Origin of the sequence: Actinoplanes regularis, from assembly GCF_900188005.1 — a bacterium.
Classification (GTDB): domain Bacteria; phylum Actinomycetota; class Actinomycetes; order Mycobacteriales; family Micromonosporaceae; genus Actinoplanes; species Actinoplanes regularis.
In genome coordinates, this window is sequence record NZ_FZNR01000002.1 from 918,760 (window position 1) to 973,250 (window position 54,491).

Sequence of the window (54,491 nt, forward strand, 5' to 3'; positions counted from 1 at the left end):
GCCAGGGTCTCGGTCAGTGCCGCCTCGGCACGCGGATCACCCTCCGCGAACCGCAGGACGGCCAGATTGTTCGCGGCGGCGAGAGTGGACGGGTGCTCGTCGCCCAGGATCTGGCGATAGTTCGCCAGCACCTTCTCGGTTCCCTCGCGCGCCCTCCGGTGATCACCCGCCGCCCACTCGACGCAGGCGACCTCGAGGTCACACGTCAGCACGTCGGCGTGTTCCGCCCCGGCGACGCCCTCCAGCGCGGCGCTGACCATCTCGATCAGTTCCCGGGCCTCGTCCAGTTTGCCGAGCTGCCGCAGCGTCACCGCCAGGTCCTTGCGGGCGGTCAGCGCGATGATGTCCGCGCCGTCCAGCGACTCCGCGCAGCTGACCAGCGTCTCCCGCAGGACCGCCTCGGAGCGCCGCAGGTCACCGTCGACGCGCAGGTAGCGACCCAGATTGCCCTTGTACAGCAGGGTCGCCCGGGCCAGCGGCCCGAGGAACGTCTCGGAGACGACCACCACCTGCTCGCCGATCTCCCGGGCCCGCCCGAAGTCACCGGCCAGCAGCAGCCAGAGCGCGTAGTTGTTCCGGGCCGCGATGGTCCGGCTGTGGTTGTCCCCCACGGTCGTCTGCCAGTGCATCAGGACCTGCTCGCCGAGCTGCACGGCTCGCTGGTACTGCCCCAGACCCGAGTGCGCCGCGGCGGCGCCGCTGAGCGCGATCAACGCGTACGGGTACGTCTCCCCACGTTGCAGGATCATCCGGCGCGCGGCGTCCTCCTGGATCTCCAGTGCCGCCTGGTACTCGCCGTGCGCCTCCAGGATGTTCCCGAGCTCGCTGCGCATCCGCAGCAACGACAGGTGCTCAACCCCGAGGCGGCTCTCCCAGATCTTGATGGTCCGCTCGGCGAGGCGGCGTCCACCGACCAGGTCACCGCGGTAACGCAGGTACCGGACCATGTCGACGGCGAGCTGGTGCACCTCGGGATCATCGGAGTCCGGTGCGCCGGAGGGCTCCAGATGGGTCAGGATCCCCTGGTATTTCGGCCAGTTGGCCTGGTCCGACGGTTCGCCACGCTCGGCCTTCGCCAGGATCACGTGTATCTGCTCCCGCCTGCGCCTCTGCTCCTCGACAGCGAGGTCGCTGATAATGACACTCTGCACCAGGCGATGCATGCGAAGCGCTCGAATCGCCGAATCCACCCGGGCCAGCCCGAACCGGCTGACCTCCCGCACCAACGAGTTACGCATCAACAAGTCGCGGAACATCGGGTCGTAGACCGCGAGTGCGTCAGCCATTCCGGGGCTGTCCAGCAGACTCGTGGGGATCGGCTCGGGCGCCAGGAAGGCCAGCAGTTCGACGAGGAAGGCCGCGGCCGGGTTCGCCTGGCGCAGCCGGCCCTGGGAGAGCCGCCAGGTCTCGGCGGCGGGGTGCCGGTAACCCGGCGGCGGTGGCTCGTTGAGGATCCGGGGAAGCTGCTCGTCGAGGATCTCCAGGTAGCTCCGGGCCGACATCCCGGTGGTGGCGAGCCAGGTCGCGGCCTGCTCGACGGCGAGCGGAAGGTCGCCCAGTTTGGCGGCGATCTCCTCGGCGTCCGCATCGGAGAGCCCCGGGGCGCGCCGGGTCAGCAGCGCCCGGCTCTCCGACCGGTCGAAGACGTTGATGTCGAGCGTCCACGCGGTGCGGGACCACTCCTGGCCGGGCGTGGTGACGATGATGTCGCCCGCTCCCGTCGGCAGGAACCGCCGGATCTGTTCGGGGTCCTCGGTGTTGTCGAAAATGATGATCCAGTTGGACGACGGCTTGCCCAGCCGCAGCGCTTCCAGCACCGCGGCCGCCTCCTCGTCGGCCCGGCCCGAGCCGGCGATCGGCAGCCCCAGCTCCCGGGCGAGGTCGGCCAGCGCGGTCACCACCAGGGACGGCTGGTCCGCCGAGATCCACCAGACGATGTCGTAGTCCGCGTTGAACCGGTGCACGTACTCGACCGCGATCTGCGTCTTCCCGACGCCGCCGATGCCCTGGAGCACCACCGGGCCGGTCTGTGCGTTGCTGGCGTTGAGCTGTTCGCGAAGCGCTTCCAGGGTGGCGTCCCGGCCGGTGAAGCCCGGGTTCCGCGCCGGCGCCCGCCAGACCCGGGCCGGCTCGAACGGGAACCGCGGACGTGGGCCGCCCGAGATGCCGACATGCCCGAGACCCGAGTCGCGGAGGTCGAGGCGCTCCATCAGCGAGTCGCGCGCGGTTCGTTCCGGCACGTTGAACATGTCCACCGACTCACGCTCGGTGAACGGCTCCGGTGGCCGGAAACCGTCGACCCGGACCGGAACGACGAATCGGCCGAAGCCCGGAATGTCGCGGCGGATCATCAACCGCCACCAGTGCTCCATCTGGGGCGCGCGGACCGACTCCTGGGAGAGCAGAATGACCGCGCAGTCCACCCGGGCCAGAAGGTCGGCGGCGTCGACGGACGCGTTGACGTCCTGCAGCACACTGCGCTGCCCGGCCAGCCGCAGCTGGTAGGCGATCCACTCGGCCCAGATCCGGTCCCGCGGGGTGTAGCAGATCAGCGCCGGTCCGGGGTTCGCCGTGCCGCGCTGTTCGAACTCGGCGAGCCACCCGAGGCGGATCGCCTCCGAGATCTCGCCGAGCTCGCACTTCTCGCCGACCAGTTCACCGGCGAGACGTTCGTACGCGGCCAGCAGGTCGTTCTCCTGATACGGCCGGTCACCGAAGGCGGCGAGGGTCTCCTCGTACGCGTAGAAGGGTTTGTAGGGCTGTTCGACCTGACCCCAGTACTTGCTCGGATCGGCATAGCCCAGCGCCGCCACGAAGTCCCGGAACTGCTGCTGGGCCAGGCCACGCCGGCGGTTGAGCTTGGCGGTCTCGCCGTCCTCGACGCGGCTGGGGACCGGGAAGATGCGGATGTCGTCCGGACGCAGCCGGCGGATGGTGTTCGCCACCGACACCGCGCCCTCGATGCTCTGGTTGTTGTAGGCGAAGCAGTTGACCACGGTGTCCGGGAGCGTGACCGTGCAGATGCCCGCGTTGTCGCTCAGCCCGGTACGGCTGTCGATCAGCGTGACGTCGTAGTGCCGCCGCATCCCGTGGGCGAGCTCGAGCAGGAAGTCCTCGCCGTCCAGGGCGGTGAAGAACGTCTCCCAGTCGAAGTTGCTGACCACGTGCGAGTACTCGGGGGCCTGCACGCCGGAGGAGACGAAGTCGATCGAGCCACCGCGCGGAAAGTCATATCGCTCCAGCGAGGTCGCGTACTCCTGCACCCGGGCCAGCCGCCGGATCTCGTCGGGTTGCAGGCGCTCGCCCCGCAGCGCGGCCTCGCTGGCCCGGCGCTCGAAGCGGGTGACGGCGTCGATCACGCCGGGTGACTGCCGCAGGTCCCGGTCGGCCAGGAAGGGGGCGAAATACCGGTGCAGGCCCGGTGACTCGAGGTCCCAGTCCACGGTGAGCACCCGCCGGCCGGTGCTGGCCAGGATCCAGGCGACGTTCGCCAGTGCCATGGTCCGGCCGACCCCACCCTTGAACGAGTAGAAGGTGATGATCTGACCGTCCTGACCCGAGGGTCCCATACGTCACCGCCCTGCCTCGTTTCCGCCGTACGGGCGGACATCACGGCCTTCGGTCATTGTCACGCGCCGGTCAAGGAACACACCCGGCACCACCCGCAAGGTCATCGATTCATGGCCCTTCCAGCACGGGACGGGTGCCCTTGCCCGGCTGGGGCTCCACCACGCCACGCCGGTACGCCCGGCGCTGCGCGGTGGCGATCGCCACCGAGAGATCGGTGTCGAAGTCGTCCGGTGAGTCGACACCGACCCGGAAGAGCGAGTCACGCCAGGACGATCGGCCGGGAAAGGTCTCGAGCACCTCGCGACGGAGTTCGGAGCGGTGCGCCGTGGTCTCCGGATCGTCCCGGTTGGCCGGAACGAGAACCGCGACCGCCGAGTCGTCGCGCCCCCCGATCTCGCGCAACGCCCGGCCGAGATGCTCCAGACGGGTGGCCCACGCGTCGACGAGCAGCACGAGGATGTCCCGACGCGAGCCGCCTCGCAGCCGTTCCGGCACCGACTCGATCGAGACCACCTCGGACTGCAGCCGGCGGTCGGAGACGATGTCCCGGGCCCGCGCCACCAAAGACTGCGGGGCGACCGGCTGATAGGGCGCCCAGTCCTCCCGACGCCTGCCGTAGAACCGCAGGTCGTCGCGGATCGTACGCATCTGCTCCCGGGTGCCGGCCGCGATCACCACGTAGACCTTCGTCGCCTCGTGGCCGTCGCCGTGCCCGAACCTCCGACCGGCCAGCGGGTTCACCGCGCCGTCGACGTCGATCGCCAGACGGGCCGGTGGCAGCCGCCGGGTGTGCGCGGTCTCCACCACCCGGTGGGCCAGCGACGCGACGAACGCCCGGTATGCCGGGCGGTGGGAGCGCAGCCGCATCAGGATTCGCAGGTCGTCGTCGTTGGGCGTCCGATGCGGACGGAGGTCGAGATCTTCCTCGGCAAGCGCGTTCTCGGGGAGGTCGGCCGCGGCCCAGAGCACCGGGATCATGGAGTCCGCGTCCCGGTCCCCGGTGGACCGGTCCGCCCGGAGGCGATCGGCGAAGATCCCCCAGCACCGGCCGCAGCGGTCATTGCCCAGATACTTCGCCGACCACAGCGCGATGAAGGTCTGGCAGGTGCTGAGCGCCGCCCGCGCGTCGGACGGCCAGTTCGCCGTCCCGCTGGCGTCCAGGTAACCGACGACCTGCTGTGGCTCGGCGCCGATCCGCCGGGTGATCTCCGCACTCAGATCACGGTGCAGGCGGTGTACGAAGATCTCGTCCTCATCCGGAGCACAACTCAGAAAGAAGTACAGCATCCGGCCTCCCGGCGACCGTCGACGGGACCACCCAGGCACCTCGGTCACAGGCCGTGTCCAGGGCCTCTCCTCCAGACCGGCCGGCGACCCGTCAGGCCACTCGGTAGGGCTTCTGTCATTACTACCGCACCGAGGGACCGCTGAGATACCCCTGACGTCCAGATCGACACCGGAGGCTAAACCCGCCGGGACAGGTCGGCGGCCAGCCGTTGCGCCGCGTGGCCGATGAAGGCGGCCAGGTCGGCACAGTAGACGGACGGGTTGTCGAACTCCCGGCCGAGGCCGAACCGGTGCGCGTAGAGGCCGCCACCGCAGACTTCGACCAGTGGGCAGCGGCGGCACTCGGCGGAGAGGCCGGCGAGCCCGGACTGGCGGGCCCGCACGCCGGGATGCTCCAGGTACTGGTCGAACGAGTGCCATCGGACATGCAGGCCGGTCGCCGGGGCACCCTGTGCCACGGTCTTCAGCACGTCACCCTGTTCCAGCGTGCCGTCGGTCTCCACGGTCACCAGGTCGATGCGCCCGAGCCCGATCGCCTCGCTGCCGCTGGGGCCACCGAGCAGCAGCGACACCACGGACTCGAACAGCCGGACGCGGGTCTGCGGGACCTCCGCCTCGTACCACAGATCGAAGATCACCTTGAGCCAGTCGGCATAGGGCGTGCTGCCGCGGTCCGGTCCCCGGGCCGGCGGTGGCCGGTCCCAGGTCCCGTGCGGCAGGAGGAAATCGATCTCCGGCGGGTCGAAGGAGAGCAGGTGCCGGTACACCTCGGCGGGGTCGTTCGCGACGTCGACGGTGCACAGGATGCCGCCGTAGACCGGGCGGTTCCACGCCTCGTTGAGGGTCCGCAGCGCACGAGCCGTGCCGGCGTGACTGCCCCGGCCGTCGGCGTACACGCGGTGCCGGTCGTTGGCCGCCGGCGGACCGTCCAGGCTGACCCCGATCCGGATCCGGTGCCGGGCGCAGAGATCGAGATACTCCCGGTTCAGCAGCAGGCCGTTGGTCTGCAGGCCGAACGCGACCTTGGTGTCGGTGGTGACCGCGCCGCGGACCGCCCGGACCAGGTAGTCGATCAGATCCGGCCCGGCCAGCAGCGGCTCGCCGCCGTGCAGGATGACGGTGAGGAACGGCAGGTCGTGCTTGCCGGCATGCTCGGCGATCCGGGCCGCGGCCAGGTCGATGGTGGCGCGGGAGATGACCTGGGGCCGATCCCGCCAGCTCTGGTCGGCGTGCCGGTAGACGTAGCAGTGGTCGCAGGCCAGATTGCACCGACTGTGCATCTTGAACAGGATCTGGCGGATCGGCGAGGTGGCCGGCTCCCCGCCGGCCTCCGGACTCACGCGGCCAGCGCCTCAGGGTGCTGTGTGCCGATGAAGTTGGCGAAGGCGCTGCCCTGGACCTCGTCGCCCGGTGAGCCGTCGGCGGCGAGCCGCCACCGCAGCGCGGGTCGGAGGCGGGCGAGCGACTCACGCTCGCATGCCGAGGGAGGGTTCTGCCGAAGGGCCGTGACGATCTCGCTGTCCTCGGTCATGGGGATTACCTCGCATCGGGGACCGGCCGGAAATCGAACGGCTCGTAGCCGTTCGACTACCCTCAGCGTAGGCCGTCGCCCGGCATGCGTATAGCGTTCGTCGATGCCTCCCCCGGCGAGCGGCGACGGTCGGCCAGCCAGTCGCGGGCGAAAGCGACCGCCGCCGGCAGCTCCAGCAACCGGGCCCGGGCAGATCCGACCGATCCCACCGTCACCGTCCTGGTGCGCTCCAGATCGGCGCCGAGAGCGGCGAAGTCACCCGCGTCGAGCAGGACGCCGCGATAGGGCACCCAGGCCCGTCCCGCGGGGGTGGTCATCACGCAGGCGTTGTCGCGCGGGGTGCGCCAGGGCAGCCGATACTCGGCGAGGTGGAACGCCGTGCAGCGGTCGAAGCCCACCCCCAGCAGCACGATCCTGGCCCCGGCCGCCTCCAGCGCGGCCAGTGGCGACTCCTCCCCCAGTTCGCTGGCCAGATCGTGCCGGCTCATCAGGGCTTCGGCCCGGGCGCCGATCGCGGCGAACGAGGTCTGCGGGTGCGGGCTGCGGCGGGCGCCGGGCCAGCACCGGACCGTCTCCGGGATGATCCCCAGCGCCCGGCAGGGCGTGAGCCGCGGATCGTACGGCGGCAGGCTGTCCCGGATCCGCGGCCACCAGGACGCCGGGATCTCCGGACCGGCCCACCGCGCCGGGTCCCGGTTCTCGGTGGCGAACGCGGGCACCACCAGCGTCCCGGCCGGCCCGAGCACGTCGAGGAACGCCTGGACCACGGCGACCGGGCCGCCGCAGACCCAGCCCAGCGACCTCAGCGAGGAGTGCAGCAGCACCGTGTCGCCCGCACCGAGACCGAGCGTCCGCAGGTCCCGGGCGAGGGACAGGTTCGTGCGCGGACCGGTGCCGTCGCGCTCCGCGAGATCCATGGTCGCCTCCTGACGAGTTCCATCACCGGCGGTGGTGCTGATCACCTCGCCGGGGCCTGGCGTGCCGGCCGCCGCGGCAGGCTCCAGGCTGTCCGGTGGAGGTCCTCACTATGTGCGCAACCTGCGGTGAATCCACGCCTGTTCCCCGCGCGCCGCGACGGTTCGCCGCGTTGCGCAACCCGGACAGCCGGCCCTACCTGTTCGGGGCCGCGCTGGCGATGATGGCCGACAACATCGAGCACGTCATCACCTACTGGGTGCTGTGGGAGAGGTTCCACTCGCCGGTGCTCTCCGGTTTCCAGGTGATCAGCCACTGGGTGCCGTTCCTGTTCCTGTCGGTCTGGTTCGGCTCGCTCGCCGACCGGTACGACTGCCGCCGGGTGATCCAGGCCGCGCAGGCGCTGTTCATGCTGGTCTCGGCGGCCTGGGGCGTGCTCTTCCTGACCGGCACGCTGCAGGTCTGGCACGCCTGCGTGCTGCTGGTGCTGCACGGCGTCGCGGGCGCGCTGTGGGGCCCCGGCGAGCAGTTGATGCTGCACGACTTCGTCGGTGACGAGGAGCTGCCCAGCGCGGTCCGGCTCAACGCGACGTTCCGCAGCCTCGGGGTGCTGTTCGGGCCGGCGGTCGGCTCGGCGCTGCTGCTCGGGCTCGGTTCGACCTGGGGCATCTTCGCGAACATCGCGTTCTACCTGCCGCTCACCCTGTTCCTGTTCCGTACCCGGTTCACCGGGCACAGCCGGCACGGCGGCGTGCCCCGCGAGCGGCGACGGGTCGGGATCATGGACTCGGTCCGGGTGCTCCGTGAGGTCCGCGCCGATCACACCCTGGTCAGCATGATCATCCTGGGTGGCCTGGGATCGTTCTTCGTCGGCGCGTCACTGCAGTCGGCGATGCCGCTCTTCGCTCAGGACCTGGGCAGCGGGAGCGCCGGAACGGCGTACGGCGTCCTGCTCTTCGCCAACGGCGCCGGAGGCGTGCTCGGCGGTCTCGTCCTGGAGGCCACCGGATGGATCCGTCCCACGGTGATCTCCGCGGTGATCAGTACCGGTCTCTACGGGTTGTTCACGCTCTGCTTCGCGGTCACCCCGAGTTACCCGCTGGCGGTGCTCCTGCTGGTCGCGGGCGGGGTGGCCAACCTGGCGTCGATGTCGGTCGGGCAGACCGTGGTGCAGCTGATCGCCCCGCCCGCGGACCGGGGCCGGGTGATCGGCGTCTACGGGATGTCCGCGAACGGCCTGCGTTTCGGCAGCGGGATCACGGTCGGCCTGTTCGGCGCGGTGGTCGGCATCCACTGGTCGCTGAGCCTGAGTGCGACCGCGCTGTGCCTGGGCACGCTGCTGGCCGCGGTCCACGCCCGAGGCGCCGGGAGTCACCAGTCGAAACGGTCCGGATAGGTGACGTCGGCGATCTCGTTCTGGCCCTCGATGTTCGGGTGGAAGTAGTCGAACGTGCTCAGCCGGCCGACGGTGAAGCGGACGTCGTGCAGCCGGCCGCCGTCCCAGCGGCACCGGCTGCCGTACGCCCGGCAGGCCGCACGGAGCTGCTCGTCGTACGCCTCGATGCGATCGCGCACCGCGCGGCGCCGCTCCTCGTCGGCGGACGCGGCGGAGGCCGGCCTGGCCAGCATCGCCGGGCAGATGCCGCGGGACTCCCAGACCTCGACCGCCTGATCGTCCTCGCGGCCCACCTGCCACAGCCGGTACAGGTCCGGGATGCTGACCACCAGCACCCGCGCCCTGGGCAGCCCCTTCTTCAGGGTGGCCAGGGCGCGGTCCACCTGGTCGCGGAACGTCGCCACCGGGGTCATGCGGCCGGCCGGCCCGGCGCAGACGTCGTTCGCGCCGATCAGCACGGTCACGTACGACACCTTCGCGTCGACCGCCCGGTCGGCCTGCGTGGCCAGCGCCCCCGCCCTGGCCCCGGGCTCGGCGAAGTTGTGCACCTGCCGTCTGATCTTCGGGTTCTCCGCCAGGATCCGCTGGTAGTGACTGTCCACACCGCTGCCGGTGCCGGCCGCCCAGGAGTTCCGGGTGCACGCCAGGTACGCCACGCAGCTGCCCACGCCGGCGGTGATCGAGTCGCCGAGCGCCGCCATCGAGGCCGGGTAGCCCGGCGCGCCACCGGTCGGCGCCACGGTCCTGGTCCTCGTCGACTCCGGGTCGGCCGCGTCCACGCCACCCTCGCAGGCCAGCGCGAGGATCCCGAGCAGAGCCAGGACGGCGATGTGCCAGCGACGCGGCATGATTCTCCCGAATTAACCAAAAGTCACGACTTCGGCACGATATGCCATGAACACCTCGCCCGTCACGCACCCGAGGGCGCTGGGCTCAGGCGACCATACGCTGCTCCTCGAGCTCGGTGAGTCTGACCGTGCAGAGGCCGCCGCGCTCGGCCTTCACCGCCGTCACCTTCAGCTGGGTGCCCGGGGCCAGGATGAACTCCTCCTCGCCGGTGAAGGCGGAGAAGCCGCGGATGCCGACCGCCCGCGACGGGGTCACCTCGAACAGGGTGCGCTTGCCGCGCCCGCCGAGGAACGCCTGGGCGACGCCCAGCTTCGAGGTGCAGGACGAGACACCCCACCAGGTCACGGTCCGGCCGACCGGGTACTGCGCGCGCAGGTCGAGACCGACGCCGCGCCACAGCGGCTCGCGGCGGACCGGCAGCCGGGAGACGGCGGAGAACAACAGCCGGAGGTACGGCAGGTAGGGCCTGATCCGGCTGCGGTCCGGATCCCGCAACGTGGCGTTGATCTTCCGGTAGAACGCCGACTCGCAGGTGTACAGGAACAGCGCCGCGATCTCGTCGGCGCTCAGCCCGCTCGTGCCGGTGAGCCGGTCGCCGAAGCTCTGCGACCGGTCGACGTGCTGGCCGAGGCCGCCCAGCGCCTCGGCGGCCGGGGCGATCGCCTTGCGGAAGTCCAGCAGCGGGGTGTCGAAGACGCCGGTGATCGCCGGCAGGGCCAGGCCCTCGTCCTTGACGCTGGCCAGCCGCTCCAGGTAGAGCTGGTGCAGCTCCATCGTGGAGGTGATGAACGCGCCCATCCGGTCCGCGTCGCCCGAGGTCTGGTTCCATCCCGTGCTGGGCAGCCAGTCGACCGGATCCAGGCCCAGCCCGTGCAGCGCGTCGTTGACCACCGTGAAGTGCTCGTCGTCGCAGAAGATGTCGCCCTGCGCGGCCGGGTTCGGGTGGTCGAGGTGCCGCACCTCGACGCCGGGATACTTCTTCTGCAACCGGAGGACCAGGCTTTTCAGGGTACGGGCGTGCGCGCCCCACCAGGCGAAGACGACACCCCGGTCCGCCTCGTCCGCCTCCTGCTTGGCCCGCAGGATCTCCTCGACGATCCGCTCCACGACCGGCCGCCAGAACGCGGTGTGCTGCCCGGTCCCGAGCACCCCGTCGGCGCTCGCGGTCAGCGCCGCGTTGAGCAGCAGCACGCCCTGGGTCAGCATGGCCTGGAACCACTCCGGCGGCTGCACCGTGTCGTTCGACTTCAGCAACGCGCGGAGATCCGCGATCGGCGTCTTCTTCGGAATGCCGTACTTCCACATCGCGGCGGCCTTGATGATGCAGCGGATGCTGACCACCCGGCCGAACTGGCTGTCCGCCCAGTCGTGGAAGGTGTTGTCGAACATCGCGATGCCGGTGGCGCTCTCCGGCCGTGGGTAGGGATTCTGGCCGAAGACGACGACCTTCCACTTGTGCGGCGGGTTCGGCTTCAGCGCCTGGAACGTCAGCTCCCGGACCGGCACCACCCGTGGGTCGCGGCCGGGCCCGATGAAGTCCGCGGCGCCCGGCTGGGCCTCGATCACCGGCTGGAGCAGGGGCTGCCACGGCTCACCGCCACCGGCGAAGAGCTCCGTCAATTTCAGCGGGTCGTTCGTCTCCGTCACGGCGCGAATACTGGCAGGCCGCCGGAGGCCGATTTCTTGTCGGACCCTCGCTGTAGGTTGCCGGCACCTTTCTTCTTCAGGAGTGCGGGAGTGGTTGTGAGCATGCTGCGCAAGGTGGTTCTGACCGATGTCAACCCTCGCGTGATCAAGGCGTGGGAGTCCGCGTTCGCCGACAGCCCGGGCGTGGAGATCCACAAGGGATCGATCGTGAATCAGCGGGTGGACGCCTGGGTCAGCCCGACGAACTCGCGCGGCGCGATGAACGGCGGGGTGGACGCGGTGATCAAGCAGCACCTCGGCGCCGGTGTCCAGCTGCGGGTGCAGCGCGCGATCCGGGACGGGTTCGACGGGGCATTGCCGATCGGGAGCGCGGTCTGTGTGCCGTCCGGCGCGGCCGTCCCGAAGTTCCTGATCTCCACGCCCACCATGGAGTCGTCCGCGGAGAACGTGCGGGAGACGCTGAACGTCGCCCTGGCCTGCGCGGCCGCCTTCCAGGCCATCCACATGCAGAACGCGCGGCAGCCCGGGAGCATCGAGTCGGTCGCGCTGGTCGGGATGGGTGCGGCGACCGGGCGGGTGCCGGCCCAGGTCTGCGCCAACCTGATGTGGGCGGGCTACACCCTGTTTAACGACTTCACCTTCGACAGCTACACCGAGCTGTGCGCGACGGTGACCGGCCAGCTCGGCGACATCGAGACCCGCCCGGCCACCCGGCGCGTCCGGATCACGCCACCGGCCGCCCGCCGATGATCACCCGGCGGTGATCGTGCGGATCTCGGCCAGGCCGGTGTTCTTCGTGACGGCGGAGACCCCGGTGACGACGAATCGCAGGCTGGTCACCGTCTTCGGGGCGAACTTGACGACCAGCGGAGCGCCGTTGTTCGGCAGCGGGCCGACGCGGATCACGCTGCCGTCGGAGAAGAGCAGGACGCCGGAGGTGATCCAGTCGAGAGGGTTCGGCCGGTCGTAGAGGACCACCCGGCCGATCCGCTGCGGGGCGGGCCAGCGGAGAGCGAGCCAGGCTCCGGCCTTCTGCTGCAGGGTCACCCACTCACCGATCAGGGTGGCGCCGAGCCGCCCGTCCACCGCCTTGGCCGCCACCTGCGCGCTGGCCGCCCGCCCCGAGGAGGCGGTGACCCAGGACTGGGCGGCCACGTTGCGTCCGGGGCCGACGGGTGCGGCGACCGCGATGTTGCGCCGGGCGAAAGCGCCGTAGTTGCCGCGCGTGCACCAGTCGGCGGTCTGGCACACCACCGGGTCGTGCGGTGCGTAGGTGAGGAAGTAGCCGAGCTTCGTGTCGTACTGCGCCGCGGTCAGGTTCGCGGGCTCGTTGCCGACCGGGTAACCGAGGTGCCCGATGGTCCGGTGCGGGGTGCGATAACGCTGCTGGGCGTCCCAGGTGAGATAGCCGACCGTGTGGTGGTCGTCGTGGTCACCGTCGCCGTAGGGGTTCCGGAAGTCGAGGGTCCGGAGGATCCACGGCTGGTACGTCTCCATCACCCCGAGAAGGACCCCGAGCAGCGCCGAACGTGTGTAGGTCTGGCCGGTGTCGAGGGTGCGGATCCGCGCCGTCCGGTCGAGCCAGAGCATCTGCAGGGTCTGGTCGGGCCAGCCGCCGACCCGGTCGGGCAGGCGCAGGAAGAGCAGGGTGACCGGGGCGCCGTCAAGGGTGGCGCGGTGGACGGCCTGCCCGTTGACGGTCAGCGTGTCCTCGGTCCACCGCGCGGGCCGGGCCGCCATCCGGGCGTACGCCGCCATCTCCCCCTCCTCGCGCCCGCGCCAGTAGTTCGCGCCCCGGGCGGCGTCACCCGAGGTGACGTAGACGGTGGTGACGCATCGTCCGGCGGCGATGTCGTCGCTGATCTCCGGGTTGAGGAAGAGCAGGTCGTCGTCCTCGTGGGCGACGACGTTCATGGTGCGCAGACACGCCCCGGCCCCTGCCGTACCGGGAGCGGCCAGGGTGCCGACGACCAGGGCGAGCACGGCTATCGCGGTCCTGATCAAGTGCACGATGACTCCCTCCGGTGGTCCAGCGCACCTATGTTCTGGCTGCTTTAGCACCATTTGTCATAACTCGGGAGACATCATGCGGTCCAACGCCCGACCGAGTAGCGCGCCCCGCCATGACTGCAAGATGAATCATTGGCTGTATGAAGTTACGTTCTCTTTGCAAACTCTTGCAGAATGCCGTCAGCGCCCTAGGCTGAGCCTGCCCGTCCAAAAAGGACATGCTCGGAGCTTTCAGGAGAGCTATGCGTTCGCTCAGCAAAGTGCTGCTAACCCTGTCCGTCGCGTTCGCCGGGGTGCTGGCCGTGATCAGTCCAGCCGCTGCGGCGTCCTCGACCCCCGAACAGCTCGGCGGCCTCGACGTCGGCGCCTACTGCCGTTCGATCGGCTACTCCGACGCCGCCCTGACCGGCTCCACCGCGTACGACTGGCACTGCGTCGCGGGGGACGGCAGCCAGCACGACCTGACCTTCGAGGCGGCCTGCCGGTGGGCCTACGGCACCGACGCCGCCGTCGACCGGATCGACAACTTCAACGACCCCAAGTCGGTCAAGTGCTGGCGCGTCACCTCCACCGTGGTCGCCCCGGCGATCAACGACTACTGCGTCTCCACCGGCCACAGCGCGTCCGCCCTGCTCGGCAGCACCGTCTACGACTGGCACTGCGTGAACTACAGCCGGGTCAACCCGGTCTACTTCGACGTCAGCCTGCCCGCCGTCTGCCGGTACACGACCGGCACCACCGCGACCATCGACCGCTTCGTCAACTTCCGTAACTCCAGCACCTGGCAGTGCCGGGTCTGATTCAGCCTGCTCAGGGGCCGGCACGCCCGCGCCGGCCCCTGAGCCGTCACCGCGCGCCGGAGCTCAGTCGCAGCCAGAGGAACTCCAGGGCCAGCGCGGAGACGGTGGCGGCCTGCTCGTTGTCCGCCGCCGCGCCGTGGCCACCCTCCACGTTCTCGTAGTAGGACACTTCGTGCCCCCGCGCGCGTAGTAGGGCCGCCATCTTGCGGGCATGGCCGGGATGCACCCGGTCGTCCCGGGTCGAGGTGATCAACAGAATCGGCGGGTACGACCGGCCGGCACGGACGTTCTGGTACGGCGAGAACCCGCGCAGGTACGCCCAGTCGGCCTCGTCGTCGGGGTCGCCGTACTCGGCCACCCACGACTTTCCGGCGAGCAGCTTGGTGTACCGGCGCATGTCGAGCAGCGGCACCTTCGCCACGACCGCCCCGAACAGCTCCGGGTGACGGGTCAGCATGACGCCCATCAGCAGCCCGCCGTTGCTGGCGCCGATGATGCCGAGCCGCTCCGGTGTGGTGATCCCCCGGGTCACGAGATCGGCGGCGACCGCCGCGAAATCGTCGTACGCCCGGATCCGGTTCTCCCGCAGCGCGGCCTGATGCCAGGCCGGACCGTACTCGCCGCCGCCTCGGATGTTCGCCACCACGTAGGAGCCGCCGCGGGCGAGCCAGTCACGCCCGATGACACCGTCGTACCCCGGGGTCAGCGCGACCTCGAAGCCGCCGTACCCGGTGAGCAGCGCCGGGCCTCCGGCGGTCGCCCCGACCACGAAGTACGGAACGCGCGTGCCGTCGGCCGAGACGGCGAAGAACTGGCGCACCGCCATCCCGCCCGTGTCGAAGAACGCCGGCTCCCGCTTGAGGACCGTGACCTCGCCGCCGACCGTCCCGAGGCTGAGGGTCGCCGGCCGCAGGAACCCCTCGGAGGAGATCAGGTACGAGTCGTCGTTGTCCGGGTCGGTCTCGACGATCCAGGTCTGATCGAACTCCACGGCACCGGGCATCGGCCGGCGCCGCCAGTGCGGCGTGTCCGGGGTGAGGACCTCCACCCTGGTCTTGACGTCGACCATCGTGACGAGCAGCAGGTGGTCGCGGGTCCACAGGTACGAGCTGAGCGACGTGTGGCCGTCCGGCCGGAACAGGACGGTGAGATCCCGCCGGCCCGCCAGGAACTGCTCGAAGTCCACCGCGAGCAGGGCCCCCGCCGGATACGTGGCACCGCCGGCCACCCACTCGGACCGGAGCCTGATCAGCAACCAGTCCCGGTGCACGTCGCAATCGGCGTCGGCCGGCACCTCGATCCTGACGAGCCTCCCGGTGGCCTGGCGCAGATACTGCTCGCTGCGATAGAAGTCCAGGTGGCGGGTGACGAAGTCGCGCTCGTAACCGGGTGTCGGATCATGGTGGGCACCGAGCGTGACGTCGTCGGCGTGCCCTTCGAAAACCAGCTCCGCCGCGGCGAGCGGAGTACCGCGACGCCAGCGCTTGACGATCCGCGGATATCCCGAAGAGGTCATGGAGCCGGGACCGAAATCGGTCGCGACGTAGAGGTGATCGACGTCGATCCAGCTGACCCGGCTCTTCGCCTCCGGCAGCGTGAACCCGTCGTCGACGAACCTCCTGCCCCGCAGGTCGAACTCGCGCACCACGACGGCGTCGGCGCCGCCCCGGGAGAGGCTGATCAGACAGCGCTCGTAGCCGGGCCGGAGCACGGTGACCTCGCTCCACGTCCAGTTCTCCCCCTCGGCCGCGTTCAGGGCGTCGACGTCGAGCAGCACGTCCCACTCGGGCCGGTCACGGCGGAACTGCTCCAGCGTGGTCCGCCGCCACAGCCCGCGGGGATGATCGGCGTCCCGCCAGAAGTCGTAGTAGAGCCCGTCACCCCGCCAGCCCGGGTAGGGGATGCGCTCCTTGCTGTCGAGCACCTCCAGGGCCGCCTCCCGCGACCGCGCGAAGCCCGGCCCCGCCAGCCCGTCCAAGGTCTCCGCGTTGCGCTCGACCACCCACCGCACGGCCTCGGGCGCGTCAAGCTCTTCCAGCCAGAGAAACTCGTCCTCGTCCAGTGCAGCCTCCCCCGTCACTCGCTGAACGATCGCACCCGACCCGGACCCTTGCCAAGAGCACGGCGAAGCGCCGGGCAGGACCGGAGCGTTCCCGGGAATTCACCTCGGGGACCCCGCCCGCCGCCGAACTTGGCATAGATATCGATCATTGAAGTTCGCCAGAATCGCCACCATGAGCGACGATGCCGCTTCAGTGCGGGAATACGACCTGTTCAGTCCCGAAGCGATGACGGACCCCAACGGCTTCCTGCACCGGGTCCGCGCCGAGAGCCCACTCGCCCGGGTGGCGGGGCTCGACGCCTACCTGCTGACCCGCTACGCGGACGTCAACGCCGCGCTCCGGGACAAACGGATGGACACCGCGAACATGGCCCGGGCGCTCCAGCGCCTGACCCCCGCGGAGCAGGAGGAACTGGCCCCGGTCCGGGAATCGATCGAGATGTGGATGGGCCACACCGTCCCGGCCGACCACGTCCGTTTCCAGCAGCTGCTCAAGCGCTACTTCACGCCGGCGATGGTCGACCGCCTGCGGCCACGGGTACGCGAGTTCACCGACGAGCTTCTCGACGCCGTCGCCCCGAAAGGCGGGATGGACGTGGTGAGCGACCTGGCGTACCCGCTCCCCGCGAACGTGATCGCCGAGCTGCTCGGCATGCCCATCAGCGACCGCGAACAACTGCAGGCGTGGTCACGCGACATCCTGCTGATCTTCGGAAACAGCGACGTCCAGCAGCTGCGCCAGGCCCAGCGCGGCATGCTCGAGATGCACGACTACCTGCGGGAGATCGCGGCCGAGCGCCGCCGCACTCCCCGGGAAGACGTGCTGAGCATGTTCATGGCCGCCGAGGCCGAGGGCGTCATCACCGAGGACGAGGCGGTCGCCAACTGCGTACTGCTGCTCTTCGCCGGCCACGAGACCACCGCGAACCTGATCCCGAAGGGCCTCGCGCTGCTCTTCGAGCACCCCGGCCAACTGGCCCGGCTGCGGGAGGACCCGGAGCTGATGCCACTCGCCGTCGAGGAGATGCTGCGCTACGACGGCCCGGCCAGCGTGATCGGGCGCGTCACCACCGAGCCCGTCGAACTGGCCGGGCACACCGTACCCGCCGGAGAACACATCTATCTCGCGCTCATGGCCGCGAACCGCGACCCGGACGTCTTTCCCGACCCGGACGTCTTCGACATCACCCGGCAGCGCAACCGGCACCTCGCCTTCGGCATGGGCACCTATTACTGCCTGGGTGCGGCGCTCGCCCGGATGGAGACCGACGAGTGCCTACGGCTCCTGCTCGAGCGCTGCCCCGACCTGCGTCCCGCCTACGTGACACCGGACCGGCAGCCGAACGTGCCGATCGGTCAACGGCTGAACTCCCTGCCGGTGACCTTCTGAAGATCAGTGACGGGGCCGGAACTCCCGGGCGAGCACGTACCGGGCGGTTCCGGCACCGATCCTGACACCCTGCACATCAGCCGTACGGAAGTGCACACCGCCCCAGATCCGCGCCTCCACGACCTCGGCCAGCGCCGACGAGAAGCTGGAGAAGGCCCGGGTGGTGCCGGAGTCGGCGCTGTACGCGCTCGTCGGAAGGTCGTCACGACCGAAGAACCGTTGCCAGGTCAGGGCGATCGCCGAGAAGGAACAGGTGTGACCCGACGTGTAGTCCGGGAACGGCGGCGTCACCAGCAGCGGCATCCAGGACGGGTCACCGGCGGTCGCCGGGTTGCCGTCGCCGTCCGCCTCCTGCACCGCGGTGACCGGGCGCCAGAAGTTCCAGTACTTCTTCTCGCTGTAGCAGGCGATCAGCGCGTCGACATTGGTGATGTCGACCATCGCGAACATTCGCGCGGTCTGCAGCGTGCTCAAGTGCCGCGACTCGGCGAGCTGGCGCTTCATGGCCCACTCGGTGAGCCTGCGGTCGTGCCACCAGATCGCGGCCTGCGTCTCGTCGGTCGTGCGGACCGTACTGGTGACCCCACCGATCGCCTTGACCTCGTTCAGATCCCGGGCGTACGCGGCGCTGGTCAGCGCCGGCGGCCCCGACGTGCGGAACATCGCCGCGTCCGGGAGGACGAACGGCCGCAGGTCGGCGAACCAGGCCCCATCCTGGGCATACGTGGGCGGGGTGGGCCGCCACTGACCCGGCGCCGTGCTGACGTTCCAGGTGGCCGAGCCGAAGGCGCCGTCACCGACCCGCGCCGCGATCATCGCGGCGGCGGCCTGCCGGCCCACCGCGACGCCACCCCGCTCGGCCCAGCCGTCGGGGATCGCGGCGAGGGCGGCGTCGTACTGAGCGCGCACGGTCGCGGCCTGCTCCGGAAAGAGCGACAGCAGAACCTCGGAGGCGGCCGCGGCCACGGCGGCGTCGGCGGAGTAGGCGCGGTGAGCCTTCGGTGCGGTCAGATACGGCTGGTACGGCACACCGGCAACCGCGTTCACGGCGTCGTAGACCGCCCCCTGCACCATCGCGAAACTGCGTGCCGCGGTGGCCGGCGACTGCCTCGCCACCTCGTAGATCTCGTTCTGCGCGTTCAGGTTCCAGACCACGACGGCGTTGGGGCCGGGTGGCGTGGCCTGGGCGGACGAGGGGGCCAGGGCGGTGGTCAGGGCCAGGGTCATGGTTGCGATCAGGGCGGGCAAGCGACGGTACGCCATCAGGGTCCCCCGGGGGTCGCAAGCTTGCGGAAACTGCCTCCCTCACCCTGCTGCCCCGTGACCGTCCACACAAGACCTAACCGGGCCGATCGATCCCCGCGACGCGCTCGCCTCGCATGGCGGGGATCTGTGTCAGTCCAGCCTGGCCGCTCCTCCTCGTCCCACCATTCCTTGAGATCGCCCCACTGATACTCGTTGACGAAACCGCCGCAGCGCGTCAACCCATGGCGGTACGCAGTTCAGGGAACCGAAGTTCCATCTCGATCGTGTTCTCCTGCTGTTTCAGGCTCGCCGTGATCGGTGCGGGCCTTCCCAACTTGTAGCCCTGGGCGAAGTCGACGCCGTACTCTCGCAGCAGCTTGACGGTCTCATCGTCCTGGACACATTCGGCTGCGACACGGATGCCGAGCGCGTGACAGAGTTCCACCAATTTCGACACGACGGCCCGATCCGGCGGAGACTGGCAGATGTCGACGATGAACAGGCCATCAATCTTGACGAGGTCCACCGGTAGGTATTTCAGGTAGGCCAAGGCGGCGTACCCGGTGCCGAAATCGTCGAGTGCGAGTTGGCAGCCGATCTCCCTGATTCCGGTGGCGAAGGCAAGCGCCTCGTTGCGGTTCTCGATCAGCGCGGTCTCAGTGATCTCGAAGGTGAGGCACTCCGGCTTCACTTCGTGCCGGCGTATCGCCTCGGTCACGTAGGTCAACATGCTGGGGTCGGCGAGAGACTTCCCGGAGATGTTGATCTGATAGTGCGAGGTTTGCACGCCTTGGCCGATCAGTTCCAGGGCATGATCGATGACCCACCTGTCCACGGCGACGATCTCACCGAAGCGTTCGGTCATGTCGAGGAACGCCCACGGGGCGATGAGGTCGCCGGTCGTGTCGCGGACCCGCAGGAGGATCTCGTGGCGGGTGACCTGGTTCAGGGCCAGATCGACGATGGGCTGCGCGTAGAGCGCGAACCCGTCGGTCGCCACCGCATGCCGAATCCGGGATCGGCAGCGGCTCACCCGGTCGCCACCGTCGGTCGGCTGGTCGAATACATGGACGACGGCGCCCTTGCGGCGGGCCTCACGAGCCGCGTGTTCGCCGTCGACCAGCAGATCGAATCCGGTGTCAGGCACACCCTTGGCAAAGCGTGCCACACCTGCCCACGCATACAGGCGCAGCGCCTTCTGCCCGACTGTGAACAGATGCCGCCGGATGGCACCGACCATCCGAAGGGCGAGGGCGTCGGCGGCTTCGGCGTGCTCGTCCTCGGAGGTGACCAGCACGCCCCAGATTCCGGGACCGACCGAGCCGCACGTCAGATCGGGCCCGACGACCAGACGCAGCAGGGCCGCCACATCGGACGTCAACTCCTCATGGTCCCGGTCAGTGGTGGCGACGGCCAGGTGGGTGACCGTCTCCGTCGCCACGACGACGACGGCACCCTCCAGAGTGCGCCGGGCGCGATCGACCTCATCGGTGAGGTAGCCACGGTTGGTCAGCCCGGTCATCGGGTCTCGGGCCGCCAGATCGACGCAAAGCATCTCGCTGCGGGTGGCAAGCCGGCGACGCTCTTGCCGCGCGAGTTCGAGGGTGGTGACGTCCTCTCCCGTGGCGACGATTCCCGACGGCTCACCAGCGGTGGTGAGCACCTCGATGTGGCAGTGAACGTAGCGGACACTGCCGCCCGGGTGGATCGCGCGGAAGGTGATCTCGCCGGGACGACGCCGGGACCATGCGGATTCGACGGCTTCACGAACCGTCGCCGCGTCCCCTGGATGAACGAGCTTGACGAGCGAATCCACGGTGAGGTGCAGCGTTCCCGGCGCATGGCCGAAAATCATCGCCATCTGGTCTGACCACTTCAACGCGCCGGCAGTCTTGCCGGAGCCCATCGTCCAGGTGATCGTGCCGCGCTTCACCAACTGTGCCGCGCGCTCGATCCGTGCGGCCTCGTCGATGGTCGCCGTGAGCGGATCGACGAGATCGGTGTCGACAAGGATCTCGTAACCGTCGGCGAGCGAACGATCATATTCACTCCGCACCATCCGCCCGACTCGCCGAGCCCGGGCGAGCTCCAGTGAGCTGGGCTCGCGTGCCTCGGCCAGAACCAGAATGTCATCGATGTCCACGAGTACTCCCCAGACGTCGGCGGCTCTTCGAGTCGGTATAGCCGGCCTCCTCAGCCAACTGGCGCAACTGCTGTCTGGCAGCAACTTTGTAGCTGCGGACGCTGCTGTCGGCCAAGCCGAGAATGCGGGCGATCTCCTGGTTGGAAAAGCCCTCACGCGACATCTGGAACACCTCGGCATGCCGTGCCGGTAGCTGCTGCAGCCAGCCACGCAGCGTCTCCTGTGCCTCCCACGCGTCAGCGAGGTCCGATTGCGTCCCGACCGGCGGCAGCACCTCGGGTGGCATTGCGGCTTCGCGCTGACGCCGGTCATGCTCGTTGAGAAGTTTGTTCCGGGCGGTGGTGATGATCCAGGCGATCGGATCGCGGTAGTCCCGGATCTTCGACCACTGGACCCGCCCATGCAGATAGGCCTCGTGAAGAGCATCCTCGAGGGCCTCACGATTCCAGCACCAGGCGCGAAGAATCCGCTCGGCCAGGTGGTAGCTCTGCTCGGTGAAGACGACGAACTCCTCGTCATACTTCTTCTTGAGTCGCCCGGCCTCTGCCCGCCGCGCCTCTTCTCCCTCGTCCGGCTGCGGTATCAGGGCCGCCGAGCCGTCCACCGCGCTCACGCCGCCTCCTCACTCCTGCTGCCGATCATCGGCTCGTGGCCCCCGAACTCCACCTCGCGATGCCCGTCACGATCGGATTCCACGATCCGGATAGCACCGCGGTGCCGCTCAGCGAGCCCCATCAGCCCGGTCGAGCGGGCGGCGGCCCGCACCGACGCCTCCCGTTCCGCATGCAACCGCGTGCGGTGCGCGATGTAGGTCCGCACCAAGCCAGCGACCACCCCCGCAGCCGCAAGGATCAAGGCCATCGCTCCGTAATCAAAGAACGGCCCCATCGCCATCTCGCCCACCATGCCCCCTCGCCACTGTCCCCTTGCGAATTACTGTCCGTGGGGAGGGCTCGATGTAGGTGCTCGATCGTCCACATTCTGCTCAAAGATCAATGATCACGACCTTCAACTGGCCGGATGTCACAAAGTTATGCACGGAACACGGGGAGCAAACCTTGAGCGACAGCCACCGAGCGGATATCGGAGATTACTCACGGCAACCGGTTACGCGGATGGATCGCCCTTAGCCTTTACAAGAGATCACATCGGGACAGCTGACTCTCCGTGATCCACTCGAGCGTCAGCACGACAAGGCCGCATTCTCAACCTCGACACGTCCGCCGGTGCGGCAACCAAAGGCGGAGGCTGGCCTCGCACGCCAGGTCACAGGTCCGCACCCGGGATCGCGCAAACATTTTGGTTCGCCGACTTCTTGATGAAGATCGACGATTCCGGTTGACCTTCGCTGAATTTACTTAGCTGAACCTTCTGGGACCTAGCCGGTGTATACCAGTGCGACCTGCTCTTGCGATTGGCGCCACATTGACGCTGACCAATACCGCGGGAGCGGTCTAGTTCCTGACACGGGTTGCACAGGGTGCGAGATCAGACACTCTGTCTCTTCCTGACCGGAGGTGGAGGCGTGGCAAGACGTTCGACTGAGGCGCAGCGGATGGATGGCTTGGCCCTCCTGTTGTGGGCCGCACCTGCGGTGATCGAGCCGCTAGCGTTGGCGTTCGCCGCCTGGGGACTCCCGGAGGTCGCTGACGCATCGCCGTTCGGGCGCGCGGGGACCGTTGTTGTGGCGGTGTCGGCTGCTGTGTTGTCGGCACTTGCTGCAATCTTGGCCTGGCGCGGCATATCGGGTGCTCTTCGAGGTGTGACGGCCGTTCTTCTCACTGTTGTTACGGTTCTCGTCGGGCTGATGACCGTCCACTTCTTCTTCAGCGGCGCGATGTTCGTTGCCTTCGGCATCTTGCTGCTCCACGCGACGATCTCGATCTGCGTACTCACTCAGGCAGTCCTTCAAGCAGCTCCATCAGTTGAGGGGGCTGATCGGTAATGCGGCCGGAGTCCATCCAGCGCTTGCGCCAGTACGCCGACGGCGCCATCGGTCTCGGTTGCCGGCTGTAGCTGTCTCGGTGTCCGATAGGTCCGAGAGGCACCCGAATCTGCAAGATCGTCGCCGCGGCCCTGGCCATCCTCCGCGGCGATCGCGACCGCACCACGTGACGATCCTCAGTAGTCAGACCCTTGCACGGAATGGCTCAATCAATTGTCCGCCGGCCATGACGCATCGTCGAACTCGGTGCAGCAACGCCGTTCGCGGGCGTGTGCATTTTTCGCCGTTCTCGCCGCGGCCATCGTCGCGGCAAACTGCAGGGCTGCCGTGAGAAGTGGAAGAAGCGCGGTCAGGGCCGGGAGAACGGTGGTCACGGCGACTCCTTCGTGGAGGGCGACTAGAGTGCTGTACTCCCATGACGCCAGGCCGATGCGGTGTCCCGCCAGGAGGTCGGCCAAAGCCGACCGACCCCGGCCACGGCGGGACGACATCGGACACGAAAGCTGCGCAGGTTGCTCTATGCTGTCGGACAATGCCGGACAGTGCCGGAGGCTGTGAGCCCGTCGCGGTGACGAGCATGGCGGACCTGGTGACGCTACTGCGCCGCCTGCACGTCCGAGCCGGAAAACCGTCGCTACGCGACCTGGAGTCATGGGCGGCGAAGCAGCGGTTCGCCGGCCGCCGTGACGTGGTCCTGAAACGAACCACGATCTCAGAGGTGCTGGCGGGGAAGCGACCGCCCGGCCGGGCCTTCGTCGGATGGTTTGCCGAGGCGTGCGGAGTGCCGCCGGGCGAGTCGGTGCAAGTCTGGCTGCGTGCCTGGGAGACCGCCACCGAGCAGCGGCATCGGCAACCCGCGCCGTCCAGCGAGGACTACTCCACAACAGCGGACCTGCACCGTCGCCTCCGCGAGCTGACCGAGGAGAACGTCAGAGCCCGCGCCGAGATAGACACTCTTCGCCGCCGTCTCGACGAAGCCGGCCGCACCGGCACGGCGAGTCGATCCCGCCGTGCCGGTCTGCGGCCAACCGGCGTGATCTTGTCCGGACACACCGGTTACATCACATCGCTTGCCTTCGACCACGGCGGTGAACTGCTCGCGAGCGGCAGCTACGACGACACGGTACGGCTGTGGGATCCACGCACGGGTGGGCCGGGCCAGTCGCTGATCGGCCACCGCGGGGCGGTGCACGCGGTCGCGTTCAGTCCCGACGGACGGCTCCTCGCGAGCGCCGCCGGCGACCAGACCATGCGCGTGTGGGATGTCGCGGCCCGACAGACACTGGGCGGGCCGATCGATACCGGCCCCAGCACCGTCCGAGCGTTGGCGTTCAGCCCAGACGGCCGCTTCATCGTCGGTGGCACGCACGACTGGGTTCTGCGGCTCTGGGACACCGCCGGACGGGCCGTCGACGAACCGATCGAGGCGCATCGTAGCCAAGTCTCCGGAGTCGCGGTCAGCCCCGACGGGCGCTACCTGGCGACTTGCGGAAAGGACACGGTACGTCTCTGGGACCCGGCCGGCTGGTCACCGGTCGGCGACCCGCTGCCGGTCTCCGCCGAGGGACTGATGCGGGTCGCCTACAGCCCGGACGGTCAGCTGCTGGCCGCGGCCGGCGGGCGGACGGTGAGAGTCTGGAGAACCGAGGAGCGCGTTGTCGTCGGCGAGTCGGCTGTGCCCCATTCCCAGCCGATTCGCGGCCTTGCGTTCGACCGGGACGGGTCGCTGTTGGTCACGAGCGGAGGTGAGCTGCGCCTTTGGACGCTGCCGGGCCTCACCCCGCTCGCCGACCCGGTCGTCGGCTACGGCGGCCCGCTGGCGTGCTGTCCGAAGGACGGCCTGATGGCGGCTGTTGACGACGAACACCGTATCCACCTGTGGACCCTGGACAGGCGATGAGGAACAAACGGCCTGCGAGGCCGACCCCCGCGAGCGTGAGTGCGGGAACGACACCGACCAGACTGGCGAAGATCTTGGCGGAGATGTGCCGGAACCCGAACAACATCCGGTTCGCGGACCTGTTGTTCGTCTGCCAGCAGTATTTCGGGGAACCACGACCGCAGGGCACATCGAACTACGTGTTCAAGATGCCGTGGCTCGGCGACCCCGGGTCAACATTCAGGACAAGGGCGGCAAGGCAAAGCCTTACCAGGTCAGGCAAGTGCTGACCGCGATCGAGAAGCTGGAGGAGCGATCGTGAGCGTGGCGGACCACTACACCTACCGAGTCCACTGGTCAGCGGAAGACGACGAGTACGTCGGCACCGTCGCCGAGTTGCCCTCCGTCTCTTGGCTCGCCGAAGACCGGATGGAAGCCTTCATCGGCATCCAGCGCGTCGCCGAAGAGATCGTCGCCGACATGGAAGCCTCCGGCGAAACTCCGCCCGTGGCCATCGCCGACCGGCACTACTCCGGCAAGTTTCAGGTCCGCGTACCCGAAGAGGTCCACCGCCGTCTGGCCATCCGCGCGGCCGAACAGGGCGTCTCCCTGAACGCGCTGGCCTCCTCACGCCTGGCCGGCGCCTGACGGTTCCGCGGGAGGCTCACCCTCCGTGACCACCGGTTCCGGTGGCAAGCCGCGAACCGCCGCGGCAGCAACTACGACCGCGCACACAGGAACCCTGAACACCGACGACGCGGTTTGATCAAGCGTCATACGAGGTCAGACCGCCTGACAAAGCTCCGGCCAGGTTCTCACCCGCCACCAATGGAGGCGTCCCGTGAACATCGCCAGCCCTTTGATCGCTCTCGTCGGTGTCGTCGTCGGCGCCGTCCTGTCATACGCGTTCGCGGTACTGGGCGAGAGCCGGCGTGAGCGGTGGGCGCTCAACCGCGAATGGCGAGAACGTCGCCTCCAGACCTACGGCGCCTATGTAGCCGACGTCAAGCGGATGCGGAGCATCGCGCAGCGCATAGGCGCAGATGTCGGCCTCGACGACCAGGCACCGCGCCTGCGCCGAGAGGATGGGCTGGACCAACTCGCGGAGGCGAACCTGGCCCGCGGCGGTTTATTCGAGGCGCTCGCCATGATGGCAGGCAGAGATCTTGTCGAGGCAGCCCGAGAGTTGAACCGCACGGTCTGGCGCTTGGAATGGTTCGCCCGGGGTCTGCTGGACGACGCCGACGTTGAGGGCTGGCACATCGCCGCGGGGAACTACTACGAAGCGATCAACCGCTTCAACCACCTTGCCCGCACGGAAATCGGTGTGACCGGCGAACTCTCGCCTCGGACAGCTGAAAAGTCGCCCCGGGAGCACTACGAGCAGGAGCGGCGAACCAGAACCAGCAAGGCCGCCTGACTGTCATCCCGTCTGCCGTCGACCCGCACACCGTGGAGCGGGCGTGGCCCTGGGCGCGAACGTGGAGCACCGGATGTCGGGGCGTAATGGCTACCGCTTACGTTGATCAGGCGACGTAGAGACCGTCCGGGGTCCGGAGCGTCTGCGCATTGGCGTGGGTGTACCGGGTGAACTGCTCCGGCGGACTAATGAGAAGCCTGTCCCAGTTCGAATTGGTGTGCACAGTCAAGGTGTACTTGCTGAGCCCTTCTGTGAGCTGTTGCTGAAGCGCATCGGCCGTCTTGCTGAGTTCGGTCATGGCGTTCTGCATGCCGGTGATGATCGGCGGCACGGTCATGCCCCCGATCCCGACCTTCTTTTCCTGGAAGGGCCCGGTGTTGCCCAGAATCGTGCCCAGGCTCTGCCATCCCTCGACGCCGACTGCGCCGGCCAGCGCTGAGGCAGCCGCGCCGGCCTCTACCGCGACACCGGCATAGACGACGGCCGCGATGGCGCCGCCGATGGTGATCAGAGCGGTGACCTTGGAGGCATTCCCACCGGGGCACCAGGAGTCGAGTCCGTCCAGCGCCTTGAGGGTCTGCTGGCCGATGGTCCAGATGTCGGTATTGATCCGCCGGTTGATCTCAAGTTGGGTCTCCAGACCCAGGGCCAGCGAGAGCGCCAGTTCCCGGTGCAGGGCCGCGGCGCTCTCGCTGGTCTTGAGGTAGCCCTTGAAAGCCGTCGCAGCGGTCCCCCGCCACTGACTCATATGGCTGCGGATGAGGTCTACCACCTCGCCCACCTGCGCGGTGTCGGCCAGTGGCCGGACCGCGTTCGGTGCGGTGACGGAGTTGTCCCGGGCGACCATCTGCAGGTCCACCTGGACGGTGGCCGCGGTTCCGTACAGCGCTTCGAGCGCCGGTCGGCAGGTGTCGGGGCTCGGCAGCGCGAAGGCGGCGAACATGGCCGGGATCTCGGCGTACGCCTGACTGACCCAGGAGCGCAGGTTGTCTTCGTCGTCCGGGCGCCCGTGGGTCGGTGGCGTGTATCCCTCGGCCTGCGTGAGCTGGCCGGTCTCTGCCCGGGTCGCGTCGTTGTTGGCAGCCTGCTGAGCAGCCGAGTACGACGCGGACTGATCCATGGTCACCTGGATCGCTTTGTCCCTGATGTGTTCGCCGAGCTGTTGCAGCTCGTCAGGAGCGTGGTAGGTGAATGTCATCGTGGTCTCCCCGCGCGCCCTCTGATCAGTAGCCGTCGGGCAGAACCACCGGAGGCGGCGACTGGTGCACGTACTTCGCCTCGGTGTCGACGACGCCGGGCTGCTGCCCGTTGCTCCACGCTTCGTAAAGGCTCTGCCCTGCGGCTTGGTCGTATTCGGCGTATGCCGCGACCGCGTTCGTGATCACGGCGGCGGCCTGCTGCATGTTGTTCGCGGTCCGGCCGAGGATCGTCTGCAGGTCACTGCGAAGCGCCGACCAGACGGCCTGGGTCGCTGCGATGCCCCCGCCCGGGGTCTCGAAGGCGGCCCGGTCGTATGCCGCGGTCCCGTTGATCGCCTGATTCATCGTGGCGTAGGTGTAGCCGATCGTCGGCAGGTCGATGCTCCCGACGATCTTCAGTTCGGACAGATCGGCCGCCAGCTCCCAGCCCATGCTGCTGCTCCTTGATCGTGTCGGTCAGCGGCCGTCGCAGGTCACGCCGGCTCGCGGCGGTTGCTCAGTGCGTGGAGTCTGCAACGCGAAGATCTGCGTGTGAGCGAAGTCCATGTCGTCCGTGGGCGCCACGTCAAACGTCGGCGTGCGAGTGATGGTCGCCAGTTGCTGCTGGGCATACAGGATCTCCCCCGCCTTGTCTCGCAGGAGAAGCACGTACCCCGCGACGCAGAGCGGCAGTGTCTCGGACTCGGCGTGCAGGCTGCCGGTGATCGTGAAGGTGCCCAGTTCGTCCGGCTTGCCGCGGACCAGATCAACCACCTGCAGGTCCCGGGCCCAGGCCGTGTAGGCATCCGGCGATTCCACGAGGTAGTGCACGACCTCGACCCGGATCTTGGCCGGGGTCTTCCCGTGCACCGGTACCTCCCCTGCCGCGGCCAGCGTGTGGCCGGGAAAGAGCACCCCACCAGACACGACGTCCGGCGAAGATCCGGCCAGGACAGCGCCCTTGGCATCTAGCGCCGTGACCTGGAACCCGAGTTCCCGGACAACCTGGTCACAGGCCGCGGTGTAAGTGAAGCCGTACGTGCCCGGCAGCCGTGGAGTCAAGCCTGTCGCGGTGATCTGCGGCACGCAGTCCGGGCGTATGGCAGCGCTGTCGGTGGCCGGCGCCGTCGTCGGTGTCGGGGTGGAGGAGGTTGCCTGGGGATCGTGAGCGCTGTCGCGTCGGGCGATGACGAAGACCGCACCGGCGAGGAGGAGACCGACCAGGGCGATCAGTAGCCAGTGGCCGGGGCGCAGGCCCGTACGAGCCGGCGGGTGGGACGGTGTTGTCGTCATGGGTGCTGCGCTCCGGCTTCCCGCATCGACCGGGGCAGGCCGATGTCGTAGACCTCGTCGGTCAGCAGAATGGTTTTCGCTCGGTGATCGGCCAGCAGGGCGGTGACCGCGCCGGTTGTCTCAGCAAGGAATTCGTGCTCAGGCAGTACTCGCAGCGTCTCAGGTCTGAGCCGGAAATCCCACGAAGCCAGGGCGCGGCTGGTGACCCTGACCCACCGCGCCGGCGACGTTCCCGCGACATCGAGTTGCTCAAGCGCCTGCTGGAAACGGCGGTCCTCGGCGTTCTGCTCCGGGTCGGCGTCAGAGTCCGCCCAGGCAGCGACGACCTCCAGATATTCTCGCCGGTAACGCGCCCACAGCACCGCCGCGAGCGCGCCGAGCCGCCGCTCCAGATCGGCCGGCGAGTATCGGCGATACGCGCCCGGAGCGAAGCCCGCCTGCAGATCGTCCGAACCCCGAAACGACGCCCACAACCCGCCGTCAGGTGACCTCGCCTCCGCGATCACCTGACCGAGCCGTTCGGCCAACTGCCCCACCACGCCTCCCGCCATCCGAGCGACGCCACCGCCGCCGACCGACCAGGCAGAACCAGATCCGCACACCGATCCGCCATTCACCTAGATAAACCCCGATCGATCAGAGATCGTTCATGATCCAGGTGAATCCGGCATAGGCCGCGTGACCAGCGGAGATCATCTCAAGAGCGGGCATCATCCTGCTGCACGAGACTTGCCGGGATGAAGGGACTTCGGCGCCCATGCCAGAAGACAGCGAGGTCGTCGCGTGCTCGGGTGGCCGCGACGAACAGTAGCGATCGGTCACGGGGCGCGTCCTTGTGTCGCTCGCCGACGTTCAGCAGGAGGGCGCGATAGGCGTCGGTCACTCTCGCGGAGTAGAGCCGTGAGCCCTTGAGCTGCTTGAGCCACAGGCCACGGGCTCAAGGGACTGACTCCGCACGAGCTCCGCCACACCGCCGCCAGCCTCGCCGTAGCGGAAGGCGCCAACGTCAAGGCCGTACAACGGATGCTTGGTCATGCCTCTGCGGCAATGACCCTGAACGTCTACGCGGACCTGTTTGGAGACGACTTGGACCAGGCCGCGACCCGCGAGAGTGCTGACTGATCATGTTTCTCCGGCCTTCGAAGCGCTCCAGCCGAAGAGAAACACCAGGTAGAGATGGCGGACCGGACGTTGCACCATGCGAACCACCCAGCCATCGTCACCGGCGACCCGCTGCCGGGACGTCTGACCAGCTCACGAGGCAGTCAAAGTCCAAAGTGAGCACTGATGCGGCCAACCGACCGCCGTTCGAACGCTCGAAAACAAGGGGGACAGCGAATCAGGCGATCTGCCGGAGGTCGCTGCCGTAGTCGAAGATGATCCGCATCCGGGCACCGGCGCCCACACGTACCTGCTTCCGCGTCAACCCCAAGCGCTTGCGCTCCTCAGCGTGTTTCGAGCAATACGTCATTCCACCCGATCGGTCGGCGGCGGCTCAGTCATCGAGCTGACGCAGCGACTCCTGGACGCTGGAGACGCTCGGGTGGTCGAGCGCTGTCAGCAGTTGCTCCGCCTCCGTCCACGCGATGCGCGCTGCGGCGGGCCGCCTGGCCGCATGGTGGGATTCGCCGAGGTGCACCAGCAACTCGGCGACGAACAGGTCGTGGTCCAGGCTTCGGGCCGACGTGAGGCCGTGCTGGTAGCAGTCGATGGCCTCGTTGAGGTGACCGAGGTGGTGGTGGGCGTACCCCAAGCTGTCCCAGGCGCCGGTGGCGCCGTGCAGGTCACCGTCCGCCTCGAAGATCTCCAGCGCCCGCCGGCAGTACGTCAGAGTCTGTTCGAACTCGCCGAGCAGCGCGTGGTACCACCCGATCGCGTTCAGAGCCTCGGCCTGCCCGGTCCGGTCGTCGGTGCCGGCGTAGAGCGCCCAGGCCTGCCGGGCGTGATCGAGCGCGGTCGCGGGCTGCTTCTGCTGGCCGAACAGGTAGGCGAGGTGGTGCTGGGTGCGGGCCTGGCCGATGCGGTCGCCCGCCTTCGTGAAGAGTTCCAGCGCGCGCCTCAGGTTGTCGTTCGCCTCGCCGTAGCGGCCGAGCCTGGTGCTGGCCTGAGACAGGTTACGGTGCCCGTAGGCGCGGGCCGGCAGTTCGCCGAGGCGGCTCGCGCACTCGATGGCGATCTGCCAGGCCTCGACCTGATCGTGCAGGTGGCCCTTCCGGGAGAAATAGGTTTCCATCGACCAGGCGAGCTGCCATGCGAGCCGGTCGAGTCCCACCGCCGCGGCCTGCCGCAGGACGGCCAGCAGGACGGCGTGGTGCTCGCCGTACCAGGCCATCGCGTCGCCGAGGTCCGTGAACCGCTCCGGACGCACGCCGGCTGCCGGCTCGCCCAGGGGCAGGGCGATGGCTTCGCGGGGCGGGTTGAGCAGGCGATCCGCCGCGTACGCGGTATGCAGGTAGTGATCGAGCAGGCGGACGACAGCGGACCGGCGTACGTCCTCCGAATCGTCGCGACGGGCGAGTTCGGCGGTGTACTCGCGCAGCAGGTCATGCTGGCTGTAGCGGCCGGGAGCGTACTCGGTCACCAGGCTCGCCCGAGTCAGCTCGCGCAGGGGCGTGCGAAGGTCCCGCTCCGGCATCCCGGAGAGGCTGGTCAACGCGGGAACGTCGAAGTGGGGTCCGACGACGAGCCCGAGCAACCGGAACAATCCGGCGGCGGATTCGCTCAGGGCAGCGTACGACCACGAGAGCACCGTCCGGACATCACCGGCCGGATCGCCGACGTCCAACGCGGTCAGCCGGTCACTTGCCTCACTGAGCTCGGCGGCGAGCGCGGTCAGCGGAAAGTTCGTCTGCCGGGTCCGGGCCACGGCGATGCTCAACGCCAGTGGCAACCGGGCGCAGGCCATGATGACCTGGTCGAGTGCGTCACGCTGGGCTACGACCCCCGGTCCGAGCCGGTTCGTCAGCAGTTCCTCGGCTTCCCCACGGGACAGCAGACCCACCGGTACGGAGGATGCCCCGCTGGCCAGCAGACCGGTGAGTTGCGCCCGGCTGGTCACTACGACGACAACGGTGGCGGTGCCCGGCAGCAACGGCCGGACCTGCTCGACGTCGCGGGCGTTGTCCAGCACCAGCAGGAGCCGCAGGCCAGCCACCACGCTGCGGTACAGGGCGGCCTGCGCGTCGAGGGTGGCCGGCACCCGCTCGGGGGCGACGCCCAGCCCGTCGAGCAGGCTGCGGAGTGCCTCTTGCGGGGAGACGACCTGTCCGGTGGGGTCGAAGCCGCGCAGGCTCACGAAGATCTGACCGTCCGGAAAGTGAGACCGCACCGTATGCGCCCAGTGCACGGCAAGGGCGGTCTTGCCCACCCCGGCGGTGCCGGACACCACCGCGACCGCCATCGCGGTCTCCGCCAGCACATTGTCGAGGGCGCGCAGGGCCGAGGCACGGCCGGCGAAACCGGGAACATCCGCCGGTAGCTGGGCCGGCACGACAACAGTGACCGGCGCTTTGGCCGCCACCTCGACGGTGTCCCTCGGTGCCACCGGTTCGCCGCGCAGAATGGCCTGGTGCAGGGCCTGCAGCGTCGCGCTCGGATCGGCACCCAACTCGTCGGCGAGCCGGCGACGGAACTTGGCGTAATACGCCAAGGCGTCGGCGGGCCGGTCAGCGGCGGCATAAGCCCGAATCACGACATCGGCCAGCGGCTCCGTCAGCGGGTGATCAACGGCGAGCTCGGCCAGCGGCCGGATCACCACGAGCGGGTTGCCGGCCCGCAACTCGGCGAGCCCCCAGGCCATCATGGCGGCGAGGAACCGCTCCCCGTACATGTGCCGGGTCCGTTCCACCCAGCTTCCCTTCAGCCCGCCGAGCGGCTCGGCCCGCCACAGTTCCCGGGCGGTGCGTAGCAGTGTCAGCGCGGTGGACGGGTCGGCGCCACGGGCGCGTCCGACCTGGTCGGCGAACCGGTGGGCGTCGACTCGTTCGGGCGCCATGTCGAGGAGGTAGCCGCTGGAGCGGCGCAGCAGGCGGGCCGGTGGCGTGCCCGCGGCGGAGGCCAACAGCCGCCGAAGGTGCGTGATGTGCACCTGCAGAATCCGGGCCGCCGCCGGTGGCGGCTCGTCCCACACTCGGGCGGCGAGAGCGTCAATGGTGACCGGGCGACCCGCATCGACCGCCAGGGCCGCCAGCGTGTGCCGTCGCTGCGGTGGACCGAGCTCGACCGACCGGCCGTCCGCCCATGTCTCCACCGGACCCAGCAGGCGGACCTCCACCACGGCCTCCCGTCCTCGAACGTCTTCAAGCCGCGACGGCATGCCGTCACTCGCCCGCCGACCAGCCTCACATCCGGCGGGCCTCGGCGACAACAGTTCATTAACAGTGCTGAGCCACGCTTGGCGTCACACGATCGAACCGGCCAGCGGAAAGGTCGGAACCGGGGACGGACCGGGCCACATAAAACGGGGGTGGCTCGGTCCTGTTCACGGTCCCGGAGCGGTCTCGAGTGCCCACGTTTCGCTGTGGAGACAGCTCCGCCGAAACGGCCGTGACGGCTGATCGCGACAGACCGTGAGCTGACCGCCGGGCGCTACGGGCGCCTCGGCTTGCCTCGTCCCGCAGGACGACCACGACTCTTGGGCATGTACCCACTTGCCACATCGAGCCCGGCACCAGGCTCGAGCGACCCGCGGTTCGCGCAATGCCACATTCGACCAGCGTGAACACGCAGGCCGGACATGAGGTGGGGCGGGCGGGACTCGAACCCGCGACCGAGGGATTATGAGATCGAAAAGCCAACTTGATCTACCGGCACAAACACCTGCTGAGCTGCGAAGACGCCTGCCATGATCTGACAGCGTTCCGCTGCTTTTGCGGACCTCGTGCGGACTGATTGCGGACTATTCGATCTTGGCTGCGCGCTGCTCGCGCACCGCCCGCCCCGCGGCCCTGCCCGCACTGACCGCTCGTCCCGGCGTTCGGCAACCCACGGCACCGCCGCACCCACCATATTCGGTGGCAAGCCGCGAAGCGGCGCGGCAGCAACTACGACCTGGCCCACCGGAACCCTGGCCTGCGAATCATCCGAGCCACACTTGAATCAAGAGCCTGCTCCGAGATCGTAGTATCACCGGCGATACTGAGCGGAGTATCGTCGGTGATGTGGCGGACAGACTGGCGAAGATCTTGGCGGAGATGCGCCGGAACCCGAACAACATCCGGTTCGCGGACCTGTTGTTCGTCTGCCAGCAGTACTTCGCGGAACCACGATCGCAGGGCACATCGAACTACGTGTTCAAGATGCCGTGGCCCGGCGACCCGGGTCAACATTCAGGACAAGGGCGGCAAGGCAAAGCCTTGCCAGGTCAAGCAAGTGCTGACGCGATCGAGAAGCTGGAGGAGCGAGCATGAGCGTGGCGGACCACTACACCTACCGAGTGCACTGGTCAGCGGAAGACGACGAGTACGTCGGCACCGTCGCCGAGTTGCCCTCCGTCTCCTGGCTCGCCGAAGACCGGATGGAGGCCTTCATCGGCATCCAGCGCGTCGCCGAAGAGATCGTCGCCGACATGGAGACCTCCGGCGAAACTCCGCCCGTGGCCATCGCCGACCGGCACTACTCCGGCAAGTTCCAGGTCCGCGTACCCGAAGAGGTCCACCGCCGTCTGGCCATCCGGGCGGCCGAGCAGGGCGTCTCCCTGAACGCGCTGGCCTCCTCACGTCTGGCCGGCGCCTGACCGTTCTGCGGGAGGCTCGCCAACGGCGACCACCGGTTCCGGTGGCAAGCCGCGAAGCAGCGGATCAGCAACTACGACCGGGCCCGCCGGAACCCTACGCCTCTGGATCCCCCACGCCTCTTCGATCGGGATGACTCGCGCATTGATCTTGGGATCGGGCGTTGCCCGACCAAGCACCGCCTGGCCTCCCTCTGGCAGGGCGACGATGTATTGCCAAGAGCCATGGTGGACCCGCGCCAACCCTGCTATTCCGTCGGTGTCCAACGCAGCAGCTACAGCAGCGCGACCATCAACGATCTGGTCTAGATGGGCGTAGAACTTCGCCATATCAGCGGCCAAGCCGTTGACCCAGGGCCGGACGTCGGCACCGACACGGAGCGCCGCGAGCAGCTCCTCGCGGAGAGAGTTTTCCTCGGCCTGCAGAACCCGATCATGGAGACGCTCCTGAGCAGAGGGCTGCGTCGGGGCCGCTTGACAGTGCCGCCGGCAGACTGAACAAGCTTGGGCACCCTCCGGGAAGAAGAGGGTTAGATAAGCCTCGACTTGATGTTCAGGAAGCCCACACAGGGTTCCGTCCCCAACGTAGGCATGATCCTTTTCGGGGGTCAGCCTTGTCGCGCGCCAGACCGAATCGAGCAGGTTTACGGGCCGTGGCGAATGACCAATCGCTTCTACCTGATGACGTCACCCCGGGAGACTACGGCGTCGGAACCTGGCATCCGATCCGGCCGAACACCCGGCTCGGCACCGCAGCGCGGCGAGATCTGCGCTCGCCAACCATCCCGTCCGCCCGAGCGGCTCTCACCGGAGGCATCACTCCGGATCACGCACCGCAACAGGTATTGGCCGGCGCGCCGGCCGATGCCGGACGCAGGCCGCCAGCAGGCCGAGCGCGGCCGGCCCGCGCCGCGCTTGCGCGGCGCCTTGATTCAGAAGAGGCCAATCCGGCAGTCGGTCACTTCCCAGCTGTACCACATTGGACGATACTGAATGCCACTAGAACAACGGGCACCGCTGAGGCGAAGCGACTGCCGTGTGGCGCTATGACAGCGGGAAGGCTCACCAGTGGCATCTGAGAAGCATCTTGATCTCATCGCAGGTGTGATTGCGCGTATGGCAAGCAACTCATTTCAAATTAAGACATGGGCCGTGACATTGTCGACGGCGTCACTAGGCTTTGCCGCAAGCAAAGAGTCGCCCGGGATTGCGGCAATTACACTCGTGCCCGTTTCGGCATTCTGGTACTTAGATTCTTATTACCTGCGTCAAGAGCGCCTGTATCGACGACTTTACGAAAAGGCAAGGAGAGATAGCTCAGATGACCCATATAGCTTAACCGTGTCTGAGCATAAGGCCTCTGCCCCTAGCCTACTCCGCACCGCCTTTACACCTGTAGTTTCCATGGTTCATGGGCTCCTTTTTGTTACCGTGACAGCAGTTTCCGTTGTCACGGCCTGGAAGAGCTGAGGGAAGCTGATGAATCGCTACCCTCCAGATGCGGATTATAAGAACATGTCCGTGGCAATTCTTCCACGGGCGGCGGAATTCCGGTATCTCGAAAGCTCTCATGACGCCAGATCCGTTGCGGTCAGTTCCACGCGTGGGCTCTATCTGGTTCATTTGGATAAGCCTGACACCTACACAACACTGAAAGTTCCGACAAGCAAGGGCGGCCTGATCGCGTTCGGACCCGAGGACGATCTGCTTGCGCACCTTGCCGGCCGCTACCTGACCGTCTTTCCTATAAGAGAACCCGACAAGCCGATATTTGTGAATCGCATCGAAGGTAAGTATCGGTATACAGCGCTGGCAGTTGCCGGTAATGCGAATCAGCCAAAGTTTGCACTAGGTGATACCAGCGGTGTAGTTACACTGATAGATAATGGGGCTTTCCCGCTAGAAGAGAGCTGGTCAATCAATGGACCAGTTGACACTATAGCTCTTACCCAAGATCAACGATTCTGCCTCTTTTCCGGCCGCGTTGCTGGGGAGGTAGCCATATGGGACATAACGGCAGGGGTCGGCAGGTCACTATCGGAGGTAGGATCCGCAACGGTCATCACGTTATCTGGCGATGGAAAGCAGGCTATCTCAGGAACATCGAGCGGAACCGTATACGTGCACGATGTAGAGTCCAGAGAGTTGCTCCGGACTTTTGAGGTTCATACTGCTCCAATTGTAGAGTTGAGGGTTCTGAATTCCAAAGGCGCAGTTCTTTCACGGGACGAGACCGGCACGGCTCGTATTTTTAGCCTGCAAGGACGGGAATCGCCTAAGTCTTTTGACGTAACTCCCAACCGAAACGGGCGCCTGCTTATCACTCCCGACGCGAGCAAGATGGTTCTTCTGGTTGGCGAGATTCTCGGCACTTACGCATTCCCAGAACTCAAAAGTGAAATACAAGCGACGGAATACGCCACCAAGCGCTTGGCATTGGTTGGCGACAGTGGAGTCGGCAAATCAACACTGGGTTGGCGTATCGCACATAGCGAGTTCAAGCCACAGGAGTCAACGCACGGGCAGCAGTTCTGGGTAATCGACAAGCTATCTACGGTAAGGCCGGATGGCGTTGAAGTCAGTGCAGTACTCTGGGATTTCGCTGGCCAACCAGAATATCGGCTGGTGCACTCCTTGTTCCTTGAGGATATCGATGTTGCATTAGTGCTATTCGATGCATCTAGACAAGAGGAAGTCTTGGCTGGCGTTGAATATTGGATCAAGCACCTTCGCTCAGACACCGGCGCGCTCCCCGATGCAATTCTCGTGGGGTCTAGGAGCGACCGCGGCCTCGCCGCTATTTCGAAGGAAGAAATAGAAACCTTCTGCCATGACAATGGCATGAAACTGGGATACGTAGAAACAAGCGCCGCTACTGGCGCCGGGATTGATAAACTATTACAAAAGATTGAAAATGCCATCGAACAACAGCCTGTCCAGGTGACTGTTTCGACGGAGGCTTTTCAAGAGGTAAAACAGAGGGTCATTCGACTAAAAAGTTCAGCCGATTCGGCAGCGAAGGCTCTCGTGCCAGTAGACCAGCTGGTCGAGATCGTGAATAAGGAACGCGGGAAATCCGTGCCCAAGGAATTACTCGTGGCTGCCGTAAGAGCGTTGCGCAATCACGGCTACCTTGGCGTTTTGGCCGACTCTTCTCTTACCCAGTATGTCCTTTTTTCACCAGATCTCATGATCTCACTTGCGTCGTCGGTAATCCTTGAAGCTCGCCGCAATCCTAAGGGCCTTGGCGCTCTTAGCGAAAGCGACATCCTTCAGGGAAGGATAGTTTTCCCGGAAATTGCAGGCATGACCAGAGAGCAGCAGAGGATCCTTCTTGACGCTGTTGTTCTGTTGTTCATAAGTCGCGATCTCTGCTTCAGGGAAAGCTTGGGATCCGAGACTTTTCTCGTTTTTCCTGCATTGATTAATCAGGGAATTTCACTGGCAAAAAGGCGCGATACAGACGACTTCGTCACCTATAGAATTTCCGGAAATGTCGAGAACGTCTACTCGGCCTTGGTGGTTCTGCTGGGCTACACTAACACTTTCAAGCGCGCAAAGCATTGGCGGGATAATGCCGAGTATGAACTCGACTCAGACCAAATTTGCGGATTCAGACAGATCGCACGCGCGTCCGGAGTAGTAGATATCGTTCTTTCTTACGCGCCGCCCACTTCAGTGTCCGCCCGTCTACTTTTCCAAGGATTAGTTGAGGAATTCCTTAAGAGACGGAACATTATGATAGAAAGATTCCCCTCAGTTTCATGTAATGCTTGCAAGTATATCCAGGAGCGATCAACCGTGGTACGTCGCATGACGGAGCGGCGAACGTTCATAAATTGTGAAGAGTGTGGTGAAAGAAGTCCTTTACCATCTATCACTATCGTCGAGCTACCTGGGCAGATCGACGGGGAAGTCCAGGTACAGCAGAGAGTCGCACGCGGCCGGTCCGCATACCAATCCGCCCTAGTCCATGTTAAATCTATAGCGAGAGACCGAGGCCTAACTAAGCCGACGTGCTTTATTAGCTATGCTTGGGGGCAGTGGGATGATGACAAATGGGTGCATCAACTTGCTCGAGATCTAGAAGTTGCGGATGTCGCAGTGATCCTCGACGTATGGAACAACTCGTCGGCAGGTGCGAGCGTCCCTCGATTCCTCGAACGTATAGATAAATCTGATTTTATTATCGTAGTAGGGTCGCCAGCTTACAGACAAAAGTATGAGAATGATGTTTCGGAGTTCGGCAGCATCGTCGCCGCAGAAGTTGATTTGATCAACAATCGAATGACCGGTAGAGAATCTAATAAGTCATCCGTGCTTCCACTATTGCGATCCGGAACTAGACAGCACTCCCTCCCCCCCCTCCTTCAAGGAAGGGTCACCTACGACATGACGACAGAGGAAAACTACTTCCCGAGACTGCTTGACATCGTGCTTACTCTTTTCAAGCTCGATTTCCAGGACGCCACAGTCGAAAACCTACGTGAGAGGTTTCGCATTTGAGAGACTCCAAATCGGACGGGACGACTATGGGGTCCGCGCAACGCCGCTCTCACGCATCGCCCTAATATCGCCGTACAAGTCGGGATGCTGCGACTGTAGCTCGAAGTGCTCCCAAGCATTGCGGGAAGCATATCGGCGACTAACTGGACTGCCTGCGTGACTTTAGGTATGCGGTGACGCATTGCGATCTCTACCCGAGAACCAGCCTTGATGCTCCGCACAGGTCTTGGGTATGGCGCTTCCCTCGGGTTCGGGCTACCGAGTTTGGTTACAAAGCAAGGAGAGGTTCACCAGCGATGACGTGAAGAATGCGGGGAAGAAGCGCCCGGCTGGCGGCTATCGTAGCGTTCTATCCAGTTCAGTGCAGTGTGCCGTCCGGTCGACAAAGACAGCGCCAGTTGGCACGCGATAATCGCCACAGAGGCACTATCCTACGGTTCTTTAGCAAGTATGACCGCTGCGTCCACGTCGCCCGCCAGGTGAGATCGATGGCACCCGACCCATCGTGCGCACACGCTGCGCGCTACTGGCTAGGCGTTGAGTGAGAGCGAATCGGGAGCGGTTTCGAATAGCTGTCCTGACGCCGGCTCCCTTAGCAAGACCTGTGCTATATCGTGTTGACAAGTCGGATTTTCATCTCGCCGAGCGGGCGGAGTGTCTATCCCTTCGATCCTGCCGCCATCGCACTGTGATCGGCGGTCTAGGGTGCTGTTGGCTGAGGAACCAACTAGCTGAAGGCGGAGTCCATCACACTCGGGGAAAGGCGCTTATGGCTAGTGCCGTGACCAAGAACGTTCACGGTGTTAGATGACACGCCGTTCGGGCTGACGGTCGGGCGGTGGCTCGGCCGTCAGGCTGTGCTGGTGGCAGATTCTGTACGCGTACGGCGGTTGACCGATCAAGAAGGTCAGCAACTGCTGCGCATCACGCGCCGGGGCACCGGCTCACCGATCCGATTACGGCGGGCCATGGTCGTGCTCGCCTCCGCCGGCGGTAACACCGTGCCGGCGATTGCCCGCCTGGTGCAGGCTGATGAGGACACGATCCGGCAGCTCATCCATCGGTTCAACGAAATGGGCATGGCCTGCCTAAACCCTCAGTGGGCGGGTGGCCGTCCCCGCCAGATCAGTCCTGACGACGAGACGTTCATCGTCACGACGGCCAAAGCCCGCCCCGAAGCGCTGGGGCGGCCGTTCACCCGGTGGAGCGTGCGCAAGCTCGCCGACTACCTCGCCGGCCAGGCTTCCCGTCCGATCAGCATCGGGCGGGAGCGGCTGCGCCAGATCCTGCACCGCAACGGCATCACCTTTCAGCGAACCAAGACCTGGAAGGAGTCCAACGACCCTGACCGCGACGCCAAACTCGCCCGTATCGAGTACGTGAGCAGCCATTTCCCCCAGCGAGTGTTCGCGTTCGACGAGTTCGGCCCCCTCGCGATCCGTCCGCACGGCGGCGCCGGCTGGGCACCGGCACGGCATCCCGACCGGCTCCCGGCGAACTATCACAAACTGCACGGCGTGCGGCAGTTCCACGGCTGCTACAGCGTCGGCGACGACCAACTCTGGGGCGTCGTGCGACGCCGCAAGGGCGCAGCAAACACCCTGGCCGCACTGAAGTCGATCAGCCAGGCCAGGCCGGACGGGGCACCGATCTACGTGATCCTGGACAATCTCTCCGCCCACAAGGGCAAACGCATCCGGGCCTGGGCGACCCGGAGCAAGGTAGAACTGTGCTTCACCCCGACGTATGCGTCCTGGGCCAACCCGATCAAAGCGCAGTTCGGACCCTTACGCACGTTCGTGATCGCCGGCTCGAATCACCCGAACCACACCATCCTGGCCCGGAAACTGCACGCCTACCTGCGCTGGCGCAACGCCAACGCCCGCCACCCCGACGTCCTGGCCGCCCAACGCCGCGAACGAGCCCGCATCCGCAGCGAACGCCAACGACGCTGGGGCCAACCCGCCACCCGAGCAGCCTGACCCCAACACCTCAAACGTTCGTGGTCACAGCACTAGATCAGCCGCAGCGCCGTGACCTGGGTGGGCCGGACGTTGCACCATGCGAACCACCCCACCACCGTTCTCGGCGACCCACTACCGGGACGTTTGACCAGCTCACGCGGCAGTCAAAGTCCAGCGTGAGCACTGATGACGGCCAACTGGCCCCCGATCGAGCGCTCAAAACTCAAGCCGGACAGAGCCTCAGGCGATCTGCCGGAGGGCCCCTTGACACACCAGTCGGCGGAACCGGTCACGCCTCAATGAAGGGCAGCTCCCGGAGGAGCTACGACGGAACGTAAACGTCTGCCCGGTCTTGACCTGCTCTTTGATGCCTCAATGAAGGGCAGCCCCCGGAGGAGCTGCGACCTTCGGCAACGACGCGATCCGGGCCGCGACGATCCTGCCTCAATGAAGGGCAGCCCCGGAGGAGCTGCGACACCACGTCGTGCGCGCGAGCCTATGTGGCCAGCGTCCCGTCTGGGAGCGCGACCTGGACTCGTATCGGCTGGGTGACCTCGGGACGCCGACGGATCGGGGTGGCTTTGTGCTCGACCACTGTCATGGCCTCGTCGTCCAGTTCGACGGTGTCGCAGCGGCCGATCACGCCGAGGTCGTGACTGACCACATCGACGGCCTGGTGCCGCCGGGAACGCGAACCCGTCGGATTGACGGCCGGCGTGTGCGCCGGGATACCGGCCGCCACCTGGTGGGTGTCGGTCGTCTCGCCCATCGCCTCCGCCCAGGCACAGCGGGGGCAGAATGCCTGATATGCGACCAGGCTGATGGGGGGCAGCTCGGACATCACGACTGGCCGGTCTTCAGGATCGTGCCGCGAGCCGCCCGCCGTTCCGGGGCGCTGGCGCTACCGAAACGCCGTACCTCGAAGCGGACGACGCCGGTGACGCCTCGGGCGGCCAGCCACTCCCGGGTCATAGCATCGACGAGGACGGTCGGACCGGCTGGCCTGCCGAGACTGCTCGGGGTAAGCCCGCCCTCGGCGAATCGAGTGAGTTGGCCACCGACGACGACGCTGCGGTATCGGGCGGTTCGCCATCGGCCGGACCACACCGGCACGGCGTAGTATCCGGCGGTGCCGCGTCCGGTGTGGGCGGACGTCAGCGCGACGCCGTTCCGACGAAACGCGATGGGGAACTGCGAGATGCCCCAGAGCGCGCACCAGGCCAGCGCGTTGTCGGTGGGTCCGGGGTCCGCCAGGCCGGTTGGCGTACAGCTCTGGGCGTCGTCCTTGCCGATCTCGTCGCGGATGCTGCGGCCGCGCAACCCGTCGCTGATCTGTGCGGGGGTGCGGGCGGCGACCGCCGCGGCCAGCGGGCGGAGCCGGTTGCCGACGAACTCGGATCCCTGGTTGCGGGGTTGCATCTCCATCCGGCTGGCACCGTCGTCCTGCAGCCGGTCGCCTTTGTGGTTCCGGCGCCAATAGCTGGGCTCGCCGAGCGCGGCGATGAGCCGGAGGTCGAGCATCGCCCGCGTCCCGGTGAGCTGGTCGAGGATGTCGTGCCGCCGGTCCTGCAGCGAACGCCACCCGTCGATGCCGCTATAACGCTGATCCGCGGGCTCATCAGCGCACGCTTGCCTTGCGGGTATCCCAAATGCCTTCCGGCCCCGCAGACCGCCCCCTATCCAATCTGGCTAAAGCTCCCATTTGTCCAGATGCTCAAATCTAGACGTAAAAGCTGTGAAATATGTCATATAGAGCGATGTAACTTGACAATGTAGCCTAACGAAGCTCGATTAATAGAGCTCTCGGCAAGCAGGTCAACAACCACTAGAAGGGGGATCTGGTGAAGGTGAAAATGACTGCCGCAACTGCAGTCGCCGCCGTGTCCATTTCAGCTGGCATGGTAGCGCTTACTGCGTCGCCAGCTGCCGCGGCATGCAACTCCGGCAAGCTGTCGTGGGGCAGCGCGGACTCGGATCCACGCGGAATTAAGATCACCATCAGCAACAACACGTGTGGTCGGAAATATCGCGCAGTAGCACATTGCGACAGCTTGTCGCTCGGGACACATTACTACTACGGCGGTTCAGTAACCAACGGCACCAGCCAGGCAAAGTGCAGCACCAGCGGACTTTCTTACTACGTGCCAATGTCGATCGGCTACCAGTACAGTGACGGATCGTGGTCGAGCTATATCGTGCTCTTTGACTACTAACCAGCTCCGCCGCAGTTAAAGGCGCAAGCCTCAGGATAGGAATTAAAATTCCTTCTGGCCACAGCAGAGAACAAACTTAGGATTCAATTTTCCTGTCACGGAAAGGTAGTCGCGGTCGGCTTCACCGATCTGCAACTACCTTTCCGTGACAGTGATATTAGGCCGCCGGCGAGCGGTGTCGCCTCTGCCGCATCCGGTCCAATAAATTAGCAATGTCGCCGAAGCGGAAAAGCGGCAGAATTCTCGGACTGCCTTCATTGTTGATCTTTCCGGGGATCCCGTCGACGGGCTGTAGCACCTCGCGTTCGTTCCACTTGTTGACGAGCTTGCGAATCTGGCAGCCGGTGCGGTCGGTTTCGAGGAAGCCGGCCAGGTGGGCGGCCTCGGCCGCGGTGACGTGCTTCTCGTCGAGGGCGGCCCGAAGGATCTCCTGGGATTCGTCAACATTCCAGCTGGCCCCGCAGTTGCTGGCCTTGCACTGGACGATGTCGCGGCCGTGGGGTGCGTAGAGGATGCGGCCGCAGTCGCACATGCCGACGAGGCGCTGCTTGCCCGAGCCGGGCCGGTCGACGAGCTGCTCCAGGAGGCGGCAGGCGTAGTGGAGTTCGTCGAATGCCTCGCCGGCCTCGCGCTGATGGCGCAGCCATTCGACGTCGCCAGCAAGCTCACGTGCGGCCCCGGCCAGCGTCCCTGCGATCGGGTGGCCGCCAGCAGTGTGCCGGGCCCAGGTAGTGATCGTGTTCTCGACGGTGGCGTAGTCGGCAGCGGCCTCGAGGTTGACGATCAGGGGCCGCTCGCGGCCGCCACGGCTGCCGAATCCACTCCCGTAGCGGGTCTGGCGCGCGATGACATTGGGGGCGTCCTCGGCATGGCCGGCGGCCTGGCGGAGCGCGTCGGCGAGGTCTCGGCCCTCCTGGGCGCAGATGTAGCCGTCCTGGTTGGGCTTGCCGCAGCGGAGGCAGGTGGGGCGGTTCATGCGGTCCTCCGTGTGGTGCAGGCGTGCCGGGCGTGCACGCGTTCGGTCATGCGGGGATCGGAGAGCCGGGTGGAGCAGCGGTAGGCAAGCTGGCCGTCGTGGAGCCGGGCGTAGGTCGGGATTCCGGCGGCGAGGGCTTCGACTTGCGCGCCGATGCTGGCGAGCGGCAGCAGGTCGACGCGGACGACGATGCCTTCGTCCAGGGCGACGAGAATCGGCATGGCGCAGCGGCGGCAGGCGTCGAGTTGGGCGGCGGTGGAGGCGAAGTGGGTCACTACCGGACCGCCGCTGCGGGGTTTGGGACTTTGCCGGGTTTTCTGTGGCCAACGCCCGTAAGCCTCCCGACGGAATATGCACTCTCCGTAGTCGCTTCGTAGTTCACGCACGCGCGGGGGTCTGAAAGAAACCCGGCAAAGTCCCAAACCCCGCACCACATCAGTCGCCACCGGTTCCCGATGTCACGATCTGCCACGTTTTTGCCTTATCCCGGGTCTCGCCTGCCTGCCGGACCGCGAATCCGCCCGCCCAACGTCCGGTCCGATTCGAGAGCCACTTCCCGAGCGACTTCGAGACGCCGGCAGGCCCGTTCGGGTGCCACGCGGCCTTGTCGGCGAGGTCGCCCGGGAGCGCGTCGATCGGGATCCGCCCGGTCGGCGTAAGCCCGCCCATGTCGATGTCGGCGAGCAGGCCCTTGGCCGTCCACGTCTCGTCCTGGTAGGCGGTGTGGACGGCGTTCAGGAAGACGCCCCACTCGTCGTCATCGGAGCCGACCTCGATCTGCGTGGAGGCGTGGTCGAACTCTCCGCCGATCGCGGCGTGGGCCAGGATGCCGTTGACGGTGCGAACCCAACGCGCGTACCCGTCGGAGGACTTCTCGGCGCGCATCGGCCGACCCGCGGCCACCCAGGAGCGGACGATCGTCAGGAGTGCGTGCAGCAGCTCGCCGCGACGCTCCTTCACCCAGCTCTCCAGGTCGGAGATCGCGAAGCCGGTTCGGAGCTCCGGGTTCGGTCGGCCGGGGTCGATCGCGGTCCGGATAGTGCGCCGCGGCAGGTCGCCGCCGATGGACAGGTTGTTGCCGGTGATCGTCCACAGCCTGTCGTTGCTGGCCCGCGTCCAGCCGGTGGAGCCGAGCGGCCGGTCGTCCCATTGGTCGGAGGTGAGCAGGCCTGCGAGGGTGCTGCTCTTCAGTGCGCCGCTCACGTTGTCGACCACGATGACCGGGCCGGTGGTCACGCTGAGAATGCTCGTGATCTGCTTGCGCAACTCCGTGTCGTCGTCGGGCATCTCCGCGCGGAACACGCCGCCGTGGATCCACCGGGCGAGGTTGGCGAGCAACGTCTTGCCGGAGCCTGGCTGGTGCGCCTCGATGGCGTGCAGCTTGTACGGCGGCGGGCACATGGCGCGCAGCAGCGGCGTGAGCAGGTATCCGAGGTAGTTGGCCTTGAAGTGGTCGGAGACGAACGGGAAGCCGGCCACCATCTCGTCGACGAGCTTGACCGCGTCGGCGACCTCGGCGGCAGTCGGCTCGGCGGCGACCCGCGGGATCTCCAGCCCTGGTTCGGGCAGATGCAGCAGCCCGGTCGCCGCGTCGTATCCCGGCTCCTCGAGGAGCGTGCCGTTCGGCCGGAACACCGGGCTGTGGACGACCCCGCGCAGCGGCCGCAGGTTCGGCAGCATGTCGGGCACGTCGAGCGCGGTCCGGGCTGCCGACCGCGGGAACAGGGCGGGCATCGGTTCGTCGCTCTCGCCGACCTTCTTCCACCGGAAGATGCCGTAGGTGTACGTGATCCGCGAGGCCAGCGTCGAGTCGGTGACCGGGCGGACCTGCGCCGGGCCGTCCTGGTCGTTCTCGCCGCCGAGCGGCACGTACCCGTCTTCACCTTCGAGCGGGGTGTGGACGACGGTGTCGAGCCGCCGGAACAGCCCGGACAGCTTGCCCCGGCCGGCCTCGTCACGGAGCCAGTCCGCCGCGATCGCCGAGTTGGATACGTCGATCTCAGCAGAGCACACCCGCGACGGCGCGGCGGCCGGCGGAGGGTCGGGCACTGGCCCGCCGAGGATGTCCGTGAGCGCCTGGCGGTGCTCAGCGCCCGGGTCGGGTAGCGGCGTGCCGTATCCCTTCGCGGCGAGATCACGCGCGGCCGCCGAGTGGTCGCCGCCGAAGAATCGGGCCGCGAGCCAGCCACCCTTGGAGTACGACTCGCCGCCCTCGAGCGGCGCGGCCGCGGTGGTGAAGACGTGGAGCCTGTCGGTGCCCATGGCGTTCGTCGACGCGCTCGTGCCGGTCGCCTTCCCGGGCCGGGTCCAGTAGGTGACGTCGTCCTGTTTGTAGTGTTCGCGCCAGCCGTCGGACGTGAGGATGTCCGCCCACGAATTCCGTTCGGCGTAGTCGTCGAGCGGGCTGATCGCGCCGGCCGGGCGGTCCACGGCCGGGAGAGTCGCCGGGTCGCTCGGCCGAACATTATTCGGCGACGGCGCGGGCGCGATCCGGGCGACGGCGGCGTCGAGCGCGTCGACCAGTTGGGCGTAGGAGTACCGAACGTTCTGCGCCGAGATGATCCGGCACGGCCGCGCCAGACCCTCCTTGCGGTTGACGGTGCCGGGGATCCGCAGCACCCGGGCGAGGTCGCCGACGCCGCGCCCGTACCGCCAGCCGAGCGACGCGGCGGCGTGCTCGATGACGCGCTGCCAGTCCTTCGCGAGCCGCTTGGCGGCGTCGAGGTTCTCGGCGGTGATCTGGTGCGGCTGGTCGAGGAGCCAGATCGGGTAGAGGCCTCCGCCGGAGTGCACCCAGATCGTGGGCGTTGGCAGCCCGGTCGCGGCGATGACCGCACGGCCGGCAGCCTCGTCCGGCGGCAGATTCTCTTCGGCGTGGCCCGGCCCGGCCCGGCCAGGTCGAGGTCGGCCCACAGCGCCGGGAGTGCCGAAGAGTCTGCGGCGCCACCGCGGCGTCCGGCTTCGGGGACCGTGGTGGTCGAGGTGATCCGGAGGTAGATGCCCTCGCGTCCCGCCTGGTCGAGGGAGGCGATGTAGGCGGCGGCCAGGTCGACCTGGTCGGCGGTGAAGGCGTGGCCCGCCCAGTCGTCGGTGGAGCAGATGAGCAGGTGCCCCGAGGATTGGCCGTGGACCACGTCGAGCCAGAGGCGTGCGGCGTCGAGGTCCAGGCGCGGGGTGGCAAGGTCGAGCACGGGACTCCCTGTCGGTATGTACCTACATCGATTGAGGGAATCACTGCCCCGCCGGCGGACCAGCGGCTGGCGAGGCAGTGGGACGGGTTCGGCTTAGAAGGGAGGCTCGGCCGGGAAGCGCTGCTGCTGCGCGGTGTGCGCGGCGACGAGCGCCTCCTGCGTGGCGGGCGGCAGCGTCGCCCACATGCCCGGGTCGACACCGGGCGGGCAGGCCAGCGTGCCGGGCAGGGCCTGCTGCGCGACCGCGGCCGGAGCGGGCTGCGTGGCGTACGCCTGAACCGGCGCCGCCGGAGCCGGTGCCGCAGATGCGGTGACACCGGCGAACGACACCGCGGGCGGCTGGTACTGCGCGGCGTACAGCTTCGGCGCGCTCAGACCGGCCTGGGCCGGACCGTCCGCGACGTAGGTGATCGTCAGGACGCCACCGGTGTGGATGCCGCTGGCGCCGGACGCCCGGACCGCGTTCCGGATCGCGTTGGTCAACTCCTTGCCCTTGATGTAGAGCGTCCGGGTGCCGTCGTCGTCCGGCTTGGCTGGGTCGCGCAGCGTCGTCGACAGCTGGACGAGGACCTGCATCTTCGGCGATCCGTCCGGCCAGGTCTCCGGGGCCTTCGTTCGGAAGTCGGTCTGCTGGCTGCTGGTCGGCTCGGCGGCGACGGTGCTGGTGTGGCTGACGCCGATGGTGTCGAATTTCAATGCGGCGGATCCGCCGCCCATGAGGATGTCGTTGGCGTCCTGGGTCACGGAATCTCCTTGGTGCTGATGGTGGCCGGCGCCGCCGCGGCGCCGGAGTCGATGAGTCCGGCGGTTGCTCGAGCAACGTGCGCCTGCGGGCTCCGGTCGCCGGCGCAGCCGTTCCAGTCGGACGCGAGGCCGGGCCGGTAGAACGGGCACCACTTGCAGGTGTCCTTGCCGGGCGCGGCCGGGATCATGGTGATGAGGTGTCCGGCGTTCGCCCCGCCGAGGCCGTGCACGAGGTTGAACGTGTCCTAGTAGCGGCCGATCGCGGCGAGCGCGATCTCCTCGTCGTACGGCTCGGTCCACTCCCGCGACTTGTCGTAGTCGTAGTCGCGTGCCAGCAGGACCAGGCGCACGTACCGGACCGGGCGGCCCTTCGCCTTGTGGCCGAGCCCGTAGAGGTGGCCCTGGGTGCGGTATTCCGGGCTGACCTGCTCGGCGGTCGGCTTGCCCATCCGCAGGGCTCGGTCGAGCTTCTCCAGCGCGGTCTTCCCGACGTGCTTCCAGTCGACGACCATGTCGTGGTCCTGGTCGAACGCGTCGCCGGAGCCCGCGACCGAGGGATAGTCCGGCCGGCCGCCGGTGTTCGGCGCGCTTGGGGTGACGACCAGCCGGTCCTCGGCCAGCCACCGCTCGCGGCCGAGCTGCTTGTTCCAGTGCGCGACGACGTCCTCCATCGAGGCGTGCACGGCGGTGCCCTGGAACGGCGCCCACGTCGGCGCGTCGATCGGCTTGCGCGGGGCGCCGGCCAGCTTCCGGCCGATCTGCTGCTGGCACGGCGTACCCAGCTCCGACGGGCCAAGTTCGCGCTGCATGGACCGCGGCCGCGAGGCCTCGTAGCTGATGAGGACCTGGCGGAGCTCGCGGACGGTGGATGGCGGCGGCCCGGCCGGCGGGAGCCCGGCAATCAATGCGGTAAGCGGGTCGGTCATACCGCATCACCGATTGCTCTGGTCAGCACCAGGTTCTGCTGGGCGTGATCGCGGATCAGGCGGCCGACGAGTTCTCCGAGCTGGGGGACGACGGCATTGCCGAGTCCTCTAAGTCGGTCCACTCGGGCGGGAACCCCATGAGCCACTCGACCCACGTCGGGTTCAGCAGTCCATGGGTCCCCGCCTGTCCGACCGCGTCGGTCAGCTCCTTCGATGCACCGGGATGGCGCAGGGTTGGCGAGCACCTTGCGTGGGACGGCCGCCGACCTAGCCACGCCGTTGGCGTAGGCCACAACGAACAGCCGTTCACGTGAGTGTGGTGCACCCAGGGCGCATGCGGATAGGAGCGTCCAGTCCGCATCGAACCCGTCCTCGGCCAGGTCACCGAGCATCCATCCGAAGGCGTCGGCGTCACCAAGGAGAGCTGGGACGTTCTCCACGAGGACGTAGTCCGGTCGTACTGCGCGAATGACAGCACGGAACCAGGGCCATCCCCAACGCTCGTCCGCAATTCCGCGGCGAAGGCCAGCCTGGGAGAACGGCTGGCAGGGGAAGCCGCCGGCAACCAGTCGAACAGCGGGTCTTGGCTCGGTGGCCCACCAGGCCGGTGAGGTACGGACGTCGTCATGCTTCGGCACTCCCGGCCAGTGGTGTTCAAGTACGGTTCGGCACCAGGCATCCAGCTCGACCTGACCGACGCAGGTCCAGCCCGCGCGGTCGAGGCCGAGGTCCAAGCCGCCGATACCGGAAAACAGCGATAGGTAGCTCAGGCTGCTCACGCGGGCAACCCCCTCGGGGAATTGATGACGACGACCTGCTGCGCGGCCCGCGTGATCGCGGTGTAGAGCCACCGCTGGCCGTTGATGTGTCCGGCGGCGGCCGCGGCGGTGGGCGGGTGGCCGGCCTTCTCGGCTTCGCTGGCGGCGGCCCGGGCGAAGATCCACGACTCGTCGACGACGAGGACCCGGTCCCATGCGACCCTTGCGACTTGTGGCACGTGATGGCCTGCGCGAAGGTGAGCGCCGAGACGGTGCCGCGACCGTCCCGCTTGGCGAGCTTCTCGCCGTCCTGGCCAGCGAACCCGGACAGCCAGCAGGTGATCCGCCGCTCGTCGCCAGCGTCGTCGAGCAGCTGCAGCGTGATCCGGTCCCGGTCCGGTTCCTTCGCCGAGACCACGGCGAACTGCTGGCCGTTGAAGACGTCCGAGTTGTTCGCGAGGCCGATGACCTTGTCGCCCGGCTGCGGGATCGGCCCGGCCAGACCGGCGATGTCGCGCAGCAGATGGATGGCCTGCCACCTGGTCTTGTTGGTGCCGACGAGGACCTGGTCGAACCCGGCCAGCTGGTCGCGGGTGACGAACTGGCACCGGCCGGAGTCGCCGTCCATGCCGGCCATGCCGAGCGTGCGATCACCGGGCGGGGACCGCCGGACCGAGGTGGCGAGCCGGGCCACCGGGGAGTCGAGCGCGGACCGGTGGATCTCGGTAAGCAGATGGTCCGGGGTGGCGTGGATGAAATACCCGCCTCCCTCGACCGGGGGAAGCTGCGCCGGGTCGCCGAGACAGAGGACTTTCACGCCGAACGAGAGCAGGTCGGCGGCGATTTTCTCGCCGACCATCGACACCTCGTCGAGCACCAGCAGCGGCGCGAACGCCAGCTCGGAGTCTTCGCGCAGAATCCAGTCGGGCGTGTGGAGCTTCTCTTCTTCGACCTCGATCGCCCGGTCGAGCACCGCGGCGTCGGCCGGGTCGGCGACCGAGGACCGCTGGCGCTTCAATTCCTCCAACCGGGCGCGGACCTTTTCCACAGCCTGGTAGATGAGGCTGTGGATGGTGCGCGCCTCGCAGCCCTTCTGCTGCAGGACGTACGCGGCCTTGCCGGTGAACGCCGCGTACTGGGCGTTGACGCCCAGCTCGTCGACGATGTGCCGGGCGAGGGTCGTCTTGCCGGTGCCGGCGTACCCGAACAGCCGGAAGATCTGCGGGCTGTCCTGCTCGGCGGTGTACCAGTCGACGATCTTCTCGATCGCCTCCTGCTGCTGCGGCGCGAACTCCATGCCGGCGGCCGGCTTCCGTGCCGGGATGGTCGGCGGGGTGCCGATGCTGGTGCCGACGAGGTCCGCCAGGCGCAGATCGACGTCGAAACTGGTCACGGGACTCTCCTGGGTGATGGAACCGTTGTCGATCACGACTGGCCTGCCTGCGGCTGCTCACCGATCCGGATCGCCCGGTAGGCGGCCTGCAGGTCGGATCGGACCGCGGCGCCGTCGTAGTCGACGCCGACCGCGTAGATCTGCCGCTCCGGGATGCAGCGGACCGCCGCCAGCACCGGGCCCGCGAGGAGCTTCCGGACGCGGGCGCGCTCCTCCTTCACGGCGGCCGCGACCTGCGTGTCGATCTCCTGGCGAAGCTTCGCGAGTTCCGCCGTGCTGAGCTTGCTGGCGAGGTACTCGATCTCGGTCACGACTGCCTCCCCACCGGCACCGCCGCCCGGCCCGTGACCGGACCCGGCGCGAGCACCTCGCGGACTTCGAGCAGCGCGTCGAGGACCTTCTGCCGCCCACTGGCCTCCGGCTCGGACCGGGCGATGAGCAGCAGCTGGTCGACGCAGGCAAGCGTGTTGGTGAGAACCAGCCGGACCGAGCGCAGCTGCTCCCGAGGCGACGGCTCCCACAGCTGGAGAACCGCCTCGCGGCGACCGCCGAGGAACCGCATCAGTCCCTCACCGCCTGCCGTAGCAGCTCGACGAACGCGGCGCCGGACATGGTCACGAAGCCGTCGGCAGCGGAGGCCTTGCCGCGGCGGTGGTGCCAGACGACGCCGACGGCGACGCCCGCGTTCGCGGCTTCCACGGTGGCCTCGTCGACCCAGGCCGCGAGGGTGGTCGTCTTGCAGTTCTTCGCCTCGACGACGACGGGCAACCCGGCGATGTCTCCCTTGTCGGCGACGCCAGCCAGGGCGCGGCGCTCGACGCCGGGGAAGCCGGACTCGACCAGGTAGGCGGCGATGACACCTTCCCAGCGGGTGCCCTTGGCCTTCGCCGCGCTCACGCGACCACGTCCAGCGCGTCGGCCCGGACGAGGATGTTGTCGCTGAAGCGGAACACCTTCTCGGGCGGGTTGGCCTCGTGCGCCAGCTTGTGGGCGGCCTCGGCGGCCGCGTTCATCTGTCCGGCGGTGTGCCGGGACGGGATGCCGTCCAGGTCGAGCTCGGCCTGGCAGCGGCGCTCGCAGCCGAACTCGACGAGGACGGCGGCCGGCGCGGTGAGGGTGCGAGGTCCGGTCACCGGGCACCACCGAAGCGCGCGCCGAAGAACTTGGTGATGATCCAGCGCCCCGGCGCCGGCGCGGCTGGCTCGACGGGCTGGCGGTGCCGGGGCACGTACGGCTTGCTCTTCTCGTCGGCGGCCGGGTCGACGGTGCCGGGAACGACGACCGGGAACGAGTCGGTCGCGACAGGACGGATGACCTGGGTGGTCTCGCCGACGGCGCGGGGCTCGCCCGGGCCGGGGCTGGTCGTGGTCGTCATGGCTGTTTCTCCTGCGAGGTGAAGGTGGAGGCCCCGGCCCGGGTCGCCTCCTGGGGGACCTGCGTCCCGGGCCGGGGAGATCAGACGAAGAGCGGCTTGGGGATGTGGCGGGCGCCGTACTGCTCGACAGCGACGAACGCGTGGAAGACGCAGGCCGCAGCCTTCAGCTCGGTGGCGTCGTCGCGGCCGATCACGGCGAGCAGCACCCCGTGGGTGGCCAGCTGGTCGCACGCGGGGATCTGCGGAACCGGCAGGCGGGCGGCGACCGCGGCACGCACGAGCAACTGCGACATCTGGCAGAAGAGCGCCATCAGCGGGACTCGCTCACGAGTTCGATCAGCGGGCGGGTCGCGGTCGGCTGCGGCGTCTCGTCGTTCTCGCGGTGACCGTCCGTGCTGATGTGGCTCTCGGCGTCACCGATGCGGGCCGGCGGCCGGGCGGGCGAGACGGGCCTCGGGTCGTCGGCCACGTCCAGGTCGTCGCGGGTGAAGGTCTGCCCGGTCGGGTCAGCGGGCTCCTCGGCGGGCCGGCCGTCCTTGTGCCAGGTGAGCAACTTCTACTGCGCACGCCCCAAGCTGACGCTGCACTCCGTACGGTCGTCCAAGCTGTCGTCCACCGTGACGCCGAGGATGTCGGCGACTCTGCGGACCGTCGCGACCCGGGAAGTCGCGCTGGGGTCGTCGTAGACGGCGATGTGCTCGTATGCCTCGGTGCGCCACGGCATCGGCAACCCCGGGTTCGCCTCCAGCAGGTCGGCGAGCGCCCGGATGTCGGCGATGCGTCCAGCGCGGTCGTCGGTCGCCGCAGCCTCCGGGAGCTTCACCATGCCGCGAAGCGAGGCGACCTCGGACCGCAACGCCTGTACCTCGGCGAGCAGCGCGAATGCCCACTGGGGCGGACGGCCGGGTAGTGTCTTCTCGGTCATCGGATGCCTTTCCTCTCGTGGTGGGTTATCCGGTGATCTGCGCGTCGCTCGGGTGCATCCGGGCGGCGCGCTTCTGTTTCAGGAGGTCGCGGAGCGGGGGGCCAGCAGGGTGGCAACGTCGGGACGGTCGATCGCCGCGGCGAGTTCCTCGATCGCGGCGGTCCAGCGCTCCTGCGAGGCCGGCCACCACGGGGGTGCGATCAGCGCGTCGAATCGGCCGGGCCCGGTGCCGGCGCCGCCTACCGGGTGGGTGGTCACGCGGTTTCGGCTTCCTTGCGACGGCAGTACTCCTCGAGCGCCCACCGCGTGATCCGGCGGGAGCGACCCTCCGTGAAGGAGGCGATGCCGCCGTTCGCGATCAGCTGCTCGACCTTCCGCGTGCCGAGGTCGAGGACCTTGGCTGCGAGCTTGACGCTGTATGCGAGTTGGCCATCCGCCGGAAGAACACTTCCGCGCAGGGAGCTAATTGCCATATTGTCTCCGTGCATGGAGACGAGCGTAGGCGTCTCCATGCACGGAGACACTCATACTTTCGGATGATTCCGATCACGTACGGTCGGACCACAGGATGTAAGCCATGCGCGTCTATGCGGAAAAGCGAATACTCAATCTCCGCCCTCACACCTACCGGCGGCCCGGCGGATTCCGTCGACGGGACACGTCCCGCCCACGGGACAATCGTCCCGCAAACGGAACATATGGTTGTGTCGTGGCTGACCTGGATCCTGCGGTGGCGCTTGCGCGCTGGGCCGAGTTCGTCAACCGCGCGCTACGCAGCGTCCGGCCGGCCCTCTCCGATCGCAAGATCTACGAACTCAGCGGGATCTCCACCAGCACGCTCAGCCGGTGGCGCAACGCCAAGGGAACCCAGCTCCCCGAGATCGACCGCGTGAAGGTTTTCTGCCGTGTTGTCGGCGCCAGCCTCACCGAGGCCATGGCCGTCCTCGGCATGACCGATGACGACCCGCAGGCCACGCCCGAGGCGCCCTTGCCGCCCGACGTGCAGATCATCCTGCGCAAGCTCGCCGACCCCTCCACGCCCGAGGCCGACCGCGACTTCATCCGCCAGTCGCTGGAGATGCTCGCCGACCGGGCGCGGAGCGTCGGCAAGACCAAGCCCGCCAGCCAAGCCCACTAGTGCCCTGACCAAGAACGTTCACGGTGTTGGATGACACGCCGTCCGGGCTGACGGCCGGGCGGCGTTGCGGCGTTCAGGCTGTGGTGGTGGC

Annotated in this window: 55 protein-coding genes (1 of these 55 running past the window's edge); 15 read left to right on the top strand and 40 right to left on the bottom strand. The window is 67.5% G+C overall.

The genetic code is table 11. The annotated features are described in order from the left end of the window. The 5 genes from fxsT to CHC09_RS09280 all read right to left on the bottom strand — a co-directional run. Window positions 1-3,569, bottom strand: partial view of an FxSxx-COOH system tetratricopeptide repeat protein gene (fxsT, locus tag CHC09_RS09260; protein ID WP_089292538.1) — the 5' portion only. It extends 349 nt beyond the left edge of the window; only the first 3,569 of its 3,918 coding nucleotides appear in the window; the start codon lies at window positions 3,567-3,569; its stop codon lies beyond the left edge, outside the window. A 109-nt stretch (window positions 3,570-3,678) separates the two neighbouring features. Beyond that, the gene (fsxC, locus tag CHC09_RS09265) at window positions 3,679-4,857 is read right to left on the bottom strand and encodes an FxsC protein (RefSeq protein WP_089292539.1); all 1,179 of its coding nucleotides are present in this window, start codon (window positions 4,855-4,857) and stop codon (window positions 3,679-3,681) included. A gap of 176 nt (window positions 4,858-5,033) precedes the next feature. Further along, complete coding sequence (locus tag CHC09_RS09270; RefSeq protein ID WP_239138135.1) at window positions 5,034-6,197, bottom strand: FxsB family cyclophane-forming radical SAM/SPASM peptide maturase; 1,164 nt, start codon at window positions 6,195-6,197, stop codon at window positions 5,034-5,036. Further along, window positions 6,194-6,388, bottom strand: coding sequence for a hypothetical protein (locus CHC09_RS09275; RefSeq protein ID WP_089292540.1), 195 nt, complete (start codon window positions 6,386-6,388; stop codon window positions 6,194-6,196). The genes CHC09_RS09270 and CHC09_RS09275 overlap by 4 nt, the downstream gene beginning before the upstream one ends. A 62-nt stretch (window positions 6,389-6,450) precedes the next feature. Beyond that, window positions 6,451-7,305 (bottom strand): AAC(3) family N-acetyltransferase, encoded by an 855-nt coding sequence (locus CHC09_RS09280; RefSeq protein WP_089292541.1) that lies wholly within the window; start codon window positions 7,303-7,305, stop codon window positions 6,451-6,453. A 110-nt stretch (window positions 7,306-7,415) separates the two neighbouring features. Between CHC09_RS09280 and CHC09_RS09285 the strand changes: the two genes are divergently transcribed. Further along, on the top strand, window positions 7,416-8,699 hold the full coding sequence (locus tag CHC09_RS09285; protein ID WP_089292542.1) for an MFS transporter: 1,284 nt from the start codon (window positions 7,416-7,418) through the stop codon (window positions 8,697-8,699). Here the strand turns inward: CHC09_RS09285 and CHC09_RS09290 are convergent. Both CHC09_RS09290 and CHC09_RS09295 read right to left on the bottom strand, forming a co-directional pair. Continuing rightward, on the bottom strand, window positions 8,675-9,547 hold the full coding sequence (locus tag CHC09_RS09290) for a GDSL-type esterase/lipase family protein (RefSeq protein WP_089292543.1): 873 nt from the start codon (window positions 9,545-9,547) through the stop codon (window positions 8,675-8,677). The two genes, CHC09_RS09285 and CHC09_RS09290, sit on opposite strands and share 25 nt — an antisense overlap. A gap of 85 nt (window positions 9,548-9,632) precedes the next feature. Beyond that, window positions 9,633-11,195 (bottom strand): ADP-ribosyltransferase domain-containing protein, encoded by a 1,563-nt coding sequence (locus CHC09_RS09295; RefSeq protein WP_203833043.1) that lies wholly within the window; start codon window positions 11,193-11,195, stop codon window positions 9,633-9,635. A 102-nt stretch (window positions 11,196-11,297) separates the two neighbouring features. Between CHC09_RS09295 and CHC09_RS09300 the strand changes: the two genes are divergently transcribed. Continuing rightward, entirely contained in the window at window positions 11,298-11,945 is a 648-nt protein-coding gene (locus CHC09_RS09300; RefSeq protein WP_089292675.1) for a macro domain-containing protein, read from the top strand. Here CHC09_RS09300 and CHC09_RS09305 read toward each other — a convergent pair whose 3' ends face one another. After that, the gene (locus CHC09_RS09305) at window positions 11,946-13,205 is read right to left on the bottom strand and encodes a DUF7402 domain-containing protein (RefSeq protein WP_179276991.1); all 1,260 of its coding nucleotides are present in this window, start codon (window positions 13,203-13,205) and stop codon (window positions 11,946-11,948) included. A gap of 242 nt (window positions 13,206-13,447) precedes the next feature. On the opposite strand from CHC09_RS09305, the gene CHC09_RS09310 reads away from it, so the two are divergent. After that, complete coding sequence (locus CHC09_RS09310) at window positions 13,448-14,005, top strand: hypothetical protein (RefSeq protein ID WP_089292545.1); 558 nt, start codon at window positions 13,448-13,450, stop codon at window positions 14,003-14,005. Window positions 14,006-14,051: 46 nt separating this feature from the next. On the opposite strand, the gene CHC09_RS09315 is transcribed toward CHC09_RS09310, so the two are convergent. After that, window positions 14,052-16,085 (bottom strand): prolyl oligopeptidase family serine peptidase, encoded by a 2,034-nt coding sequence (locus CHC09_RS09315; RefSeq protein WP_239138134.1) that lies wholly within the window; start codon window positions 16,083-16,085, stop codon window positions 14,052-14,054. Window positions 16,086-16,239: 154 nt separating this feature from the next. Here CHC09_RS09315 and CHC09_RS09320 point away from each other — a divergent pair, with 154 nt between their 5' ends. Then, window positions 16,240-17,457 (top strand): cytochrome P450, encoded by a 1,218-nt coding sequence (locus tag CHC09_RS09320; RefSeq protein WP_089292677.1) that lies wholly within the window; start codon window positions 16,240-16,242, stop codon window positions 17,455-17,457. Between the two features lie 3 nt (window positions 17,458-17,460). Here the strand turns inward: CHC09_RS09320 and CHC09_RS09325 are convergent, their stop codons facing one another. From CHC09_RS09325 to CHC09_RS09340, 4 genes are all read right to left on the bottom strand, one after another. Next, window positions 17,461-18,720: a vanadium-dependent haloperoxidase gene (locus CHC09_RS09325; RefSeq protein WP_089292546.1), complete on the bottom strand. Its 1,260-nt coding sequence runs from the start codon at window positions 18,718-18,720 to the stop codon at window positions 17,461-17,463. Between the two features lie 217 nt (window positions 18,721-18,937). Then, the gene (locus CHC09_RS09330) at window positions 18,938-20,845 is read right to left on the bottom strand and encodes an EAL domain-containing protein (protein ID WP_089292547.1); all 1,908 of its coding nucleotides are present in this window, start codon (window positions 20,843-20,845) and stop codon (window positions 18,938-18,940) included. Next, entirely contained in the window at window positions 20,832-21,458 is a 627-nt protein-coding gene (locus CHC09_RS09335) for an RNA polymerase sigma factor (RefSeq protein ID WP_089292548.1), read from the bottom strand. The genes CHC09_RS09330 and CHC09_RS09335 overlap by 14 nt, the downstream gene beginning before the upstream one ends. After that, complete coding sequence (locus CHC09_RS09340) at window positions 21,455-21,751, bottom strand: hypothetical protein (protein ID WP_089292549.1); 297 nt, start codon at window positions 21,749-21,751, stop codon at window positions 21,455-21,457. The genes CHC09_RS09335 and CHC09_RS09340 overlap by 4 nt, the downstream gene beginning before the upstream one ends. Window positions 21,752-22,370: 619 nt before the next feature. Here CHC09_RS09340 and CHC09_RS09345 point away from each other — a divergent pair. Continuing rightward, window positions 22,371-22,790, top strand: a complete 420-nt coding sequence (locus CHC09_RS09345; RefSeq protein WP_143232252.1) for a hypothetical protein — start codon at window positions 22,371-22,373, stop codon at window positions 22,788-22,790. Window positions 22,791-22,999: 209 nt separating this feature from the next. Here CHC09_RS09345 and CHC09_RS46175 read toward each other — a convergent pair whose 3' ends face one another. Continuing rightward, a complete protein-coding gene (locus tag CHC09_RS46175; protein WP_179276992.1) occupies window positions 23,000-23,164 on the bottom strand; it encodes a hypothetical protein in 165 nt (54 codons plus the stop codon). A 203-nt stretch (window positions 23,165-23,367) separates the two neighbouring features. On the opposite strand from CHC09_RS46175, the gene CHC09_RS09350 reads away from it, so the two are divergent. The 3 genes from CHC09_RS09350 to CHC09_RS09365 all read left to right on the top strand — a co-directional run bounded on the left by CHC09_RS09350 (window position 23,368) and on the right by CHC09_RS09365 (window position 26,089). After that, complete coding sequence (locus CHC09_RS09350) at window positions 23,368-24,690, top strand: WD40 repeat domain-containing protein (RefSeq protein ID WP_179276993.1); 1,323 nt, start codon at window positions 23,368-23,370, stop codon at window positions 24,688-24,690. Window positions 24,691-24,987: 297 nt separating this feature from the next. Continuing rightward, complete coding sequence (locus tag CHC09_RS09360) at window positions 24,988-25,317, top strand: type II toxin-antitoxin system HicB family antitoxin (protein ID WP_089292552.1); 330 nt, start codon at window positions 24,988-24,990, stop codon at window positions 25,315-25,317. A gap of 193 nt (window positions 25,318-25,510) precedes the next feature. After that, window positions 25,511-26,089, top strand: a complete 579-nt coding sequence (locus tag CHC09_RS09365; RefSeq protein ID WP_089292553.1) for a hypothetical protein — start codon at window positions 25,511-25,513, stop codon at window positions 26,087-26,089. A gap of 106 nt (window positions 26,090-26,195) precedes the next feature. On the opposite strand, the gene CHC09_RS09370 is transcribed toward CHC09_RS09365, so the two are convergent. From CHC09_RS09370 to CHC09_RS09390, 5 genes are all read right to left on the bottom strand, one after another. Beyond that, window positions 26,196-27,287, bottom strand: a complete 1,092-nt coding sequence (locus tag CHC09_RS09370) for a hypothetical protein (RefSeq protein ID WP_089292554.1) — start codon at window positions 27,285-27,287, stop codon at window positions 26,196-26,198. Between the two features lie 25 nt (window positions 27,288-27,312). Beyond that, window positions 27,313-27,720, bottom strand: coding sequence for a hypothetical protein (locus CHC09_RS09375; RefSeq protein ID WP_089292555.1), 408 nt, complete (start codon window positions 27,718-27,720; stop codon window positions 27,313-27,315). A gap of 24 nt (window positions 27,721-27,744) precedes the next feature. Then, window positions 27,745-28,560, bottom strand: a complete 816-nt coding sequence (locus CHC09_RS09380; protein WP_089292556.1) for a hypothetical protein — start codon at window positions 28,558-28,560, stop codon at window positions 27,745-27,747. After that, the gene (locus CHC09_RS09385) at window positions 28,557-29,087 is read right to left on the bottom strand and encodes a hypothetical protein (RefSeq protein WP_143232254.1); all 531 of its coding nucleotides are present in this window, start codon (window positions 29,085-29,087) and stop codon (window positions 28,557-28,559) included. Before CHC09_RS09385 ends, CHC09_RS09380 begins: the two co-directional genes overlap by 4 nt. 109 nt (window positions 29,088-29,196) lie before the next feature. Continuing rightward, entirely contained in the window at window positions 29,197-29,382 is a 186-nt protein-coding gene (locus CHC09_RS09390; RefSeq protein WP_179276994.1) for a hypothetical protein, read from the bottom strand. A gap of 123 nt (window positions 29,383-29,505) precedes the next feature. Between CHC09_RS09390 and CHC09_RS47475 the strand changes: the two genes are divergently transcribed. Continuing rightward, window positions 29,506-29,682 carry a tyrosine-type recombinase/integrase gene (locus CHC09_RS47475; RefSeq protein ID WP_239138139.1) on the top strand — a complete coding sequence of 59 codons (177 nt, stop codon included), beginning with the start codon at window positions 29,506-29,508 and terminating at the stop codon, window positions 29,680-29,682. Window positions 29,683-30,055: 373 nt separating this feature from the next. Here the strand turns inward: CHC09_RS47475 and CHC09_RS45005 are convergent, their stop codons facing one another. Continuing rightward, window positions 30,056-32,836: an AfsR/SARP family transcriptional regulator gene (locus CHC09_RS45005; protein WP_179276995.1), complete on the bottom strand. Its 2,781-nt coding sequence runs from the start codon at window positions 32,834-32,836 to the stop codon at window positions 30,056-30,058. Between the two features lie 883 nt (window positions 32,837-33,719). Between CHC09_RS45005 and CHC09_RS09415 the strand changes: the two genes are divergently transcribed. From CHC09_RS09415 to CHC09_RS09435, 4 genes are all read left to right on the top strand, one after another. Further along, window positions 33,720-33,968: a toxin HicA gene (locus tag CHC09_RS09415; RefSeq protein WP_203833041.1), complete on the top strand. Its 249-nt coding sequence runs from the start codon at window positions 33,720-33,722 to the stop codon at window positions 33,966-33,968. Next, window positions 33,965-34,294, top strand: coding sequence for a type II toxin-antitoxin system HicB family antitoxin (locus tag CHC09_RS09420; protein WP_089292559.1), 330 nt, complete (start codon window positions 33,965-33,967; stop codon window positions 34,292-34,294). The genes CHC09_RS09415 and CHC09_RS09420 overlap by 4 nt, the downstream gene beginning before the upstream one ends. 1,512 nt (window positions 34,295-35,806) lie before the next feature. Then, window positions 35,807-38,797 (top strand): TIR domain-containing protein, encoded by a 2,991-nt coding sequence (locus CHC09_RS45010; RefSeq protein WP_179276996.1) that lies wholly within the window; start codon window positions 35,807-35,809, stop codon window positions 38,795-38,797. 863 nt (window positions 38,798-39,660) lie between these two features. Next, a complete protein-coding gene (locus tag CHC09_RS09435; RefSeq protein WP_239138132.1) occupies window positions 39,661-40,779 on the top strand; it encodes an IS630 family transposase in 1,119 nt (372 codons plus the stop codon). A gap of 478 nt (window positions 40,780-41,257) precedes the next feature. Here CHC09_RS09435 and CHC09_RS09440 read toward each other — a convergent pair whose 3' ends face one another. Further along, entirely contained in the window at window positions 41,258-41,602 is a 345-nt protein-coding gene (locus tag CHC09_RS09440) for a hypothetical protein (RefSeq protein WP_244911595.1), read from the bottom strand. Further along, window positions 41,602-42,282, bottom strand: coding sequence for a hypothetical protein (locus CHC09_RS09445; RefSeq protein WP_239138130.1), 681 nt, complete (start codon window positions 42,280-42,282; stop codon window positions 41,602-41,604). The genes CHC09_RS09440 and CHC09_RS09445 overlap by 1 nt, the downstream gene beginning before the upstream one ends. Before the next feature lie 320 nt (window positions 42,283-42,602). On the opposite strand from CHC09_RS09445, the gene CHC09_RS45015 reads away from it, so the two are divergent. Then, window positions 42,603-42,974 carry a hypothetical protein gene (locus CHC09_RS45015; RefSeq protein WP_143232257.1) on the top strand — a complete coding sequence of 124 codons (372 nt, stop codon included), beginning with the start codon at window positions 42,603-42,605 and terminating at the stop codon, window positions 42,972-42,974. A gap of 157 nt (window positions 42,975-43,131) precedes the next feature. On the opposite strand, the gene CHC09_RS09450 is transcribed toward CHC09_RS45015, so the two are convergent. From CHC09_RS09450 to CHC09_RS09530, 18 genes are all read right to left on the bottom strand, one after another. Further along, window positions 43,132-43,950, bottom strand: a complete 819-nt coding sequence (locus CHC09_RS09450; protein ID WP_089292562.1) for a DUF1922 domain-containing protein — start codon at window positions 43,948-43,950, stop codon at window positions 43,132-43,134. After that, entirely contained in the window at window positions 43,947-44,225 is a 279-nt protein-coding gene (locus tag CHC09_RS09455) for a hypothetical protein (protein ID WP_089292563.1), read from the bottom strand. Before CHC09_RS09455 ends, CHC09_RS09450 begins: the two co-directional genes overlap by 4 nt. 160 nt (window positions 44,226-44,385) lie before the next feature. Next, window positions 44,386-46,863 (bottom strand): hypothetical protein, encoded by a 2,478-nt coding sequence (locus CHC09_RS09460; protein WP_143232258.1) that lies wholly within the window; start codon window positions 46,861-46,863, stop codon window positions 44,386-44,388. 371 nt (window positions 46,864-47,234) lie between these two features. Continuing rightward, window positions 47,235-47,885, bottom strand: coding sequence for a hypothetical protein (locus tag CHC09_RS09465; protein ID WP_089292565.1), 651 nt, complete (start codon window positions 47,883-47,885; stop codon window positions 47,235-47,237). Beyond that, entirely contained in the window at window positions 47,882-48,115 is a 234-nt protein-coding gene (locus tag CHC09_RS47480; RefSeq protein ID WP_239138129.1) for a hypothetical protein, read from the bottom strand. The genes CHC09_RS09465 and CHC09_RS47480 overlap by 4 nt, the downstream gene beginning before the upstream one ends. A gap of 15 nt (window positions 48,116-48,130) precedes the next feature. Next, window positions 48,131-48,811: a hypothetical protein gene (locus CHC09_RS09470; RefSeq protein WP_239138128.1), complete on the bottom strand. Its 681-nt coding sequence runs from the start codon at window positions 48,809-48,811 to the stop codon at window positions 48,131-48,133. Further along, window positions 48,808-49,545: a DNA cytosine methyltransferase gene (locus tag CHC09_RS09475; protein ID WP_239138133.1), complete on the bottom strand. Its 738-nt coding sequence runs from the start codon at window positions 49,543-49,545 to the stop codon at window positions 48,808-48,810. The genes CHC09_RS09470 and CHC09_RS09475 overlap by 4 nt, the downstream gene beginning before the upstream one ends. Beyond that, complete coding sequence (locus CHC09_RS47485; protein WP_143232259.1) at window positions 49,466-50,962, bottom strand: ATP-dependent DNA helicase; 1,497 nt, start codon at window positions 50,960-50,962, stop codon at window positions 49,466-49,468. Before CHC09_RS47485 ends, CHC09_RS09475 begins: the two co-directional genes overlap by 80 nt. A gap of 32 nt (window positions 50,963-50,994) precedes the next feature. Further along, a complete protein-coding gene (locus tag CHC09_RS09485; RefSeq protein ID WP_089292568.1) occupies window positions 50,995-51,273 on the bottom strand; it encodes a hypothetical protein in 279 nt (92 codons plus the stop codon). After that, on the bottom strand, window positions 51,270-51,524 hold the full coding sequence (locus tag CHC09_RS09490; RefSeq protein ID WP_089292569.1) for a hypothetical protein: 255 nt from the start codon (window positions 51,522-51,524) through the stop codon (window positions 51,270-51,272). The genes CHC09_RS09485 and CHC09_RS09490 overlap by 4 nt, the downstream gene beginning before the upstream one ends. Beyond that, entirely contained in the window at window positions 51,524-51,859 is a 336-nt protein-coding gene (locus CHC09_RS09495) for a hypothetical protein (protein WP_089292570.1), read from the bottom strand. Before CHC09_RS09495 ends, CHC09_RS09490 begins: the two co-directional genes overlap by 1 nt. Beyond that, on the bottom strand, window positions 51,856-52,095 hold the full coding sequence (locus CHC09_RS09500; RefSeq protein ID WP_089292571.1) for a hypothetical protein: 240 nt from the start codon (window positions 52,093-52,095) through the stop codon (window positions 51,856-51,858). Before CHC09_RS09500 ends, CHC09_RS09495 begins: the two co-directional genes overlap by 4 nt. Then, on the bottom strand, window positions 52,092-52,337 hold the full coding sequence (locus CHC09_RS09505) for a hypothetical protein (RefSeq protein ID WP_089292572.1): 246 nt from the start codon (window positions 52,335-52,337) through the stop codon (window positions 52,092-52,094). The genes CHC09_RS09500 and CHC09_RS09505 overlap by 4 nt, the downstream gene beginning before the upstream one ends. An 80-nt stretch (window positions 52,338-52,417) precedes the next feature. Next, window positions 52,418-52,648, bottom strand: a complete 231-nt coding sequence (locus CHC09_RS09510; RefSeq protein ID WP_089292573.1) for a hypothetical protein — start codon at window positions 52,646-52,648, stop codon at window positions 52,418-52,420. Further along, window positions 52,648-52,890 carry a hypothetical protein gene (locus CHC09_RS09515; protein WP_089292574.1) on the bottom strand — a complete coding sequence of 81 codons (243 nt, stop codon included), beginning with the start codon at window positions 52,888-52,890 and terminating at the stop codon, window positions 52,648-52,650. The genes CHC09_RS09510 and CHC09_RS09515 overlap by 1 nt, the downstream gene beginning before the upstream one ends. Window positions 52,891-52,893: 3 nt before the next feature. Next, entirely contained in the window at window positions 52,894-53,262 is a 369-nt protein-coding gene (locus CHC09_RS09520) for a hypothetical protein (RefSeq protein ID WP_089292575.1), read from the bottom strand. 78 nt (window positions 53,263-53,340) lie between these two features. After that, a complete protein-coding gene (locus CHC09_RS09525) occupies window positions 53,341-53,520 on the bottom strand; it encodes a hypothetical protein (protein WP_089292576.1) in 180 nt (59 codons plus the stop codon). Continuing rightward, window positions 53,517-53,735, bottom strand: a complete 219-nt coding sequence (locus CHC09_RS09530) for an excisionase family DNA-binding protein (protein WP_143232260.1) — start codon at window positions 53,733-53,735, stop codon at window positions 53,517-53,519. Before CHC09_RS09530 ends, CHC09_RS09525 begins: the two co-directional genes overlap by 4 nt. Window positions 53,736-53,971: 236 nt before the next feature. Between CHC09_RS09530 and CHC09_RS09535 the strand changes: the two genes are divergently transcribed. Further along, window positions 53,972-54,400 (top strand): XRE family transcriptional regulator, encoded by a 429-nt coding sequence (locus tag CHC09_RS09535; RefSeq protein WP_143232261.1) that lies wholly within the window; start codon window positions 53,972-53,974, stop codon window positions 54,398-54,400. Window positions 54,401-54,491 lie beyond the last annotated feature (91 nt).

Coding starts and splice junctions, on each gene's coding strand:
- fsxC (WP_089292539.1), bottom strand. CDS start 4,857: ATGCTGTACTTCTTTCTGAGTTGTGCTCCGGATGAGGACGAGATCTTC.
- CHC09_RS09275 (WP_089292540.1), bottom strand. CDS start 6,388: ATGACCGAGGACAGCGAGATCGTCACGGCCCTTCGGCAGAACCCTCCC.
- CHC09_RS09280 (WP_089292541.1), bottom strand. CDS start 7,305: ATGGATCTCGCGGAGCGCGACGGCACCGGTCCGCGCACGAACCTGTCC.
- CHC09_RS09285 (WP_089292542.1), top strand. CDS start 7,416: ATGTGCGCAACCTGCGGTGAATCCACGCCTGTTCCCCGCGCGCCGCGA.
- CHC09_RS09290 (WP_089292543.1), bottom strand. CDS start 9,547: ATGCCGCGTCGCTGGCACATCGCCGTCCTGGCTCTGCTCGGGATCCTC.
- CHC09_RS09300 (WP_089292675.1), top strand. CDS start 11,298: ATGCTGCGCAAGGTGGTTCTGACCGATGTCAACCCTCGCGTGATCAAG.
- CHC09_RS09310 (WP_089292545.1), top strand. CDS start 13,448: ATGCGTTCGCTCAGCAAAGTGCTGCTAACCCTGTCCGTCGCGTTCGCC.
- CHC09_RS09320 (WP_089292677.1), top strand. CDS start 16,240: ATGAGCGACGATGCCGCTTCAGTGCGGGAATACGACCTGTTCAGTCCC.
- CHC09_RS09325 (WP_089292546.1), bottom strand. CDS start 18,720: ATGGCGTACCGTCGCTTGCCCGCCCTGATCGCAACCATGACCCTGGCC.
- CHC09_RS09340 (WP_089292549.1), bottom strand. CDS start 21,751: ATGGTGGGCGAGATGGCGATGGGGCCGTTCTTTGATTACGGAGCGATG.
- CHC09_RS09350 (WP_179276993.1), top strand. CDS start 23,368: ATGGCGGACCTGGTGACGCTACTGCGCCGCCTGCACGTCCGAGCCGGA.
- CHC09_RS09370 (WP_089292554.1), bottom strand. CDS start 27,287: ATGACATTCACCTACCACGCTCCTGACGAGCTGCAACAGCTCGGCGAA.
- CHC09_RS09375 (WP_089292555.1), bottom strand. CDS start 27,720: ATGGGCTGGGAGCTGGCGGCCGATCTGTCCGAACTGAAGATCGTCGGG.
- CHC09_RS09380 (WP_089292556.1), bottom strand. CDS start 28,560: ATGACGACAACACCGTCCCACCCGCCGGCTCGTACGGGCCTGCGCCCC.
- CHC09_RS09420 (WP_089292559.1), top strand. CDS start 33,965: ATGAGCGTGGCGGACCACTACACCTACCGAGTGCACTGGTCAGCGGAA.
- CHC09_RS45010 (WP_179276996.1), top strand. CDS start 35,807: ATGTCCGTGGCAATTCTTCCACGGGCGGCGGAATTCCGGTATCTCGAA.
- CHC09_RS09440 (WP_244911595.1), bottom strand. CDS start 41,602: ATGTCCGAGCTGCCCCCCATCAGCCTGGTCGCATATCAGGCATTCTGC.
- CHC09_RS09445 (WP_239138130.1), bottom strand. CDS start 42,282: ATGCTCGACCTCCGGCTCATCGCCGCGCTCGGCGAGCCCAGCTATTGG.
- CHC09_RS09450 (WP_089292562.1), bottom strand. CDS start 43,950: ATGAACCGCCCCACCTGCCTCCGCTGCGGCAAGCCCAACCAGGACGGC.
- CHC09_RS09470 (WP_239138128.1), bottom strand. CDS start 48,811: ATGACCGACCCGCTTACCGCATTGATTGCCGGGCTCCCGCCGGCCGGG.
- CHC09_RS09490 (WP_089292569.1), bottom strand. CDS start 51,524: ATGCGGTTCCTCGGCGGTCGCCGCGAGGCGGTTCTCCAGCTGTGGGAG.
- CHC09_RS09505 (WP_089292572.1), bottom strand. CDS start 52,337: ATGACGACCACGACCAGCCCCGGCCCGGGCGAGCCCCGCGCCGTCGGC.
- CHC09_RS09510 (WP_089292573.1), bottom strand. CDS start 52,648: ATGGCGCTCTTCTGCCAGATGTCGCAGTTGCTCGTGCGTGCCGCGGTC.
- CHC09_RS09520 (WP_089292575.1), bottom strand. CDS start 53,262: ATGACCGAGAAGACACTACCCGGCCGTCCGCCCCAGTGGGCATTCGCG.
- CHC09_RS09530 (WP_143232260.1), bottom strand. CDS start 53,735: ATGGCAATTAGCTCCCTGCGCGGAAGTGTTCTTCCGGCGGATGGCCAA.